The following is a 57,671-nucleotide window of genomic DNA, read 5'->3' on the forward strand; positions in this document are numbered from 1 at the left end:
TCCCGTCAGCGTGGTGGATTTGTATCGTTTGATATACGGCATCTTACCCACGAATAACCTTAATGCTGCAGAACAGGATGAGGTGCAGCTTCAGCGCTCACTCCTGAAACTGGATTGCAATGCGAACGTTACGGTATATCGCGTGGGGGGCACAGTTGATGTTGTTTTGCAGGTCAGGCAGGTGGAGACTGGATTTCATACTCTGTTGCTTCTAAGTGATGAGGGGGTTGAGCTCATTACGTTGCGACGGCCTATGAAAGAAGTCATGCAGGTTATTGCCAGTATTAAACGGAGGGTGTAAACGTAGTTCCTACGTGGATTGAATACTGCCCGCAAACATAACGTCTTCTGATAATTAAATAAAAACGGCGACCCATGGTCGCCGTTTTTATTTATGCGGTGGGGCTTATTTCACCGTGTAAATCTGGTCGAAAATACCACCGTCACTGAAGTGGGTTTTTTGCACGGTGCGCCAGTCGCCGAAGGTTTTCTCTACCGAGAGGAAGTCGACTTTAGGGAAGCGGTCGTTGTATTTGGCCAATATGGCCGGGTCACGTGGGCGCAGGTAGTTGGCGGCTGCGATTTCCTGGCCTTCCGGGGACCACAGGTATTTCAGGTATTCCTCGGCAAGGGCACGGCTGCCTTTCTTGTCGACGACTTTATCGACCACGGTCACAGGTGGCTCGGCTTCGGCTGAAACGCTTGGGTAGACCACTTCGAACTGATCCCGACCAAATTCCCGGGCGATCATTTCGGCTTCGTTTTCGAAGGTCACCAGCACATCACCAATCTGGTTGGTCATGAAGGTGGTCGTGGCACCACGGCCGCCGGTGTCGAGTACAGGCACATTGCTGAACAACTGGCCGACGAACTTTTTCGCGGCCGCTTCATCACCGCCATTCTTCAGGGTGTAACCCCACGCCGACAGGTAAGTGTAGCGACCGTTACCCGAGGTTTTCGGGTTGGGTACGATCACCTGAACGCCATCCTTGACCAGGTCTGGCCAGTCTTTCAGGGCTTTAGGGTTGCCTTTGCGCACGATGAAAACCGTGGCTGAGGTGAACGGCGCGCTGTTGTTCGGCAGGCGAGCGACCCAGTCTTTCGGCACCAGACCACCGTTGTCGGCCAGCGCGTTGATGTCGGTGGCCATGTTCATGGTGATGACGTCAGCCGGCAGGCCATCGATGACGGAGCGGGCCTGTTTGCTTGAGCCGCCGAAGGACATTTGAAGGGCGACGTTCTCATTGTGTTCGGCTTGCCAGTGCTTCTGGAACGCGCTGTTGTAGTCTTTGTAGAAGTCGCGCATCACATCATAGGAAACGTTGAGCAGGGTCGGGGCGGCTTGGGCCACGCTGCCGAAGGCCAGGCCTGCGGCCAGAAGTGAGGCGCCAAAAAATTTGTTCACTGCGCATTCCTTATTGGAGGTGTGGGTGAGGCTGCTGATGGGGCGAGTGGCTCATTGCTGGCGACTATAGCCGGGTGGCTATAGTCATTTAAATACTCAAAAGCAATTTGCTTATGCTTTGTTCTCATCTTTGGGAAACAAGGCGTTGCCACACCGCGCGCAAAACGCCGCACTGGGCTGGTGGTCGTTCTTCGCGCAGACCGGACATTTGTGTTCCAGTTGTTCGCCCCGCATGGCGTTGGCCAGTTCGGCAGTGAAGATCCCGGTGGGCACCGCGATGATGGAGTAACCGGTGATCATCACCAGCGACGACAACATTTGCCCCAGCGGTGTCTTGGGCACAATGTCGCCGAAGCCTACTGTCGTCAGCGTGACAATGGCCCAGTAGATCCCGATGGGGATACTGGTGAACCCGTTTTTCGGGCCTTCGATCACATACATCAGCGTGCCGAAAACAATGACCAGCGTAGAGACGGTGGCCAGGAAAACGATGATCTTCTGCTTGCTGCCACGCAGCGCCGCGAGCAGGTAGTTGGCCTGCTTGAGGTAATGACCGAGCTTGAGCACCCGGAAGATCCGTAACATCCGAATGATACGAATGATTAGCAGGTATTGAGCGTCGCTGTAATACAGCGAGAGCGCGCCAGGCACAATCGCCAGCAGGTCGACCAAGCCATAAAAGCTGAAGGCATAGCGCAACGGTTTGGGCGAGCAGTACAGGCGCAGACCGTATTCAATGGCGAATACCAGAGTGAAACCCCATTCGAGATACGCCAGTAGACCAGCATAGTCGCGATGAATGCTTTCGATGCTGTCGATGATCACCACGACCAGGCTGCTCAGAATGATCAGCAGCAAGGTTTTGTCGAAGCGTCGGCCCGCGACCGTATCGGTCTGGAAAATGATGATGCGCAGCTGTTCCCGCCAGCCTTTGTTGTTGTCCATGGGTTATTTCCGAATTGAGTATGCGCAGAGCCTAGGAGCTTTCCGGTCATCAGCGCAACTGATGATCGAACGCTGACTGATACAACAGGCGGGCGTTGGCTTGAACCAACCGGCAGGCGAGGATAAACGGTGCGGTCAAGGTGGGCAGGGCATGCACAAAGTATCGCCTGCGCGGTGTCGACGGCAGAGCGGGATCTCTTACAGGTTATGTATCAGCCGCAGTGTCACTTATCGAGCTCACACCCTTTGAGCACCAACCGGATGATGGTCTGCGCGGCGGCTTCGTAGTCGCTGTCGTCGAGTTTGGCTTTGCCAGTGACGGTGGAAATCTGCCAGTCGAAATCGGCGTAGGTCTGGGTCGCGGCCCAGAGGGTGAACATCAAATGGTGCGGGTCGAGCGGTGCGATCTGACCGCTGTCGATCCAGGACTGAATGCAGTCGATGTTGTGTCGGGCTTGGCTGTTGAGCTGTTCGACTTGCTCGGCAGTCAAGTGCGGTGCGCCGTGCATGATCTCGCTGGCGAACACCTTCGAGGCGAACGGCAAGTCGCGGGATATGCGGATTTTCGAGCGAATGTAGCCACTCAGCACCTCAGCCGGCACGCCGTCGCGATTGAATGGCGTCGATGCCTGGAGGATCGGCTCGATGATGCTTTCGAGCACCTCGCGGTAGAGGTTGTCCTTGGATTTGAAGTAGTAGTAGACGTTAGGTTTTGGCAGCCCGGCCTTGGCCGCGATATCGCTGGTCTTGCTGGCTGCGAAACCCTTGTCGGCGAACTCTTCACTGGCTGCGCGCAGGATCAGTTCTTTGTTACGCTCGCGAATGCTGCTCATGAACCAGAGTTTTCCTTGCCTGTGCCAGCGGTTGCGCATGGTAGCACCGGTTTTGCGGCAGGCTCAAGATTGCCCGGTGCGGGCACAGGTCGCGGCTCAAGTGCCTTGGATCAATCGATCAGTGGGTCTGCGCACCCTTGTCGATCCATGCGCCGATCAGGTCACGTTCCTGTTGGGTCATCTGGGTGATATTGCCCAGCGGCATGATCTGCGATATGACGGCCTGGGCCTGGATGCGCGGTGCCAGTTGCTGGATTTGTTGCGGGGTATCGAGCATCACGCCGGCGGGCGCCGTGCTGAACAGCGGGCTGGTCGGCTTGGCCGAATGGCACACCGCGCAGCGTTCCTGAATCACGCTGTGGACCTTGTTGAAATCGACACCGCTGGCGCGTGCTGCGGATGCCGCGTCAGTCGACATTTGCGCAGGGCCAGTGACATACGCCAGGCAGATCATGCCCAGCGCGGCAACGGGCAGGGTCCAGGCGAATGCGTGGCTGTTGTGGCGGGTATTGAAGTAGTGGCGAACCAGGACCGCCAGTACCGCGATTCCGGCCAGGATCAGCCAGTTGTATTGACTGCCGTAAGTGCTCGGGAAGTGGTTGCTGATCATGATGAACAGCACGGGCAGGGTGAAGTAGTTGTTGTGCCGGGAGCGCAGTAAACCTTTGGCGGGCAGGCTGGGATCCGGCGTGCGGCCATCAGCGATGGCGGCCACCAATGCGCGCTGGGCGGGCATGATGATGCGGAACACGTTGCCGACCATGATCGTGCCGATGATCGCACCCACATGCAGGTACGCGCCGCGACCGCTGAACACTTTACTGAAACCGAACGCGGCACCAATCAGCAGCACGAACAGGATCAGGCCGAGCAGGGCGGGGCGCTTGCCCAGTGGCGAGTCGCACAGCACGTCGTAGATGAACCAGCCAGCGATCAGCGAACCGATCCCGATGGCGATGCCTTCGACGCCCGAAAGACTGCTGCCAGGGGCAAGTAAATAAAGCGTCGGGTTGGCGTAAAACACCACGCCCATCAGCGCTACGCCGGACATCCAGGTGGAATAGGCTTCCCATTTGAACCAGTGCAGGTTATCGGGCATGGTCGGCGGAGCGAGTTTGTATTTTTCCAGGTGGTAGATGCCGCCACCATGAATGGCCCACAAATCGCCGGCCAGCCCGTCACGCGGGTTGATCCGGTTGAGGTTGTTTTCCAGCCAGACGAAATAGAACGACGCCCCGATCCAGGCCACGCCGGTAATCATATGAACCCAGCGCACGCTCAGGTTCAGCCATTCCATCAAATGTGCTTCCACAGTGTTGACCTCTTGCCTGTCACCCCTTACGGGTGTTCAGACCTTTCTTGTTGGTGGGGGTCGAGGAACAGACACTGGTCCTCATTAAAAAAATGCTCATCGCAGTTATTGCCAGTTCCACTGCGATCAACCACCAGGAAATCATCCCGCTTTTCGATCGTCAGCACCGGGTGGTGCCAAACGCCGCGATGGTAATTAATGCCCTGCCTGCCATTACTGATGAAGGCGCGGACCCACTCCGATTCAGGTACATCGCCCCGTGGCGCGACCACGATCAGAAAGGGGTTGCCGAGCAGCGGTATGAACGCCTGACTGCCCAGCGGATGCCGCTCCAGCATGCGCACGGTCATTGGCATCTGCAACGCCTCGGCGCGGAAGATGCTGATGATCGCCTTGTCATCCGGCGTGGCGGTTTCAACCTCGGCCAGACGATGGAAACGCATGGTCGAGCCATTGTTGATCATGAAGTGCGCGCTGCCATCGGTTTCAATCACATCACCGAAGGGGGCGAACGCTTCTTTGGTCAGGGGCTCGATCACTAGTGTGCGCATGCTATTTCTGTCTCTGAAAGTATTGTTGTAGGAGCGCGGGGGACGCCTAGTTCTTGCCCGCGATCGCTTCGGAGTCGTGCTCGACCATAGCAGTCGCAAAATCAGCGAGTTCGATTCTGACAGTAGAACGGTGCTCAGCATTTTTTGGACCGCTTTGCGGTCCATCGCGGGCAAGCGCGCTCCTACAGTATTACTTCGCTACTTTACCCAACACCCGCAACCGACTCACGCCCCCATCCGGGAACACATTCAGGCGGATATGGGTGATCGGGCCCAAGGCTTTTATCTGTTCGGCGAATGTATGTTCGGCGTGCATTTCCAGCTTCTGGGCTGGCAGCAGTTCGCGCCAGAACAAACTCTGGGTTTCGATCTGGCTGTCCGTCCCGCCTTTGACGAACGCGGCCTGAATCGAACACGTGTCCGGGTAGTTGCCCTTGAAGTGCAGGGTGTCGACGATGACTTTTTCAATTTCGCCGGCATGGCCCAAGGCGACGATCACCCAGTCATTGCCCGGCGTGCGTCGACGCGCGGTTTCCCAGCCGTCGCCCATGTTGATCCCGCGGCCCGGGTTCAGGATATTGCTCATGCGCCCGTAATGCTCGTCGGAGCAGGCCAGTGCGCGGCCACCATTGAGGGCGGCAGCGAGGTCGAGTTGTTCGTTGTCACTCACGGCCGACCAATCACGGAACGGAACACCGTACACCCGCAGACGTGCCACGCCGCCGTCCGGGTAGATGTTGAAGCGTAAGTGGCTGAACGCTTGATCATTGCTGATCTCGTGGAAGTGGTGGCTGTTGCCTTGCAGCTCGACGGCCGACAGCACTTCAGTCCACGGGGTGTTTTCGTCCGGTTCGCCGGTGGTCAGGAAGCACGCTTCCAGCGAGGCTGAGGGTGGAAAGTTACCGGTGAAAAATGAGGTGTCGATGTCCACGCCCTTGATCGAGCCGGGCACACCCAGGCGGATCACGGCGCTGTCATAACCTTCGAAGCGCTTGCGGCGTGACTCCCAGCCGTCCATCCACTTGCCGTTGTCATCGAACACGCCCTCTTTCCAGACGGCCGGGGTCGGCTGGAACAGGCGGTTGGCGTCCGCGAACCAGTCATCGGTGACCGAGATGATTTTGGTGCCCAGACGGGCGTCGGCCAGGTTGACGAACTTCTCGAACGGTGCGGCGTAAGCTTTCATTGTTCTTGTCTGCCTTTGGAAAAATTGGCGTGGGATAGGGCGACTATAAGTGCTGCAAACGGAACATCGCGATCTTGTTGATTTCCGCCAGCGCGCAGGCAAACTCGGTGTCCACCGGGTTATGAATGCGCGTTTCGAAAGCGGCGAGGATCTGATGCCGGTCACTGCCTTTCACCGCCATGATGAAGGGGAACGCGAACCTGGCCTTGTAGGCGCTATTCAGCTCGGTGAAGCGCTGAAACTCTTCGGCCGAGCATTGGTGGATACCGGCGCCCGCTTGCTCATGCGTGCTGGCTTCAGTCAGTTGGCCCTGCACGGCGGCTTTGCCAGCAAGGTCCGGGTGAGCGTTGACCACGGCCAGTTGCCGGGCATGATCAGCGCTCAACAGGATGTTGCTCATACGGGCATGCAAGGTCTCGATCTGGTCCAGGTCTGAGCCCTGGCCCAAGTCGTAGGCCTGCTCGGCTATCCACGGTGAATGTTCGTAGATGTCAGCGAAGGCGGCGACGAACGCTTCGCGGCTCAGAGACGATGGCGTCAGTGTCTGAAAGCGGCTCATGGCGTGTTCCCAGTATTCTGATAAGGATGTTCGGTGTACCAGTGCCGGGCGATATCGACGCGCCGGCTGAACCAGACCTGCTCGTGGCCCTTGGCGTATTCGATAAAACGCTTGAGCGCTGCCAGTCGCGCCGGGCGCCCGATCAGCCGACAGTGCAGGCCGATGGAGAGCATTTTTGGCGCCTCGGCTCCTTCGGCGTACAGCACGTCGAACGCATCCTTGAGGTACTGGAAAAACTGCTCGCCATTGTTGAAGCCCTGCGCCTGGGTGAAGCGCATGTCGTTGGTGTCCAGGGTGTACGGGATCACCAGGTGCGGCTTGCCGGCGGGGGTGTTCGGTTCCCAGTAGGGCAGGTCGTCGTCATAGGTATCGGAGTCGTAGAGAAATCCACCTTCCTCCATCACCAAACGGCGCGTATTGGGCCCGGTACGGCCGGTGTACCAGCCCAGCGGGCGTTCACCGGTAATCTCGGTGAGGATGTGAATCGCCTTGAGTATGTGTTCGCGCTCCTGGGCCTCATCCATGTACTGGTAATCGATCCAGCGATAACCGTGGCTGCAGATTTCGTGACCGGCCGCGACCATGGCGCGGATCACTTCCGGGTAACGCTGTGCGGCCATGGCCACGGCGAAGACTGTCAGCGGGATATCGAATGCTTTGAACAACTTGAGCACGCGCCACACGCCGGCACGGCTGCCGTATTCGTAGAGCGATTCCATGCTCATGTTGCGCTCGCCCTGCAGCGGTTGGGCTGACACCATTTCTGACAGGAACGATTCGGATTCTTTATCGCCGTGCAGAATATTGCGCTCGCCGCCTTCTTCGTAATTGAGCACGAAAGACAGCGCGATGCGGGCATTTCCCGGCCAGTGAGGATGGGGCGGGTTGTTGCCGTATCCGATCAGGTCCCGTGGGTAGTCAGCACTCACAGCAGTCTTCCCTATGTGCGTGTTGTCAGTGGCGGCGGTTGTCAGGGCAATCCAGGCCGGCGCCACCGCGATGGCTCGATTGTATACAACTCTTAAATCGTTTTGTAAGCCTGGTTTTTAGCGTTTTTCCATGAGCCAGTGCGTGCAAGAAACTTGCCTGAGTGATCAGTTTATATCTGCAAGAGGGCTTGATTGCGTGATTATTGGCCGAAACAGGTGTCTCCATGCACTCCTCGTCATGCCGCTCTAAAAAGCGATATTTATTGTGTACAATTTTTTTGGTAAATGTCTTAATTGCTCATCGCTGCTCTTAACCCTGGCACCACAAGGGTGCGGTCTGAGCTTCCAACTGAGCTTCCAATTGACTGCGCGAGGCGCTGACGAGCAATGGGACGATTGACGACGCATGTATTGGATGCCGCCCACGGCTGCCCGGGTAGCGCTATCAAAATCGAGCTGTACCGGGTCGAAGGTGAACGCCTGGAGCGGGTTGCCAGTGCGGTGACCAACGCCGATGGCCGCTGCGATGGGCCTTTGTTACAGGGCGATGATTACCGTTCGGGCGTCTACCAATTGCAATTCCATGCCGGTGACTACTACCGGGCACGGGGCGTGGATTTGCCTGATCAACCGTTCCTTGATGTGGTGGTTCTGCGGTTCGGGATTGATGCCGCGCAGGATCACTATCACGTGCCCCTGTTGATTTCGCCCTACAGCTACTCGACGTATCGCGGCAGTTAGTCGCTGCCGGGTAGCTCCCCTCGCTACCTCTGGCCCGCTCACGTTGCGGGCTCTTTTCCGTCTGGAAAAGAGATAACCAATATTTATGTAGTCATTGCGCTCAGACGGGCTTGGGCACACTTCCGGGTCTAATCAATTCCGGAGTGACCCATGATTTCAATGACGCAAGCCCCCGCAGACCTCCTGACACAAGATTACGAAGACATTCTGTCTGTCGATGCTTTGCTGTACCGCCGGATCGTATCGTTTGGCAGCTTGCCGCCCGCGTATTTCGTCGCCTTGTGCGAAGAGAAAGTCGCGCGGTATGACAACCGGATTCAGGCATGGATCGGGGAGGAGGGCGAGCGCGTAAAGCCCTTGGCCGAGTACCGCCGTTTTCACGCTGCCTTGCATACCGCCTCGGTGTCGATGCAAGCAATCACGAGCACCCTGAGTGCCAGTGCAGCGCAGCTTATCAATGAAAAAGAGGCCGGGTTGATCGAGCATCGCGGGCAAGCGTTGCTCAGTGAAGCGCAGCTTCAGGCCTATGAGGGCTCGATCAGCGCTGTCGATCTGACGCACATCCAGCAAGCGCTCGGCGCGCTTGACCCTCTTGCCGAATCAGTGCGGGTGACTGACCTGGGCATTGCTGTCGATGAAACGGTTCATGCCTTGAGCGGCGTTCTGATTTTTACCACGCAGCAGGCGCTCGATACGCCTGATGCCGAAGAGTCCGCACTGTTATTCATGCCGGGGAAAGGCGGTGGACTACAGAAGTTCTCATCGTTGCAGGCGCTCAAAGATGAGGTGCAGTTCACCTTGCAGTCGGGCCTGGACACGCCGTTCTGGCGGCATCTGTCTGCCCTGTCGCGAGGTGCGGCAATGGACGAGGCCAAGACCGGTTCTCTGGAATTGATCACGCGTGTCATCACTGCGCCAGCCATGACCCACAGCGTGCACGTGCAGATTGAAAGCCTTGAAGCAGCGACTCGCGCGGCCACCGATGGCCAGCGTTTTTTTGATGACGCCAGCAACGAGGAGGCCACGCTGAGTCGTTTGTATCTGGAGTTGACGGACAACCTGCAGGTCCATCGTAACGATGCGCGGGACCAGGCCATCGACCGAGTGGCCGAGCAGCAACGAACCGGTGAATTGGTCGAGCAGATGCCGCAATGGCTGCTGCACGCCCCGGTCGATATTCGCCGTGAATATGGCCAGCGGTTGAGCGCGTACCATGCAGCGGCGGCCTTGCTGGAAAGCCAGCTGGACGCAGTGTTGCCATCATTCGAGGCATTCACCCGCCAGACGCTCGCGGCTCGGATCAAGGACGATCTGGGCATCGATGTCGACGCCGATCAGGTCTTTATCGACCTGCCTGAAAGCGCGACTCGGGATTTCGATATCGATCCGCAGTACGGCGTGCTCCGCCATGGCAACAGCTGGAGTGCAAGCGCTGAGCGGGTTCGGTTCTCCGTGTCTGAGTTGGCTCGTTACAACATCGATCCCAAGGATGAAGAGCTGGCGGCGCGACTGACCTTTGCCAGGATCGATTTGCCCGCCGGTGACCTTGAAGCTGCTGTTGGCCTGACAGTCGATTACATCGCCCGAACCCTACCCCTGGTCGATATCGCTGATCGGTACCGGGCGTTGTTGGGCCGCGTGTTCCAGACGCGTCAGGAGATGTCGCAGCTGATCGCGCCCGACGTTCTGCTCAAACCCTATGAACTGGAAATTTTGCTGGAAGGTTTTGCTGCCCTGCAAAACAAACGCTTGAGCGTTCATGGTTACCGCGTGCTTGAGTGGGCTGTGCAAGCGCGTTCCAATGCGGACCTGCGCGCAACCCAACTGCAAATGAGCTGGGTTGTTCTCAATCCGGGTCATGCGGTAAGCGGTGAAACCAAAAGCGCGACGCTTTCAGGTCTCTGCGTGATCCATCACGAGACGACAGGGACCACCCTGGTGTATTTGCCTCAAGCGCCTGACGGGTTTTCGCTGATAGAGGCCGGAAGTTTAAAAGAGGCCAAGGAGCGCTTGATCAATCGGCTCATTGGTAAACCTGCCCTTATTGAATACTTGGTGTCGCGCACAGTTCAAGAGGAGCGCCAGGCGGCTGATACGCGCTATATCGAAGAAGCGTTGCTACGTAGGTTCGACGGTTTCATCACCTTCACTCCTGCCCTTTTTCTAAAAGTAGCGGCTCAGCAGGTGGATGCGCGTGCCTGGCTGATCCATGCACATATCAAGCGCGAGGCGCGTAGCAACGCCGACATCCACAGTGGACACGAGTTGCGTAAAAGCCAGGCATATATGGCGTACTTCAAGGCAATCCTGTCGTTCCTGCCGGGTTTGGGGACCCTGTTCAGCGTGCATGATGGCTGGAATGACGGCCACTCCGCAGTTGCAGCCTTCAGAGAGGGCAGAACGTTCGAGGGTGAGGTGCTGACGGCAAGCGCATCCCTGAGCGTACTGGACATCCTGCTCTCAGTGGTGCCGGGCGTCGCCACGGTTGCCGCCTTCGCCAAGGTCGCCCGCCGCGCGACAAAATTGCGCCAGGCTGCCCGGTTGACGGGCACGTTGCCCTCGGTCACGCGCAAGCGCTACGTGCTCACGTCATTCAAAGGGTATGAGGCCGACGTTTCACCGGTCGGAGCAAGCAAACAGAACGGGGTCAACGCGGGCGCGGTGTTGAAAGACGGGCAGCTCTGGATACAACGGCAAGGCAAGTTTTACAAGGTCTACAGGCGCAAAGGCGAGCAGTCACTTCGTCTGCAGAAGACGGCGGGGCAAGGGTATGAACCACCGGTGCGTCTCGACTCACAGGGGGACTGGGTTTATCACACGGATGTCGGCCTCAAGGGCGGGGTGAAATCGAGTATCGCCGAGACGCTGATTAGCGATGCCCATCCCGATGGCAGCTTTACGCGCAAGCAGGCGCGCGAGTTGCTTGATCAGTTTGCGTTTCCCGTCGATCAACAACGACGGCTTGAACTGGACGTGGCCGTACATTACCAAAGCCACAGAGCAGTTCCAGGCTGGGCAGAGGCCCATCGACGCCAACCACAAGGTCAGACGGTCGCGCCCCTGCCCATTCCCGTTGCAAACAAACGCAAGCAACCAGCCCCCTCAACCAGCGAAACCAATCGCCAGCCGCCGCAGCCGGTTCCGGGCACCAGCCGGAGCATCGCTGTGCCAGCAGACAATTGGAAAGGCTGGGGCCTGGAGCTGGACGAGCTGACTGTGCTGGAGCCCATTGGGCAACAGCCGCCGATCTTCCGGGTGACCGGTGCGCCTGAGCGCGAAGTCGTTGTCATGGGCCGCGAATGTTTCGATATCCTGCCTGCCGGTTCGACACAAAACCCGAGCATCGTATTTCTGCGCAACCCAGCAGCGGGGAGCTCCAGAGGCAGCTTCGCAGAGTTGAATGAGGCCATCAGGATCAACCCGTTCGATCAACCTGTGATGGCGTCTTTCAAGGCAGGCCAATGGACCGTTCACGGGCCTTTGTTTTCGAAAAAAATCCAGAGCCTCATTGCTGATATTCGCCCGGCATTTACCCCCATCTCCCAGCGAGTACTGGCGGAGAAGCTTTACGAGTTGGCCGACAGTGCCGGCCTGAGCATGACTGCCACCCGGTTGATAAATATGAAAGCGACGCTCAATGCCTGGAGGAAGGGGCACGCTGCGCCATTGGCAAAACTCAACGATCCGCTGGCCATGCTTGATGGGACAAGGCCTACAGGCAGCACCTATCAAAGCATGAACATCAGCTATGAAAGTTCGCTCGACACGTTTCATCGGCTGGACTTCCTGCCTGGGGATCCGTCAGACCTGGCAAAGCTTAGAGGGGGGGCGGATGCGATGAATGTCCAGGAACTGAGTCAGTTGATGACCCGCCAGTTGACGTCGAGCGGTTACGAGCTATTACCCGGCGGGGATTTGATGCACTTCACGCCCACGTTGACGTTTCAGCGGCCCGGACTGGATCAGCTGTACATGATGAGTGTGCGGCGAGTCCACAACAGTCAGGTGGCGCATGAGCTACAACCTCTACCGTTGGGATTTCCGCTGTCCAGCACGTGGCTTGATGCCTTTTTGGACCGCTATGCCGGTACGTCGGTAGCGACAAGAATCGCGGCCGCCCGGGAGCAGGGGCGTCTGATCAGGCTGGTGGGCGGGACAAACACCACCCGGGTGTCGGGTGTTAGAACACAATTGTTTGTTGTCAGGGTCGCCGATGATATTTGACGGCGGCTGATGTTCAATACGCTTTTGTGGGAACGCATTGGCCGGGTTTGCTTCGCCATAACGCGCTGAACTGTCGGTTTGTTTAACCGCCAGGTCAGCGCCTGGCAAGAAGTGAACTCGTGATTTTGTGTACAAAAAAACAAAGTAATGTTTTTAGAGTTGTACGTAATGTGTTCGATGTTGTGTGCGTAAAGCTGTCGATAAGACCGTACCTATTCACCCCCCATGCACTGTGTACAATGTGTCGGTACTTTATCTGTGACTTGCACACGAGCGCCCATGAACGAACAGTTGCAGCCCCTCAAGAAACAGCCGCGAACCGTCAAGGCCGGCCGTGTCGGCACGCAGGACGACAGGGTCTACGCGCATATTTTCGAGGCGATTCTCGAACAGCGTCTGGCCCCCGGTACGAAGCTGAGCGAGGAGGCTCTCGGGGAGATTTTCGGCGTCAGCCGCACGATCATTCGTCGTGCCTTGTCACGCCTGGCCCACGAAGGGGTTGTGTTGCTGCGGCCCAACCGTGGCGCGGTGGTTGCCAGCCCGAGCGTCGAGGAGGCGCGGCAGGTATTTTTTGCCAGACGCATGGTGGAAAAAGCGATCACTGAGTTGGCGGTCGAACACGCCACGCCTGAGCAGCTTGCCCAATTGCGGCAAATGGTCAGTGATGAGCGCGACAGTTTTTCACGTGGAGACCGGGGTGCCGGGATTCGCTTGTCGGGCGAGTTTCACCTCACGCTGGCGGTGGTTGCGCAGAACGCGCCGCTGATCAGCTTCCAGCGCAGCCTCGTTTCCCAGACATCGTTGATCATCGCTCAGTACGAAAACGGCAACCGTTCGCACTGCTCCTATGATGAACACACCCAGTTGATCGACGCCATCGAGGCGCGTAACACCGAGTTGGCCGTGAGCCTGATGATGCGTCACATGGATCACATCGACAGCAAGCTCAACCTCGACGAAGAGAGCGCCTCAGACGACCTGCACGCAGTGTTCTCGCACCTGCTGCAAAGCAAGAAAAAGCCGGGGCGCAGTCCGGCGGTTTAAGCAGCGGGACTTCAAGATCGCCGATGCACCAACTGCCCCGCCGAGTAGGTCTCCAGTACCGCGCGATCGTCCCCCAGCGTGGTCAGTACAAATAACGTCTCTTCGATATCCTTGGTCTGTTTCAGGCGGTAGGAGAGCAGCGGGGTGGCGTTGTAGTCGAGGACCAGGAAGTCAGCCTCATTGCCAGGGTGCAAGCTGCCAATCTTGTCTTCCAGGCGCAGTGCTCGCGCGCCGCCCAATGTCGCCAGGTACAGTGACTTGAACGGGCTCAGCTTCGCCCCCTGCAACTGCATCACTTTGTAGGCTTCGTTCAGCGTTTGCAGGATCGAGAAGCTGGTGCCTGCGCCGACGTCAGTGCCCAGGCCTACGTTGAGTGTGTGCTTCTCGGCCATCGGCAGATTGAACAGGCCGCTGCCCAGAAACAGGTTCGACGTCGGGCAGAACGCCACGGCCGAACCGGTCTCTGCCAACCGCTGGCATTCGTCGTCACACAGGTGCACGCCGTGGGCGAATACCGAGCGCTCGCCGAGCAGCTTGAAGTGGTCGTAAACGTCCAGATAATTGTTGCGCTCAGGGAATAGCACCTTGATCCATTCGATTTCTTTCAGGTTCTCGCTGATGTGAGTCTGCAGGTACACGTCAGGGTATTCGCTGAGCAACTGCCCGGCCAATGCCAGCTGTTTCGGGGTGCTGGTCGGCGCGAAACGTGGGGTCACCGCGTAGTGCAGGCGCCCTTTGCCATGCCAGCGCTCGATCAACGCCTTGCTGTCGACGTAGCTCGATTCGGCGGTGTCGGTCAGGTAGTCCGGCGCATTGCGATCCATCATCACCTTGCCGGCAATCATGCGCAGATTGAGCTTTTCGGCTGCTGTGAAAAACGCCTCAACCGACGCTTTGTGCACACTGCCGAACACCAGCGCGGTGGTCGTGCCGTTACGCAGTAATTCTTTAAGGAAAATGTCCGAGACTTCAGCTGCATGGGCTGGATCAGCGAACTGTTTCTCGCACGGGAAGGTGTAGGTGTTCAGCCAATCCAGCAGTTGTTCTCCATAGGAACCGACCATACCGGTTTGTGGCAAATGGATGTGCGTGTCGATGAAGCCGGGCGTGATCAGCGCGTCAGGGTATTCGGTCATCTCGACATCTGCACCGAGCTGGCCCAGCAGGTCCGCGGCATGCCCAAGGGCGATAATCTTGCCATTGTCGACTACCAGCAAACCGTCTTCGAAATACTCATAGGACGCCTCGATCACCACCTCGGCGGGGTCGGCGATGCTGTGCAGGATGGCGGCGCGGTAGGCTTTCGTGGCGGTGTGGCTACCGGTTCTTGCAGATGCAGACGTCATAGAAGTCTCATTGAGCTTGGCTGCGGCGTGAAACCGGCAACAGGTGTGCAACAGGTTCGGCATTGCTGCTGTGTTGGCCGAAGCTGGCGTTGTAGGTGGCGATCACTTCAGCGGCAATGGACACGGCGATCTCGATGGGCAATTTGCCTTTGACCTCGGCCAGGCCCATCGGGCAACGCATGCGTTGCAGCAGCGCCGCATCGAAACCGCGCTCACGCAGACGGTGCTCGAACTTGACCCGTTTGGTCTTCGAACCGATCAAGCCGAAATAAGTGAAATCATTGCGCGTGAGAATGGCAGCGGTCAGCTCCAGATCCAGCTGATGGTTGTGGGTCATGACGATGCAATAACTGCCGGCGGGTAATTGCTCGACTTCATCCACAGGCTCTTCGTTGACGATCCGTGTGACGCCCTCCGGGATCAGCGCGGGGAACTCATGCTCCCGCGAATCGATCCAGCGCACCCGACAGGGCAGGCTGGCGAGCAGCGGCACCAGCGCCCGGCCGACATGCCCGGCACCGAATACCGCAATATGCGCCTGAGGCTGGCCCATGGGCTCGAACAGCAAGACGTTCATCCCACCGCAGCACTGGCCCAGGCTGGCGCCCAGGCTGAAGCGCTCCAGGCGCGTGCCTTGAATGCCGCTGGCGAGCATCTCGCGGGCGATCTGCATCGCTTTGTATTCCAGGTGCCCGCCACCGACGGTGTCAAAGATCCGCTCGGCAGTGACGACCATCTTCGAACCGGCATTGCGCGGCGACGAGCCGCGCTCGTCGATGATGGTCACCAGCACGCAGGGTTCGCCCTGGTTTTGCAGCTCGGCGAGAGCGCTGATCCAGTTGTTCATGTGCGGTCTCCTAAGCTCTTGTAGGCGCGGGCTTGCCCGCGATCAGCCCGGGGTCGCGCTCGGTCGCCGCCGTCGCGCTATGCAACGTGCGCATTTGCTCGCACCCCCACAACACGCGTTCCGGGGTCGCGGGTGCGTCGATCTTCGGTTGATGTCGATAGTCGCCAAGGCTGGCAACGGCGTCCTTGATCGCGCACCAGGCGGCGATGCCGAGCATGAACGGCGGCTCGCCCACAGCCTTGGAATGGAACACCGTGTCTTCCGGGTTTTTGCGGTTCTCCACCAGCTTGATCCGCAGGTCCAGGGGCATGTCGGCGACCGCTGGAATTTTGTAACTGGCCGGGCCGTTGGTCATCAATTTGCCTTTGGCATTCCACACCAACTCTTCCATGGTCAGCCAGCCCATGCCCTGAATGAAGCCGCCTTCGACCTGGCCCATATCGATGGCCGGGTTCAGCGAGGCGCCCACGTCATGCAGAATATCGGTGCGCAGCATCTTGTATTCGCCGGTCAGGGTATCGATCACCACTTCAACGCAGGCCACGCCGTAAGCGAAGTAGTAGAACGGATGACCCCGCGCCTGGCTGCGGTCGTAATAGATTTTAGGTGTTTTGTAATAGCCGGTGCTCGACAGCGATACCTGGCCGATCCATGCCTGTTGCGCCAGGGATTCGAACGACAGAATCTGCTCGCCAACCCGCACGTGGCCATTGCGAAACTGCACCTGATCTTCGCTGACCTTGTACTGCCGTGCAGCGAATTCCACCAGCCGTTGTTTGAGGATTTCAGCGGCGTTCTGCGCAGCTTTGCCATTCAGGTCGGCACCGCTGGAGGCGGCTGTTGGCGAGGTGTTCGGCACTTTGTCGGTATTGGTCGCAGTGATCTGGATCCGGTCGATATCAACCTGGAACACCTCGGCCACCACCTGCGCAACCTTGATGTTCAGGCCCTGGCCCATCTCGGTGCCGCCATGGTTCAGGTGGATGCTGCCATCGGTGTAGATATGGATCAGCGCACCGGCTTGGTTGAGGAAGCTGGCGGTGAAGGAAATGCCGAATTTCACCGGGGTCAGCGCCAGACCTTTTTTCAGCACCGGGCTGTGTGCGTTGTAGGCACGAATCGATTTTCGCCGTTCTGCGTACTGGCTGCTGGCTTCCAGTTCAGCGGTCATTTCTTCGAGCATGTTGTGCTCGACCGTCTGGTAGTAATGGGTAACGTTGCGCTCGGTCTTGCCGTAGTAGTTGGCTTTGCGCACGTCCAGCGGGTCTTTGCCCAAGTGACGGGCGATGGTGTCCATCACTTCTTCGATCGCGACCATGCCTTGCGGGCCGCCGAAGCCGCGATAGGCAGTGTTCGAAGCGATATTGGTCTTGCAACGATGGCCATTGATGGTGGCATCGCCCAGGTAGTACGCGTTATCGGCATGGAACATCGCCCGGTCAACGATGGCGTTGGACAGGTCTGGCGAACAGCCGCAGTTGCCAGCCAGCTCCAGCTGAATCCCGTGCAGGCGTCCGCTGTCATCGAAGCCGACGTCGTACTCGATATAGAAGGGATGGCGCTTGCCGGTCATCAGCATGTCTTCGACCCGGGGCAGACGCATTTTGGTCGGCTGTCCGGTCAATACGGCGATCACCGCGCACAGGCACGCAGGGCTTGCCGCCTGGGTTTCCTTGCCGCCAAACCCACCGCCCATGCGGCGCATATCGACCACGATTTTGTTCATAGACACGCCGAGTACTTCCGCCACCAGCTTTTGTACTTCGGTGGGGTTCTGCGTCGAGCAATAGACAATCATGCCCCCGTCTTCGGTGGGCATCACCGACGAGACCTGGGTTTCCAGATAGAAGTGTTCCTGCCCGCCGATGTGCAAGTTGCCCTGCAGGCGATGCGGCGCACTGGCGAGAGCACCGGTCGAATCACCGCGTTGATGAGTATGGCTGTCGAAGACGAAATGTTTTTTGCGCAAGGCCTCCACCACGTCCAGAACGGGCTCGAGGTCCTCGTATTCGATGATCGCGGCCATTGCTGCTTTGCGTGCGGTTTCCATATCCCGTGCGGCAACCGCGATCACCGGTTGGCCGACAAATTCGACGATATCGATGGCCAGCAACGGATCGCCCGGCAGCAATGGACCAATGTCCTTGAGGCCCGGAATGTCCTCATGGGTGATGGCGATACGCACGCCTTCAAAGGCATAGCACGGTGATGTGTCGACGCTGATGATCCGCGCGCGTGCGCGGTCGGACAGGCGTGCATACACGTGCAATTGATTAGGGAATTCCAGGCGGTCATCGATGTACACCGCCTCGCCGGACACATGCTTGTCGGCGCTGTCGTGCTTGACGCTACGACCCACGCCTGTGGTCAGGTCCTGCTGAAACAGTGCGGCCATCTCGGCCTGGCTGTCTTCCAAGGTAGGGTCCGGGGCATGGTCAGACATAAGAGGTCACCCGCGTTTCAATGTGAGGCGTTTGCAGCTCGATGAAATATTTGCGCAGCAGGTTTTGCGCACTCAGCAGGCGGTATTCCTTGCTCGCGCGAAAGTCTGACAACGGGGTGAAATCCTCGGCCAGGGCCGCGCAGGCGCGTTCCACGGTGGCCGAGGTCCAAGGCGCACCGATCAGCGCGTGTTCACAGGCAGCGGCCCGTTTCGGGATCGCCGCCATGCCGCCGAACGCAACGCGTGCATCGACAATGACGCCATTCTCGATGTGCAGGCGGAAGGCCGCGCACACCGCAGAAATATCGTCATCCAGCCGTTTCGACACCTTATAGGCGCGGAACGCCTGTCTGGCGTTGGCCTTGGGCACGATGATTTTTTCGATGAACTCGCTTTCCTGACGTGCCGTCACCCGGTAGTCGATGAAGTAGTCTTCCAACGCGAGGGTGCGGCGGATGTCGCCTTTGCACAGGATAATCTGCGCACCGAGGGCGATCAGCAGAGGCGGGGAATCGCCGATGGGCGAGGCGTTGCCGATGTTGCCGCCCAAGGTGCCCTGATTGCGGATCTGCAAGGAGGCGAAGCGCTGAAGCAGCTCGCCGAAGTCCGGGTATTCAGCGGTCAGTGCTGCGTAGCAATCAGTCAACGAGGTGGCGGCGCCGATCTCCAGGCGGTCCTCGAAGTGCTCGATGCGTTTCATTTCGGCGATGTTGCCGACGTAGATCATCACCGGCAGCGGGCGATGGAATTGAGTGACTTCCAGTGCCAGATCGGTGCCGCCCGCCAGCAGGCGCGCTTGCGGATAGGCGTCATACAGATCCGCCAGGTCGCTGACAGTCAGCGGTATCAGGCAGCGCTTGTCGCCGCTGTTGAGTTCGCCGGTTTCTTTTGGTGCGATGGCCCGCAAACGGGCGATGGTCTCTGCCTGGCGCTGATCGAACTGGTCTGGCTCGCGTTGAGTGCAGGCTTGCTCGGCGGCGGCAAGAATCGGGCGATAACCCGTGCAGCGGCACAGATTGCCGGCCAATGCTTCGTGCGCTTGATGGGCGTTGGCTTCGTTGCTGTTCTTCTGCAGCGCGAACAGCGACATGACAAAACCGGGTGTGCAGAAACCACATTGCGAACCGTGACACTCGACCATGGCTTTTTGCACGCTGTGCAGTTGGCCTTGATGCTTGAGGTCTTCGACGCAAATCAATTGTTTGCCGTGCAGCGAGGCGACGAACGTCAGGCAGGCATTGAGGCTGCGATAACGCAGGTGCTCGGCGCCATCGTTATCGGTGCTCAATTCGCCGATCACCACGGTGCAGGCGCCACAATCGCCGCTGGCACAGCCCTCTTTAGTCCCGGGCTTACCCAGATGTTCGCGCAGATAATTGAGCACCGTCAGATTAGGGTCCAGGGCGTGCTCGGTGCGCAGCACCTGATTGAGTAAGAATTGGATCACGGAAGGCCCCCTCTGCACGTTATTTTTTTAATCGGCACATGAGCTGAATTTATCAGCTCTGACTTTTCGGTCAATAATGTTCTGACCTTTAAGTCAGGAAATATTGATTTCTCCGGTTTTGCCGATTAACGGTGTGTCCGATTGGTAACAAAATCGTCGGACAGAGCTCAAAGAATTGCTTATTTCGTGCCAGATTCAACCCCCATGGCCCTGCGCCATGGCTGCCCATTGCGATACACTGCGCGGCTTGTATGATTTAGCCGAAGTTGAAGGAAAACCATGACGTTCAAGGCGCCGGATAGCCTCGCCGAGCAAATCGCTCACCACCTCGCAGAACGGATCATTCGTGGCGAACTCAAGCCAGGTGAGCGCATTCAAGAGCAAAAAGTCACTCAAGCATTGAGTGTCAGTCGTGGTTCGGTGCGTGAAGCCTTGTTGATTCTTGAACGCCGCCACCTGATCGTGATCCTGCCGCGTCGTGGCGCCCAAGTGACCGAACTCAACGCGCACAACGTTGAAAGCCTGTGCGCGCTGATGAGCGAGCTGTACATCCTGCTTGCCAATGCCGTGGCCAATCGTTGGGAAACGCATGCTGATCTTGCGCCGTTTTTGCAGGTTCAGCAGCGCCTGACCGCCAGCTACGAGCGTCAGGACGTGAAAATGTTTGTTGAAGAGAGCTTCAACGTGATGCGCGCGGCCTATCCTTTCGCCAATAACCCATACCTGCAAGAAACCGTCGAAAACCTGCAGCCGTCCATGAGCCGTAACTATTACCTGGCGCTGGACCAACGCAAGGCGGAAATGAGCGAGTACCTGACCCTGTTCGCGCAACTGCTCGACGCGGTGGTGGCGCGCGACCAAACGCAGATTCGTAGCGTCCTGGGCAGCTATGCCGAGCGCAGTTGCAAGTTGGTACTGTCCGCCCTGGCTGCAGGCTAACCCTATGCGGCTCAAGTGCATCAGGCTGGCCGGGTTCAAATCCTTCGTGGACCCGACCACCGTCAACTTCCCGAGCAACATGGCGGCGGTGGTAGGCCCCAACGGCTGCGGAAAATCCAACATCATCGACGCCGTGCGCTGGGTGATGGGCGAAAGTTCGGCGAAGAACCTGCGCGGTGAGTCGATGACCGACGTCATCTTCAACGGCTCCACCAGCCGCAAGCCAGTCAGTCAGGCCAGCATTGAGCTGGTATTCGACAACTCCGATGGCACCCTGGTGGGCGAATACGCCAGCTACGCGGAAATCTCTATTCGTCGCAAAGTCACCCGCGACAGCCAGAACACGTACTTCCTCAACGGCACCAAATGCCGTCGTCGTGACATCACCGACATCTTCCTCGGCACAGGCTTGGGCCCGCGCAGCTATTCGATCATCGAGCAGGGGATGATCTCCAAACTGATCGAGTCCAAGCCTGAAGAGCTGCGTAACTTTATCGAAGAAGCCGCCGGCATCTCCAAGTACAAAGAGCGTCGCCGCGAGACTGAAAACCGTATCCGCCGCACCCATGAAAACCTGGCCCGCCTGACCGACCTGCGCGACGAACTGGAACGCCAGCTCGACCGTTTGCACCGGCAGGCGCAGGCGGCCGAGAAGTACCAGGAATACAAAGGCGAAGAGCGTCAACTCAAGGCACAACTGTCGGCCCTGCGCTGGCAGGCGTTGAATGAACAAGTCGGCCAGCGCGAAGCAGTGATCGGTAATCAGGAAGTCGGTTTCGAAGCGCTGGTCGCTGAGCAGCGCAATGCAGACGCCAGCATTGAGCGTCTGCGCGATGGTCATCACGACCTGTCCGAGCGCTTCAATCTGGTGCAGGGCCGCTTCTATTCCGTGGGCGGCGACATTGCCAGGGTCGAGCAAAGTATCCAGCACGGCCAGCAGCGTTTGCGCCAGTTGCAGGACGACCTGCGCGAGTCGGAACGCGCGCGACTGGAGACCGAGTCGCATCTTGGCCACGACCGCACCTTGCTGGCGACGTTAGGCGAAGAGCTGGAAATGCTCGAGCCCGAACAGGAAATCACCAGCGCAGCCGCCGAAGAGTCCGCCGCAGCATTGGAGGACTCCGAAAGCACCATGCACGGCTGGCAGGAAAAGTGGGACGCTTTCAATCTGGACTCTGCCGAACCACGGCGTCAGGCCGAAGTGCAGCAGTCGCGCATTCAGCAGCTGGAAAGCAGCATGGAGCGATTGGGCGAACGGCAACGGCGTTTGGGCGAAGAGCGACAGTTGCTCGCCGCAGACCCGGAAGACGCGGCGATTCTCGAGCTCAGCGAAGAACTCGCCACCCGCGAAATGACCCTGGAAGAGCTGCACGCCAGCGAAGAACAGTTGGTCGAGCGCCTGGAACAACTGCGTGGCGAGCTGCATCAAGCCAATCAGGCACAACAGCAAGCCCAGGGCGATCTGCAACGCCTGAATGGTCGGCTGGCCTCGCTGGAAGCCCTGCAACAAGCCGCGCTCGATCCGGGCACCGGCACTGCCGAGTGGCTGCGCGAACAACAACTGACCGAGCGTCCGCGACTGGCTGAAGGGCTGCGGGTCGAGGCGGGTTGGGAGTTGGCCGTGGAAACCGTACTCGGTGCCGACCTGCAAGCGGTATTGGTGGATGATTTCGCCGGACTGGATCTGGCCGGTTTCGAACAGGGCGACCTGCGCTTGCTCAGTCCGTCGGCCGACGTGACACGAATCCCTGGCAGTTTGCTGGACAAGGTTGAAGCGTCCGTCGATCTATCGGCGTGGCTGGGTAAGGTCAAGCCGGTCGACAGTCTTGAAGACGCTTTGGCCATGCGCAGTCAGCTCGGGGCAGGGCAGAGCCTGATCAGCCGCGACGGTTACTGGGTCGGTCGGCACTTTCTAAGGGTGCGCCGCGCCAGTGAGGCAGAAAGCGGGGTACTCGCTCGCGGTCAGGAGCTGCAACGCCTAGGGCTGGAGCGTGAGGAGCGCGAAGCCACCCTGGGCGCCCTTGAAGAGCAGCTTGTCACCCTGCGCGAGCAGCAGTTGCAGCAGGAAGACGCCCGTGAGCAACTGCGTCGACGCTTGCAGGATGAAGCGCGTCAGCAAGGCGAACTCAAGGCGCAGCTGTCTGCTGGCAAGGCCAAGGTCGAACAATTGACCTTGCGCCGCACGCGTCTGGACGAAGAACTGGGCGAACTGGGCGAGCAACGTGCCATCGAACACGAACAACTCGGCGAGTCCCGCCTGCAATTGCAGGACGCGCTGGACAGCATGGCCATCGACACCGAACAGCGTGAATTGCTCCTGGCTCAGCGTGACAGCCTGCGCGAGCGCCTCGACCGGGTGCGTCAGGAAGCCCGTCAGCATAAGGACCACGCCCATCAATTGGCGGTGCGTCTGGGCTCGCTCAAGGCGCAGCACGATTCCACCCGTCAGGCCCTTGAGCGGCTGGAGTTGCAATCCGAGCGTCTGAACGAAAAACGCGAGCAACTGAGCCTTAATCTGGAAGAGGGCGAGGCACCGCTCGAAGAACTGCGCCTAAAGCTCGAAGAGTTGCTGGAAAAACGCATGGCTGTCGACGACGAGATGCGTCTGGCAAAAATGGCGCTGGAAGACGCCGACCGCGAACTGCGCGATGCTGAAAAACGCCGTACCCAGGCCGAGCAGCAATCGCAACTGGTGCGCGGCCAGCTCGAGCAACAGCGCATGGAATGGCAGGCGCTCACGGTGCGGCGCAAAACCCTGCAGGACCAATTGCTCGAAGACGGCTACGACCTGCATGGCGTGTTGGCTACGCTGACCAGCGAGGCCAATGAAAAAGACGCGGAAGAAGAATTGGAGCGCATCGCCCAGCGCATTCAACGCCTCGGTGCGATCAATCTCGCGGCCATCGACGAATACCAGCAACAATCCGAGCGTAAACGTTATCTGGATGCGCAGAATGCCGATTTGGTCGAAGCGCTGGATACCCTGGAAAACGTCATTCGCAAGATTGATAAGGAAACGCGTAATCGTTTCAAAGAGACCTTTGATCAGATAAATAGCGGTTTACAGGCACTTTTCCCAAAAGTTTTCGGTGGGGGCAGCGCTTATTTGGAACTGACGGGCGAAGATTTACTCGATACAGGTGTGACTATCATGGCGCGGCCACCTGGCAAGAAGAACAGCACCATTCATTTGCTGTCCGGTGGTGAAAAAGCCCTGACTGCCTTGGCGCTGGTTTTTGCCATTTTCAAGTTGAACCCGGCGCCGTTTTGCATGCTCGACGAGGTTGACGCACCGCTGGATGACGCTAACGTAGGACGTTACGCCCGACTCGTGAAGGATATGTCGCAGACGGTGCAGTTTATCTACATCACCCACAACAAAATTGCCATGGAGATGGCGGACCAGTTGATGGGTGTAACCATGCACGAGCCTGGGTGCTCGCGTTTGGTTGCGGTGGACGTGGAGGAAGCGATGGCGCTGGTGGATGCCTAGCGTGCAGGCCTTGTACAGCAAGGGAAATGGCGCTTTAGTGGCCCCTTTGCTATGGGAATGCGTGGTGTTATCAAGCGTCTGAAGCCGTTTGACCACTTTTGAGCGGCCGGCCCTTTGCAACAGACGGTGTAAAGTTATCTTTGGTCGTGCTAGTTTAATCACCACTTTTTCTTTTGCGTGGGTAAAACGCCTGTCAGAACATAGAGTTGGCGCCACGTTTTAAAGGGGTTTCGGCCCTTATTTTTCAGCATTTTTATTAGAGGCACTGGATTACATGGAAATCGGTCTGCGCGAGTGGCTGATCGTCATCGGCATTATTGTCATTGCCGGTATTCTCTTTGATGGCTGGCGCCGGATGCGCGGTGGCAAGGGTAAATTGAAATTCAGGCTGGACCGAAGCTTCTCCAATCTGCCGGATGACGACGAAGCCACGTCCGCCGAGCTCTTGGGGCCGCCGCGTGTGCTGGACAACCAGAAAGAGCCGCAATTGGACGAGCACGACCTGCCGTCGGTGAACGTCACTCCGCGTGATGCCAAGCGCAAACGCAAGGACGAACCACATCAGGGCGACCTGAATCTGAATCTCGATCTGGACGGGCCAAGCCTGCACGCCGGTCGCGACGATGATTTTCCGGACGAGAACAAGCCTGGGCGACGTGCAGACGATACGACGCGCCGTGCCGAAGATCTGCCGCCCGTTGAAGAAGTGCTGGTGATCAGTGTGATCTGCCGCGACGAAAGTGGCTTCAAGGGCCCTGCGTTGCTGCAGAACATTTTGGAAAGTGGTTTGCGTTTCGGCGAGATGGATATTTTCCATCGCCACGAGAGCATGGCCGGCAACGGCGAAGTACTGTTCTCCATGGCCAACGCGGTCAAGCCAGGCGTGTTCGATCTCGACGATATCGATCACTTCAGCACCCGCGCCGTGAGCTTCTTCCTTGGCTTGCCCGGCCCGCGTCATCCGAAACAGGCTTTCGACGTCATGGTGGCCGCTGCTCGCAAACTGGCCCACGAGCTCAACGGCGAATTGAAAGATGATCAGCGCAGCGTCATGACCGCGCAGACCATCGAGCATTATCGCCAGCGCATCGCCGAATTCGAACGCCGTGCATTGACCCAGCGCCGCTAAACACGCGCCGCTTAACCTGTAGGCGCACGCTTTCCCGCGAGAAGGTCGGAACGACCTTCCTGCGGTGGCGAATCAACATTGAGCAGCTTCGGCTGCTTTTTTGCTTTTCGAGAGAACACGTATGACCGCCGTCGAAACCCGAATCCTGGAACTGCGCGCAGCACTGGAGCAGCACAACTACCGCTACCACGTCCTCGACGAGCCGAGCATCCCTGACGTCGAGTACGACCGCCTGTTCCACGAGCTCAAGGCGCTGGAAGCCGAGAACCCGCAACTGATAACACCTGATTCGCCGACTCAGCGGGTCGGTAGCGCAGCGCTGTCGGCGTTCACCCAAGTGCGTCACGAAATCCCCATGCTCAGCCTGGGTAACGCCTTCGAAGAAAACGACATGCGCGAATTCGACCGCCGTGTCACTGAAGGCCTGGACTTGCCGGTGGGCGATCTGTTCAGCGACGGCGCGAAGGTGCAATACAGTTGTGAACCGAAACTTGACGGCCTGGCGGTCAGCCTGTTGTACCAGGATGGCTCGCTTGTCCGCGGTGCTACCCGTGGCGATGGCACCACCGGCGAAGACATCAGCGTCAACGTGCGCACCGTACGCAACATCCCGCTCAAGCTTCACGGCAGCGGCTGGCCGCAAACCCTCGAGGTACGCGGCGAAGTGTTCATGTCCAAAGCAGGCTTTGAACGGCTTAACGCCAGTCAGATTGAAGTGGGTGGCAAGACCTTCGCTAACCCACGTAACGCTGCAGCGGGCAGCTTGCGTCAGCTGGACTCGAAGATCACCGCCAACCGTCCGCTGGAATTCTGCTGCTACGGCCTGGGTCAGGTGTCGGAAGAGTTCGCCGACACCCATATCGGCAACATGCAAAAGCTCAAGCAATGGGGGATGCCCGTTAGTCACGAGTTGAAACTGGCCAACGGTATTGACGAATGCCTGGATTACTACCGCGACATCGGCGAACGACGCTTGTCGTTGCCCTACGAAATCGACGGAGTGGTATTCAAGGTCAACAACCTGGCCTCTCAGCGTGAACTGGGCTTTCGCGCCCGCGAACCGCGTTGGGCCATCGCCCACAAATTCCCGGCCATGGAAGAACTCACCGAACTGCTCGACGTGGAATTCCAGGTGGGCCGCACCGGCGCTGTCACGCCAGTCGCACGCCTCAAGCCAGTCAAGGTTGCGGGCGTCACCGTCGCCAACGCCACGCTGCACAACATGGACGAAGTGGCACGTCTGGGCTTGATGATCGGCGACACGGTAATCATTCGCCGTGCCGGTGACGTCATCCCGCAAGTCGTGCAAGTCATCCTCGACCGTCGCCCGGACAATGCACGTCCGGTGCATATTCCGCAAAACTGCCCGGTCTGTGGTTCCCGCGTCGAACGTACGCAACTGGTCAAACGCAGCAAAGGCAAGGAAACCATCAGCGAGGGCGCCGTTTACCGTTGCGTCGGTCGACTGGCCTGCGGCGCGCAACTCAAGCAAGCGATCATCCACTTCGTGTCCCGTCGGGCGATGGACATCGACGGGCTGGGCGACAAGAGCGTCGAGCAGTTGGTGGATGAAGGGCTGGTCGCATCCCCGGCGGACCTCTATACCTTGAAGTTCGAACAGATCGTCGACCTCGAAGGGTTTGCCGAGGTCTCCAGCAACAAGCTGCTCAAGGCCATTCGCGACAGCAAAAAGCCAACCCTGGCGCGTTTCATCTACGCCTTGGGCATTCCCGACGTTGGCGAAGAGACCGCCAAGGTGCTGGCGCGTTCGTTGGCCTCGCTGGAGCGCATTAAACAGGCGCTGCCGGAAGTGTTGACGTATTTGCCGGATGTCGGGCTGGAAGTCGCCTATGAGATCCACAGCTTCTTCAGGGATGACCACAACATCAAGGTCATCGAGCAATTGCTTGAGCGCGGCCTGGAATTGCAGGATCAGGGCGAGCTGGGCGCTGAATTCGCCGCCAGTACGACCTTGGCTGGCATGATCGACAAGCTGCACATCCCTGCGATCGGACCGGGCGCGGCGCAAAAACTGGCGGACAAATTCGGTTCGCTGCAAGGCATCATCGACGCTGACTGGCTGGACATGCGCCAAGCTTTGGCCGAGAAACAAGCGAAAGCCGTGCGTGATTTCTTTGACATCAAAGAGCACGTCCAGCGTGCACTGGAGATCGAGGCGCAACTCAACGACTTCGGTATGCACTGGCAGAGCGAGAAAAAAGTCGTGGAAGGCCTGCCGCTGGCTGGGCAAACCTGGGTCCTGACTGGGTCCCTGGAACTGATGAGCCGCGACATCGCCAAGGAAAAACTCGAAAGCCTCGGCGCCAAAGTCTCAGGCTCAGTCTCAGCAAAAACCCACACCATCGTCGCCGGGCCTGGCGCGGGCTCGAAATTGACCAAGGCGAATGAGCTGGGGTTAAAAGTGCTGGATGAAGAGGCGTTTGTGGTGTTTTTGAAGAAGCACGGTATTGCTGTGGAGTAATGGTGTTCGATCTAACGTCATCGCGGGCAAGCCCGCTCCTGCACCGAATACCTGTAGGAGCGGGCTTGCCCGCGATCCAGGCGACGCGGTCTGCCTGACACATCGCTAGTACGCCAAAAGGAGATCGTCATGTACCGCTTCTTCGAACAACTCAGCTCCCGCATTGCCGCGCCGTTCGTGGGCGAGACCAAACGTAATAGCAAGGTCTGGCAGTGCCACTGTGGACAGTCGATCTTCTTCCCTAATAGCCGGTGCCTGGCCTGTTCGGCAGCGCTGGGCTATTTGCCGGAGCAGGGCAGGTTGGTCACGCTCGAGCCGGGGCCTGATCAAAACACTTGGTGCTTGAGCGACGAACCCGGCCCGGAGTTTTATCGACGCTGCGCCAACCTGAACACGCCCGCTGCCTGCAACTGGCTGTTTTCGGCGCACGATCAGGGTGAATTCTGTATCGCGTGCAGCCTCAATCGAACCATTCCCGACCTGTCTATTCCGGAAAACGCGGAGCGCTGGTGCAAAGTCGAAACCGCCAAGCGCCGCCTTGTCGCGCAATTGATCGCGCTGGGTTTGCAGGTGATTCCGAAAGCCCAGGACGAAGATACCGGTCTGGCATTTGATTTCGTTGGCGTCGACCTGGAAGGCAAGTGCCCCTCCACCGGTCACGCCAACGGCTTGATCACCCTCAACATCGAAGAGGCCGACGACGCTCTTCGCGAAGCCATGCGCGTGCAGATGCACGAACCGTATCGGACCTTGCTCGGGCATTTTCGCCACGAAGTGGGTCACTACTATTGGGATCGTCTGATCCCCGACAGTCCCTGGGAAAGCGCTTATCGCACCCTGTTCGGCGACGAGCGCGCCAGCTATGCCGATGCCCTTGAACACCACTACCAGAACGGCGCGCCGGCTGACTGGCAACAGGGCTTCGTCAGCGCCTACGCCACCATGCACCCGTGGGAAGACTGGGCTGAAACCTGGGCCCACTACCTGCACATGATGGACGCCGTTGACACCGCCCTGGGTTTTGGCATGAGCGCCCGGGACATGGACTTCGACTACCCGCCATTTACGCTGGAAACCCTCTACGACCCCCAGCACCCCGGCGGTCCTGCGTTCCTTTCATTCGTCAACGCCTGGATCGAACTGGCCGGGATGCTCAACGAACTGTCCCGGAGCATGGGCCAACCCGACTTCTACCCGTTCGTCCTGTCGCCAGCAGTCATCGCCAAGCTGCACTTCATTCACTTGGTTATTCAGCAATCCGGGGGCAGGGCGGACGAGGTGCTGCAGGCGCAGTAAGGGCATATGCACGACCCTTACCGAAGGTCGGTAGCGTCATCCTGCAATGCCAATGACAGCCGCCGCTCATAACCAATCCGTCCCCGATACGCTTCCCCCGTATCGACCCAGCCTTGACCAAGATACAGGCCAAGCGCCGCCTGATTGTCCGCATCCACTGACAGCATCAACTGCGCCACATCAGGCCACACCGAGCGTGCCATGTCCGGGACGGCCTGCAAACAGACCTTCCCCAGACCATGGCCCTGCATCCTGCGGTCGATCTGCAAGGCATGCAGGGTGGCGGCATCCTGATCGGCCCAGTGCGGTAAAAACGGCCCGCGCTTGAGCATAAAAAAGCCGATGGGATAGTCGTCGGCAATCAGTACAAAACCCTTGATATCGTCATTCGGTTTACCCTGCAGGGCATTCAGTGCGCTGTAGATGTCCCCGGAAAAGGCCTTCTGCTCCGACAACACTTCAAGGTGTTGCAATTGCTGGCGTTGAACATCCGACAGGTCTTCATAACAGACCAATTTAGTTTGCATCGATCGAATCCTGCGAGGACGCATCGCGTCACGGCCGAACAGGGTAACGCAAAAGTCCCAACGCCGGGCCCACCGTACACAGCCGCCAGCCCCTGCCACACAAGTGCTTGAGCTCCCTCAGATTTTTAATCCAAAACCAACGGTTGTAACTTCTCGCCAGACCGGTACAATGGCGCCGTTCGCCGTCAGGTGAGCGTCGTTATGGTGACCCCATCGGTCCCCCCGCAACGATTACCCGTGAACCTGGTCAGATCCGGAAGGAAGCAGCCACAGCGGGAACATTGTGTGCCGGGGTGTGGCTGGTGGGGTTGCCTCCATAACGCAGAATTCCTCGATTAAAACAGCTAATCACTCTTTCGCTATAAGGCGATTCAAAGGGTGTTTTTTCACGTCCGGAATTCCTTCCTCGAATCGCACTCGCTGCGCAGGTCAGCGTATTGATCCGGGTGGTGTCGCCGGGACTGTGCGCCAAGGTTCAGGGCACTGGCGTACGTAGGGGTAGTAGCCTTTGGCCGAGTCGCAGTAGTACCAATTAGGCGCGGGCGGAGAGCTTGATGGCGCTACCGTCGGCATCGGCGGTGTCGGCTCAATCACCACCGTGGAGGGCCTGTAAGGGTAGTAATAAGCAGGGGCGGGGTAGTAATAGACCGGGTAAGCGGGGTAGTAATAGGGGCTGGCAATGTGCGCGGCTTCCCAGCCCAGGCCCAAACCAATTCCTATGCCCCACCATGCGGGGCCACCGCTGTGCCAGCCGCCATGACCGCCGCCATGCGAATCGGCGGTGGCCGCTAATGAAAGACTCGTACCGATCAGAACCGCGCCAATAAGCGCGCAACGTTTTATCGAGTCGATGTTCATGATGTCTACCTGATAGACGGTGTAATACCGCTTATTCTTTGCGTGTTCGGCTTTGGTTTTCTTCCATCATGGGGCTCGACATGGGCATGTGCGTGCCCCAGCCGCCGTACCCGTGCATTTTGTGGTGCATCCCGTTCCAGAACAGGTCGAATATGGTTTTTTGATCAGTGCTCAATGTGTCATAAAATGTTTTGGTGCGAACCTGAGCCGCTTCCAGACGAGCTACATGCGCCTGCATCCAGGTGATTTGTGCGTGTAAACGCTCGATTCCGTGTGCCATTCTTTCCGGCGTTGTTTCGTCAACCATCGGTTTCGCCGCGCTCCCTTTTCCCTCATGCCCGGGGTTGTCTTTTCCCAGTTGCTGTTGGGCATCTGTTATCAAGCCAGCGGACCATGTCTCCCACGCGGGCATTTGCGCTGGCGTTAGATTCAGCTTGCCCTTGAGGTCGTCCAGAGTCTGTTGTGTGTGCTTGACCCAGTCGAAATCCTGACGGTATTCGGCCGTGCCCCCTGATGGTGGCGTTTCCGGGTTAGCAAAGACGTTGGCCGATGGCAGCAGTAAAGCACTTGCTGCAATCAGTATGTATTGGCCGATCAGGCCTGCTTTTTTCATCTTCAGCTCCTGACAACGTGAGTGCTGTCTCAAGAATAGGAGTTGGTGTAAAGGGGGATTTGATCTACATCAGAAAGTAAGCACATAGAAGGGGGAGGTAGGCGGGTTCTGATCTTAGTTCGTTCTCGACTAGCGACGGTGCCGCATAGTCTTAACTGTTACTGCCTTCCAATCGCCGTCACGCCGTGTGCTGCCTAAACTTGATGTTAAAGATATCTGCTCTGCCGTTCCGTGCAGGGCGTGGAGGTGCATCATGCGTATGGCAAAAACAGTACAACGTAGCCTGGAACAGGCGCGCTGTGATTATGACATCGTGGCCCACCCGCACTCGGCGACAAGCCTGGAGTCCGCGCGGGTGGCCAGCGTTCCGGCAGAGCGCTTGGCTAAATCGGTGATTCTCGATGATCAGCACGGGCATTACATGATGGCGGTGTTGCCCGCTGATCGGCATTTGGATTTGAGCAAAATACAAACCAGTGGGGATTGGCAGCTCACTCGCGAAAGTGGTTTGCCGCACCTGTTCGGTGACTGTGAGCGTGGCGCGATCCCGGCACTGGGCGAGGCCTATGGAATCAAGATGCTGCTCGATCCGATGTTGACCCGCCAGGAGGACATCTACCTGGAAGCCGGTAACCACCACTATCTGGTCCACATGCGCATGGACCAATACCTGAAACTGGTGCCGCATGCCGAGGTGCGTGAGGTCTGCCAGTAATGAACGTCAATGACCGCGCCAGGTTGTGCCGCTTGCGCTCAACCTGGCCCAAGGAGTGACTCATGGAATTACCTGTGCATAGTCTGCCGGCTCTTTTTCACCAGCTGGGGCTTGCGGCCGACCCGGTCAGCATTGACGCCTTCCTTGCCACACATTCCCCTCTCAAGGCAGACCTTGCGTTAGAGGACGCTTTTTTCTGGAGCCCCGCACAGGCCTCTTTTCTGCGCGAGGAGATCCTTGAAGACGCCGACTGGGCCGAGGTGGTCGATCAACTTAACCTCATGCTGCGAAAGAGGGGCTGACGGCCGCCGATCATTCGGCGCAGGCGTTGCTATGCCTCGAAAAACTGCAACGCTTTGGTCAAATCCCCCATCGGCTCCTGGCCTCGGGTCAGCATTTCTTCATCCCGCTCTTTCAGCCCGTCCAGCTTCTCCAGCCCGTGCACCCGAGTGATCAAGCGCAGGATTGAGGCGGTGTCATAGACGGTGTGGTCAACAACCCCTTTGCGGGCAAAGGGCGAGACAACCAGCGCCGGAATACGTGTGCCAGGGCCCCAGCGGTCGCCTTTTGGCGGCGCGACGTGGTCCCACCAGCCGCCGTTTTCGTCGACCGCGATGACGATGACCATGTTTTTCCATTGCGGGCTGTTGCGCAGGACTTTGATGGCGCGAGTGATGTGGCGGTCTCCTGAGGCGACGTCGGCATAACCGGCGTGCATGTTGAGGTTGCCTTGGGGTTTGTAGAAAGTGACAGCGGGCAGCTTGCCCGCTTCGGCGTCGGCAAAGAATTTGTTGGTTCTGGACTCTTCACCTAAACCGCCGTCGCGCAGGCGTTTGCTGCGTTCGACGGGGTTATCGGGGCCTAGTTTTTTGAAGTAGTTGAGTGGTTGGTGGTGATACTGGAAATTCGGAATTTTCGGGATGCCGGGAGAGTCCTTGAACTGGTCGATGGTGGCCTGCCATCCGCCGGCGTACCACGCCCAGTCGATGTTCTTTTTCGACAGTTTGTCGCCGATGTGGTCATGGGTCTGCGGCACCAATACGTTGGCCAGACCCGGTTTTGAGTAGTCCGGGCGCTCGGGGTCACGCAGCCAGGTCGGCCAGTACGGCGGGGCCAGGGTGTTGACCGCATAGCCGTCGGGCGTCAATGCGCTTGGACCGAATTGCGGTGGGCCGGTCATGGCGCTGGCGGGAGATTTCTCCAGAGGCTTGAGCCGCGTATCGTGCGGATTATCACTCTGCAGTGTGGCGATTTGCTGTTTGGCCGGTGAGTTCGCAGCGTCAGGGTAAAACGGCACGGTGGCGGACACCAGGTACTGGTGATTGAGAAACGAGCCGCCGAAAGCGCCCTGAAAGAAGTTGTCACACAGCACGAATTCCGTCGCCACGTCCCACAGGCGCAGGGAGTATTGGGTTTGCGCGTAATGGCCCATGGTCAGGCCACCCGAGTCTGCCCAGGCAACGAAGCTATCGTTCTTGCCGCCATTGATTTGCATCTGGTTCTGATAAAACACATGCCACAGGTCGCGGGTGACCAGGCCCAACGGCAGGTCTTCGCCATTGGGGCCCTCAAGGGCGAAAGGCGCGTTGATCAGGTGCTCTTGAAACTGGGTTTCGGCGGGGTAGGTCACGCCGTCTACGGTTTGCGGGCCTATCTGCAATATACCGCCCCATACCGGGGGCAGGGTTTCCAGAATGCTGCCGTCGCGGTCGCGTTGTTGATAGTCGTTTGTGGTGAGCGCCGCCAGCGGTTTTTCGACACCCGGGAAGTCACCGAACAAATTGTTGAAACTCCGGTTTTCGGCGTAGATGACGACCACCGTTTTCACGTTATCGCGCAGTGCCTGATCCAGCGCGGCGCCGGTTAAAGGCTTGTCGTCGGGCTTGGGTGGCGGTTCGTTGCCGGACACGTAAGCGCTGAGGGTCGCGCCGACGCCAAGCGCCGCGACGCCGCCAAGGAAGCGCCGTCTGCCGGCATCGGGTGGGTTATCGCCAGCAGGCGGCTGTAACGCGTCGTCGTCTTTGTCTTTCATGGCGATTACCTGCTTGCTTGGCTGAGTTCGTAACAAATGATTTCGGAGGAGGGTAGTCAGGCAGTGTGACGCTGATGCTACAAAGCAGGTGTGAGGGCTTTAGCGATGAACGCCGCGGTGGTCTGGGTCAGCACTTGCGTGTACTAGCGGCCCGCTGACGAATTCTGTTCGGGCTGGAGTGGTGCCTGAGTGCCATAGCGTCCAATGATCTGATCAATCTCTCCCGACATCTTCATGCGCAATAACGCACGCAGAATGGTCTGTACCGGCAGGTTCGGGTCGTTACGCACGATGCAGCCTACCGCTTGTTCTTCGACGATGGAAACACTGCGCAATTGTTTGTCCGGTGGTAGTTGACGGTTGTACCAGTTCAGCGCCCATTCATTGGCCACGGCATAGTGATAACGGCCCGCTGCCAGTTTTTGCAGGACTTGTTCCTGGCTGCGAGCGTCTTCACGCTGCAATTGGTGGTTGTCGAACAGGTGTTGCAGGCGCGGATAGGTATAGCCCAAGACGGTGCCAATCATCTGTTCACTGAGCTGGTCGGTGCGGATCGGGGCTGCGTTGTCAGCGGTACTGACCAATAGATCGCGTTGGGTCATCAGCGGCAGGCTCCAGGTGTAGTCGCCGGAGAAGTTGGGTACCCAGGATTGCGCGGCGTAACAGCGAACATCGACCTCGCCGCGATCCAGCGCGCTTTGCACGCGCAGGCGGGCCAGCACATGGTATTCAGCGGGGCGGCCGACCTGTCGGGCCAGGCTCTGCATGATGTCGAACAGGAAACCTGCAGTTGGCTGAGCACCGTCGATCTGCACCAGTGGCATCGACCAGCTGTCGGCAATCGAAAAGCGCAAAGGTGCCTCAGCGGCGTAGCTGAAGCACGCGCATAAGCCGGTGAGTGACAACAAAGCGCTCAATAACAGCCGCATTCGGTTCCTTTGCGTGAGCAATACGATGCGATTCAGGATGAATCCGATGCCGAAGTTTCCTCCATTTCAGCAGCGTAGTCATATTAGAGAATGACACCGGATGCAATTTTGCCCTTGCTCCGCTAGCATTGGCGGTCTTCCGCTTCCCAGTTGCGACGGTTTTCGATGAGTTATCAGGTTCTTGCACGTAAATGGCGTCCGCGCTCGTTCCGCGAAATGGTCGGCCAGACCCATGTGCTCAAGGCCCTGATCAACGCGCTGGACAGCCAACGGCTGCACCATGCTTATTTGTTTACCGGCACCCGTGGCGTGGGCAAAACCACGATTGCGCGGATTATCGCCAAATGCCTGAATTGTGAGACGGGTATCACGTCGACGCCTTGCGGGACCTGTTCGGTCTGCAGGGAGATCGATGAGGGGCGTTTCGTCGACCTGATAGAGATCGACGCCGCGAGCCGGACCAAGGTCGAAGACACCCGCGAGCTGCTTGATAACGTGCAGTACGCACCGAGCCGCGGGCGCTTCAAGGTCTACCTGATCGACGAAGTGCACATGCTGTCCACTCACTCGTTCAACGCCCTGTTGAAGACCCTGGAAGAGCCGCCGCCCTACGTCAAGTTCATTCTGGCAACCACTGATCCGCAGAAGTTGCCGGCGACCATCTTGTCGCGTTGCCTGCAGTTCTCCCTGAAGAACATGACGCCGGAGCGTGTGGTCGAGCATTTGACCAACGTGCTCACGGTCGAAAATGTGCCGTTCGAAGACGACGCGCTGTGGCTCTTGGGCCGCGCTGCCGATGGGTCTATGCGCGATGCCATGAGCCTGACCGATCAGGCGATTGCGTTCGGCGAAGGCAAGGTCATGGCGGCGGATGTTCGCGCCATGCTGGGCACGCTGGATCATGGTCAGGTGTACGACGTACTGCATGCGCTGCTGGATGGCGATGCGCGCGGGGTGCTTGAAGCCGTGCGTCATCTGGCCGAGCAAGGGCCGGACTGGAATGGCGTGCTCTCGGAAATTCTCAACGTGTTGCACCGCGTGGCCATTGCCCAGGCGTTGCCCGAAGGTGTCGATAACGGTCATGGCGACCGGGATCGGGTGCTGGCACTGGCTCAGGCGTTACCCGCCGAAGACGTACAGTTCTACTACCAGATGGGCCTGATCGGCCGCCGTGATTTACCGCTGGCGCCAGACCCTCGGGGTGGCTTCGAGATGGTTCTGCTACGGATGCTGGCCTTCCGCCCCGCTGACAGCAGCTATGCACCGAGGCAGCCGCTAAAGCCAGTGGGGATCAACCAGGCCACAGTTGATTCCAGGCAACCAGTGGCCGGCGCGACTACCGTTGCGCCGGTAGTTGCAGTCGCCCCGGTAGCTGCCGTTCTCGCTCCTGCCGAGCCTGTTGCAGCGCCGATCGTGCCTGAACCTGCTCCGGCAGAAGAAGTCGATTTGCCCTGGAATGAGCCCAGGGCCGTGCAGCCGGTAATTGAACCTGAGCCAGAGCCACAGGCCGACGTCGAGTCGATATCTGAGCCGGAGTCCGATTCCGAGCCGGTCGTCGAAACCGTTCCCGAGCCGATGCTCGACACCGTCGCCGAGCAGCCGGACCTGACGCCCATGCCGATACCGGCACCCGCAAGCCCGGTTCCCGACGCGCCTGACGTAGTCGAGCCTGAGGACGTGCAGGCCGCTGCCGAGGTGGCGACGCCGGCCATGCTTGAGCCGATTCCGGAGTCAGTGGCATTCGTTCCTGCGCCCATGGAGCGTGATGACGAGCCGCCGGACGACGATGACTTCTTCGATGTGGAGGTGGACATTGATCCGGCGTCTTACAGCTACCTGGACGAACTGGCCCACGACAGTGTGACCGAGGTCGTTGAGCCCGAGCCGTTACCGGCTTTGATGCCTGCAACAGGGCTGGCGCTGGACTGGCTGAACCTGTTTCCGAAGCTGCCGGTGTCGGGCATGACGGGCAGTATCGCTGCCAACTGCACCTTGATGGCCGTGGAGGGCGATAACTGGCTGCTGCACCTGGACCCGGCCCACAGCGCGCTGTTCAATACAACGCAACTACGCCGACTCAACGATGCCCTGAATCAATACCACGGGCGGACCTTGAACCTGAGCATCGAGCTGATCAAGCCCGAGCAGGAAACCCCGGCTCAGGCGGGTTCGCGCCGCCGTGCCGAGCGCCAGAGCGAAGCAGAAGCATCGATCCACGCTGATCCGTTCATCCAACAAATGCTGCAACAGTTTGGCGCGGTGATTCGAGAGGATACGATTGAACCTGTTGATGCTCCGGCGGCTCAGACTCTTTAACTGACGTGCGTGGCGCCTGTGTGGCGCTACGCAAAAATGACCCATCAATACTTGAGGTGAATTCCCATGATGAAAGGTGGCATGGCCGGCCTGATGAAGCAGGCACAGCAGATGCAAGAGAAAATGGCCAAGGCGCAGGAAGAACTGGCCAATGCCGAAGTCACCGGGCAGTCGGGCGCAGGCCTGGTCAGTGTCGTGATGACCGGTCGTCATGACGTCAAGCGCATCAGCCTGGATGACAGCCTGATGCAGGAAGACAAGGAAATCCTTGAAGACCTGATCGCTGCCGCGGTGAACGACGCTGTGCGCAAGATCGAGCAGAACAGCCAGGAAAAGATGTCTGGCATGACGGCGGGCATGCAATTGCCACCGGGCATGAAACTGCCGTTCTAAACCGTTTCAGCGTGACCCGAAGCCAGGCCCCGTGCCTGGCTTTTTTGTGGCTGCGAGGAAGGTCAGGCATGCAGAGCGCGTCCTCGGCTAATCGTGGGCAATCCCGCGCCTGCACAGGTTGCTTTATTGGACATCGACCGAACGCCTGCCGAGCAAAACGGTCTGCTCTGTATTAGCCTGAATTTATCGATTAAGGAACTGCTCTGATGGCGCAAGAATTGATCCTCAACCAACGCATCGTTCTGGCCTCTCGTCCCAAAGGCGCACCCACGCCAGAGAATTTTCGTCTGGAGCGTGAGGCGCTGCCTGATCTGGAGGAAGGTCAGGTGTTGCTGCGTACGCTCTATCTGTCCCTAGACCCCTATATGCGTGGGCGCATGAGCGACGCGCCGTCCTATGCCGAACCGGTGCAGGTCAATGACGTCATGACGGGCGGGGCGGTGAGCCGTGTCGAGCAGTCACGCAATGCCCATTTCAAGCCGGGCGATCTGGTCGTAGGCATGACCGGTTGGCAAACCCACAGCATCTGCGATGGTACGCAAGTGGTGTCGGTACCCAAGGATCTGCCGAGCCCTTCGATGGCCGTCGGCGTGCTGGGTATGCCTGGGATGACCGCGTACATGGGCCTGATGGACATCGGCAAGCCCAAAGCCGGGGAGACCCTGGTGGTGGCTGCGGCGTCCGGTGCGGTCGGGTCGGTGGTAGGGCAGGTGGCCAAACTCAAGGGCTTGCGTGTGGTGGGCATCGCCGGCGGTGCCAAAAAATGCCGGTACGTGGTCGATGAGTTGGGGTTTGACGCGTGCATCAATCACAAAAGTGAGCATTTCGCTGATGAGCTGGCGAAGGCCTGCGGCAATGGCATCGACATCTACTTTGAATTGGTCGGCGGTAAGGTGTTCGACGCAGTGCTGCCACTGCTCAATACCCGTGCACGGATCCCTTTATGCGGTTTGATCGCCCAATACAACGCGCAGTCGCTGCCGGAAGGGACTGATCATTTGCCGCTGCTGATGCGCACGTTGTTGACCAAGCGCGCACGGATTCAGGGTTTTATCGTGTTCGAGGAGTATGGCGATCGCCACGCAGAGTTTCTCGCCGCCATGGTCCCGTTGGTTAAAGAGGGCAAGATCAAGTTTCGTGAGGATATAGTCGAAGGGCTCGAACAGGCGCCCGAGGCCTTTATCGGTCTGCTGGAAGGACGCAACTTTGGCAAGCTGGTCGTCCGGGTCGCTGACGCTTGAATTGACGCTAACCGGAGGCGCGGGTATAAACCGCGTCTCGTTGTTTTGTCGGACCTTTCTCATGAGCTTCAGCCCCCTGATTCGCCAATTGATCGATGCCTTGCGTACATTGCCCGGCGTCGGGCAAAAAACTGCCCAGCGCATGGCCCTGCAATTGCTTGAGCGTGATCGCAGCGGCGGTTCGCGACTCGCGCTGGCATTGAGTCAGGCCATGGAGGGCGTCGGCCATTGCCGGCTTTGCCGCACCCTTACCGAAGACGATCTTTGCCCGCAATGTTCGGATGTTCGTCGTGACGACACGCTGCTGTGCGTGGTCGAAGGGCCGATGGATGTCTATGCAGTGGAGCAGACGGGCTACCGTGGTCGCTACTTTGTACTCAAGGGGCACTTGTCGCCGCTGGACGGTCTCGGGCCGGAAGCCATTGGCATTCCGCAATTGGTGACGCGCATCGAGCAGCAGGGCACCTTCATCGAAATTATTCTCGCCACCAACCCGACGGTCGAAGGCGAAGCCACCGCGCATTACATCGCCCAGTTGCTCAGCAACAAAGGCCTGATCACCTCCCGCATCGCCCACGGCGTACCCTTGGGTGGCGAGCTGGAGCTGGTGGACGGCGGTACATTGGCGCATTCGTTTGCAGGACGTAAGCCAATAGCGTTGTGACAGGTCGTTCCTCGGCGCCGGTTCGAGGCTTCGGCGCGAGGAACGATTAGCGCTTGTAAACCAAGCAAGCGCTCGGTAAGTTCGCTGAACCTCTCAGTGGAGCGCGCCGATGTCCGACTTTCAGGAATACTTCGACCCCAACCACCAACTGATCCGCGACGCCGTGCGGCGTTTTGTCGAGCGAGAGATACTGCCTTTCGTCGATGAGTGGGAGGAGGCCGAAGGCTTTCCGCGTGAGCTCTACCTGAAGGCGGGCGCTGCCGGGATTTTGGGCATGGGTTATCCCGAAGCGCTGGGCGGCAATCATGAGGGTGATGTATTTGCCAAGGTCGCGGCCAGCGAAGAGCTGATGCGTTGCGGGTCTTCCGGGCTGGTTGCGGGTTTGGGTTCGCTGGATATTGGTTTGCCGCCGGTGGTCAAGTGGGGGCAACCGGCGCTACGCGAACGTGTTGCCCCGCAGGTGCTGAGCGGGGAAAAGATCATGGCGCTGGCGATCACTGAGCCAGGGGGTGGCTCTGATGTGGCGAACCTGCAAACCCGTGCGGTGCGAGACGGTGACTGCTATCGGGTCAGCGGCAGCAAAACATTTATCACCAGCGGCATACGCGCCGACTTTTATACCGTCGCAGTGCGCACCGGTGAGCCTGGGTTTGCGGGCATCAGTCTGTTGCTGATAGAGAAGGGGACGCCAGGTTTTAGCGTCGGTAGGCAGTTGAAGAAGATGGGCTGGTGGGCGTCGGACACGGCTGAGCTGTTTTTCGAGGACTGTCGGGTGCCGATGGCCAATTTGATTGGCGCGGAGAACATGGGGTTTGCCTGCATCATGGGCAACTTTCAGAATGAGCGCCTGGCACTGGCGCTGATGGCGAACATGACCTCACAACTGGCGCTTGAGCAGAGCCTGAGCTGGGCCAGGCAGCGTGAGGCATTTGGCAAACCGATCGGCAAGTTCCAGGTGCTCAAGCATCGGCTGGCAGAAATGGCCACGCAGTTGGAAGTGTCCCGCGAATTCACCTACCGCCAGGCGGCAAAAATGGCGGCGGGGCAGAGCGTGATCAAAGAAATCTCCATGGCGAAGAACTTCGCCACCGACACCGCCGACCGCATCACTTACGACGCGGTGCAGATCCTCGGCGGTTCGGGTTATATGCGCGATAGCCTGGTAGAACGCCTGTACCGCGATAACCGCATCCTTTCAATCGGAGGCGGTACGCGTGAGGTCATGAACGAGATCATCGCCAAGCAGATGGGGCTTTGATTGTGAAATTTCGAAAATCTGCAGGTGCTTGATGCACCCCTGTCGCTATCTATCGCTCAACGCAAAGTTGGTCAGACAGAAGGTCGGGATGGACATGTCTTCCAGGCGCTGAGAGCCGCCGAGTTCCGGGAGGTCGATGATCGCTGCGGCTTCGTAGACATGGGCGCCCATGCGGCGTACCAGATTGGCGGCCGCGACCAGCGTGCCACCGGTGGCAATCAGATCATCGAACATCACAATGGCGTCGCCTTCACACAGGCTGTCGGCATGCACTTCCAGCCAGGCTTCGCCGTACTCGGTCTGGTAGGCCTCGGACAACACGTCTGCGGGCAGTTTGCCTTGCTTGCGGAACAGGATCAGTGGCTTGTTCAGCTCATAAGCGACGATTGAACCGATCAAAAAGCCGCGAGCATCCATGGCGCCAATGTGGCTGAATTCGGCATCGATGTAGCGCTGCACGAAGCTGTCGATCACCAGGCGCAGGGCCTTCGGCGATTGAAACAGTGGGGTAATATCGCGAAAAACAACGCCGGGCTTAGGAAAGTCCATGACCGGGCGAATAAGGGATTTGAAACTGAATTCGTCGTAAATCATCAAGAGGATCCTGAGGCATATTGGCTGACGCTAGTCTACAGCGCAGCCGCCATGGATAGCATGCCTCAGCCTTCGATTGAGCCGCCCGCCAAGGCGCAGAGCTGGATCGGATCGAGGATCTGGATTTCCTTGCCTTCGGCTGCGATCAGTTCGCTCGACTGAAAACGGGTGAACACCCGCGATACTGTCTCCACGGCCAAACCCAGGAAGTTGCCGATTTCATTGCGCGACATGCTCAAGCGAAACTGATTGGCCGAGAAGCCGCGAGCGCGGAAACGGGCTGACAGGTTGACCAGGAAAGTGGCGATACGTTCGTCGGCGGTCTTTTTCGAGAGCAGCAGCATCATCTGCTGATCATCACGAATTTCCCGGCTCATGATTCGCATCAGTTGCCGACGCAATTGTGGGAGTTGAACCGACAGGTCATCGAGGCGCTCAAACGGGATTTCACACACGGAGGTGGTTTCCAGTGCCTGAGCCGATACCGGGTAGGCTTCGCTGTCCATGCCGGACAGACCCACCAACTCGCTCGGCAGATGGAAGCCAGTGAGCTGTTCTTCGCCGCCATCGCTGAGGTTGAAGGTTTTCAGCGCGCCGGAACGCACCGCATACACCGAACCAAATGCATCGCCCTGTCGAAACAGAAACTCGCCTTTTTTCAGCGGACGACCACGCTTGACGATGTCATCGAGTGCATCCATGTCTTCCAGATTCAAAGAAAGCGGTAGGCACAACGGGGCCAGACTGCAATCCTTGCAATGGGCCTGGTTAGGTGCGCGCAGTTTGACTGGCTCAGACATGACTTCAATCCTTGTGGGAAAACACACAGAAGTCATAAGGGTAACCCAGCGCAAGCCGTTCCGGCCAGTGCCAGCAGATTTAACGCGAGACGATAAAGCTCTCGGTACTATTGCCGATAACAAGTGATGGCCTAACTGAATCAGGAGCGCCGTTCATGTTGTCCGTCAATCTCAGTGCTTCCAGCGGCATTGGCTTTCAAGCCACCACCCCGCAAACCAGAGCCGCTACTGCAGCCGCCTCGCCTGACGAAGAGGGCACAGGCAAAGTGCCTGTGAGCGTGAAGGTCAATCTGTCCACTGCAGCGGTAGAAAAGGCCAAGGCCGCCGCTAGCGACAGCACTGACAGCACTGATCCCATCAAAATGCTGCAAAAGCGGATCAAAGAACTGCAAAAGCAAATCGCCGAGGCGCAGGCGCGATTGCAGGCGGTGATGTCGAACAAAAGCCTGAGCCCGGAGCAGAAGCAGACACAGGTGAGCAGTATTCAGTCGGAGTTGGCGCAATTGACGGCGGCACTGTTTACGGTCTCCGCCAGCTTGATCAAGCTTATCGATAAAAACGCCACAGCCGCTGCAAAGTAACCGATGTGTAATGCGCCCCGTCAATCGACAGGGGGCGGCTGTATCGGGTTAGATCACCCGTGAAAAGCGTTGGCGATTTTGGTGGTTCAGGTAGGCATCAAAGACCATGCACACTGAGCGCACCAACAGACGGCCCGCTGGCAGCACGGTTATCCCCGTCTCATCGATTTCGATCAGGCCGTCGCTGACCATTGTCAGGAGTTGCGGCCATTCCTCTTTGAAATAGCCCCTGAAATCAATATTGAATGCGTATTCGATACCGGCGAAGTTCACGCTGAAATGACAGATCAGTTGCTGGATCACTGCTCGGCGCACGCGGTCGTCGGCATTGCACAGCAGGCCGCGCTTGGTGGCGAGTTGGTCGCCGGCCAGTAAGGTTTGGTAGTCATTCAGGTCGCTGCTGTTCTGGCTGTACAGGTCGCCAATCTGGCTGATTGCCGAGACGCCGAGGCCGATCAGATCGCAATGCCCATGGGTGGTATAGCCCTGGAAATTGCGTTGTAACGTTGATTCTTCCTGAGCGATGGCCAACTCGTCATCGGGCAGGGCAAAGTGGTCCATGCCGATGTAGCGGTAACCGGCATCCGTCAATTGTTCGATGGTGCGTTCGAGCATTTCAAGCTTTTGCTCCGGCGCAGGCAGCTCATCCGCATTGATCCGCCGCTGGGGCATGAAGCGCTCCGGCAGGTGGGCGTAGTTGAACACGGACAGGCGATCCGGTTGCAACGTGATGATTTCATCGACGGTGCGGGCGAAGGACTCGGGCGTTTGCTTGGGCAGACCGTAGATCAGGTCGATATTCACCGAGCGAAACTGCAGGGTATGTGCCGCTTCGATGATGGCGCGGGTTTCTTCAAGGCTTTGCAGGCGATTGACGGCGCGCTGTACCTGCGGGTCGAGATCCTGAACACCGATGCTGATCCGATTGAAGCCCAGCTCGCGAAGCAGGCCCATGGTCGACCAGTCAGCTTCGCGGGGATCGATCTCGATGCCATAGTCACCGGAGTCGTCGTCAAGCAAATTGAAATGCTTGCGCAGATGCGCCATCAGCTGGCGCAATTCGTCATGACTGAGGAACGTCGGGGTGCCGCCGCCCAGGTGCAGCTGTTCGACCTGTTGCTTAGGGTCGAGGTGGCAGGCAATCATCTGGATTTCCTGCTCCAGACGCTGCAGGTAGGGCAGGGCCCGCCCTCGATCCTTGGTGATGACCTTGTTGCAGGCGCAGTAGTAGCAAATGTTCGCGCAGAACGGTATATGCACATACAGCGACAGAGGCCGTAGAGCCTTGCGGCTGTCGCGCAGAGCATGCAGCAGGTCAAACGCCCCTGTCTTGGTCTGGAATTGCACCGCAGTGGGGTATGAGGTGTAGCGCGGTCCCGCCAGGTCATAGCGGCGGATGAGATCGGAATCCCAACGAATGGCGTCGAGCATGCGGGTATTTCCCGAATAGGCTGGCAATGACGTCGAGTCTAGGGAGGTGTGCTCAGGGCAGTGTTGATTTGCATCAACGGCCTGCGTTCTGGCGGCAAATCGTTGACGGAGGGTCAGTTTTTTCCTGGCAGGAAGGGGGCTTAATGCCCCATCAACCAATGCTGGTGAGGTCCGGGCATCGTCCAGATTCCGAACAGGATAACCAGCAGGCCGCCGGCCATGCGCACACCGCGTTTGCGCAGCAGGGCGGTGGTGCGTTCGGCGGCAAGCCCGGTGGCGAGTAGCACAGGCCAGGTGCCCAAGCCAAAGGCGAGCATCAGCAGCGCGCTGTCGAGGGCGTTGCCCTGGCTGGCCGACCACAGCAGGGTGCTGTAGACCAGACCACACGGCAGCCAGCCCCAGAGCGCGCCGAGCAGCAATGCGCGAGGCATGCTCGACACCGGGAGCAAGCGGCTGGCGAACGGCTGTATATGCCGCCACAGGCCGCGCCCCAGGCTTTCGATGCGGGTCAGGCCGCTCCACCATCCGGCGAGATACAGGCCCATCGCGATTAATAGCAGCGATGCGATCACGCGCATGATCATCGCGCCCGGACTGTTGGCCACCGCCCAGCCCGCGAGGCCGATCAGCAAGCCAGCGGTGGCGTAGCTGAGAATTCGCCCGAGGTTGTACGCCAGCAGCAGGCGAAATCGCCGGCTACGTTGTTCTTTGGGGATCGCCAGGGTCAGCGCGCCCATCAAGCCGCCGCACATGCCCAGGCAATGCCCGCCGCCAAGCAGGCCGAGGATAATCGCCGACACCAGCAGAGGGGCCAGTTCAAGCATGGGGCGGGGCCTGGTCTTTGTTTTCGCCCTGAGGTACCGGCTTATGGCCGGTCGCTTCTTCCATGGCGGCCAGGTGTTGAGGGTCCTGATCGTCGAACAGGACGCTGTGTGCCGGACCATCGAGGTCATCGTACTGGCCGCTGTCCACCGCCCAGAAGAAGATGTAGATGGCGATTGCGACGATCAACAGCGCCGCTGGAATCATTATGTATAGAGCCGGCATGGAGCCTCCGAAGCCGGCCGCCGACTCATGTTGGCAGCGGGCGGGTGTTGAGAAGGGTGGCGTCTTGCAGGCCTTTCATGCGGGTCAGACGCAAGGCGTTCAGTACCACAGTCAACGAACTGATGGACATGCCGATCGCTGCCCAGATGGGGGTGATCCAGCCGAGCGCCGCGAAGGGCAACATAAGGCCATTGTACAGGCCTGCCCACAGCAGGTTCTCAATGATTACCCGACGGGTGCGCCGCGCCAGGCTGAACGCGTGCACCAGCGCTTGCAGGCGATTGGACAGCAGTACTGCGTCGGCGGTGGTCTTGGCCAGGTCGGTGGCTGAGCCCATGGCGACACTGATGTCTGCTGCGGCCAGCACCGGTACGTCGTTGACCCCGTCACCGAGCATCAACACTTTGCGACCTTGCTGGTGCAGCGCTTGCAGCACCTGAAGTTTATCGTCCGGGCGCAGACCGCCATGGGCTTCGTCGATCCCCAACTCGGCCGCTACGCTGGCGACCATCGGCGAGGTATCGCCGGAGAGCAGCAGGGTCTTCCAGCCGCGCGCCTTGCACGCTTGCAGCAGCGCGGGGGCATCGGCGCGCAGGCGATCATCGAGGACGAACCATGCAAGGGCACCCTGGGCGTCGCCAAGCAGCAGCCACTGGCCCGCTTCGTCGGGCGTCGGTGGCAGCGCGCAGGCGCTGAGCTCGCAGACAAATCCCGGCTGGCCGATGCGCAAGCGCTGTTCGCCGACCAGACCTTCCAGGCCAAGGCCCGGCGTACTGTGGACGTCTTCTGCGGCCACCGGCGCGCGCCCGAATGCGCGGGCAATGGGGTGCTCGGAGCGATTTTCCAGGGCTGCGGCCAGGCTCAGGCAACGATCGGCATCCAGTTCCCCCAGGGGGCGGATGGTGCGCAGTGCCAATCGACCCTCGGTGAGCGTACCGGTCTTGTCGAAAATCACGGTGTCGATCTGGTTCAGGCCTTCCAGTACATGACCGCGGGTCAATAACAGGCCAAGTTTGTGCAAGGTGCCGGTGGCGGCGGTCAGCGCTGTGGGCGTTGCCAGCGACAGTGCACACGGACAGGTAGCGACCAACATGGCCAGCACGATCCAGAAGGCCCGCGATGAGTCGAGTTCCCACCAGATCAGACCGATAACGGCGGCAGCAATCAGCGACAGCAGCAGAAACCATTGCGCGGCGCGGTCGGCAATTTCCGCTAAACGGGGTTTTTCAGCTTGGGCGCGTTCCAGCAGGCGGACAATAGCTGACAGGCGTGTGTCATGGCCCAAGGCCAGAACTTGCACGGTCAGCGCGCCTTCGACATTGAGTGTGCCTGCGGTGACAGCGTCGCCTACGGTTCGCGGCTGCGGCAGGTACTCGCCGGTCAGCAGTGACTCATCGATGCTGGACTGGCCCTCGAGAATCTTGCCATCAGCCGGCAATATGGCGCCGGGGTGCACCAGCACCCGGTCGGTCAGGCGCAGTTCGCTGAGCAGGATTCGTTCGCTTTGACCGTCGGCGCTGAGCCTCAGGCAGGAAGCGGGCAGTAAATTGACCAACTGTGCCGTGGCCGCCGCCGTGCGTTCGCGCGCGCGGCGTTCCAGGTAGCGGCCGGCCAGGAGGAAGAGGGCGAACATGCCGACCGCATCGAAGTACAGTTCGCCAACGCCCGTGATCGACGTCCAGATACCGGCGACATAGGCGCTGCCGATAGCGAGGGACACCGAAACATCCATGGTCAAGTGGCGTGTACGTAGATCGCGCACGGCGCCTTTAAAGAATGGTGTGCAGCTGTAAAACACAATGGGTGTGGTGAGAAACATCGCGACCCAGCGCAGGATGGTGTGCATCTGCGGGCTGAGATCGATATTGAATTCCGGCCAGGTGGCCATGGTTGCCATCATCGCCTGGAACCACAGCAACCCGGCAACGCCGAGTTGGCGCAAGGCCAGACGGTTTTCGCTGGCCAATTGCTCGGCGGCGCGGTCGGACTGATAAGGGTGTGCGGCATAGCCGATGCTGCGTAATTCGCTGAGCACCTGGCTCAGTGCCAACTGGCTGTCTGCCCATCGCACGTGCAAGCGATGGTTGGACAGGTTCAGTCGGGCTTCGGCCACGGCGGGTAAGCTGCGCAGGTGACGCTCGATCAGCCAGCCACAGGCGGCACAGCTGATGCCTTCCATGAGCAAGGTCGCTTCGGCCTGTTCGCCTTCATGGCGCACAAAGGGCGCCTGTATGTCGGGGCGATCGTACAGGGCCAGCTCGTCGACCAGTTGCACGGGCAACGTTTCCGGGTTGGCCGACGCTTCACTGCGATGGCTGTAATAGCTTTCCAGGCCGCCGGCGACGATAGCTTCCGCCACTGCCTGGCAACCCGGGCAGCACAGCTCGCGGGTTTCCCCGAGCACGACAGCAGTGAAACGGCTGCCGGCAGGAACCGGCAGCGCGCAGTGGTAGCAGGGGGTTGGCGTGGTCATTGCGTCAGATCAGTTTTTCAGGTCTTCCGCGCCCTGGAGGGGCTCGTCGCCCAGTTGCAGCTCTTTGCCGTTGAGGACTTGCTCTTCTTCGAACAGGCGCCAGGTTTGGCCGTTCTGCTCGCCGAGGAGTTCGACAAAGCGCCGACCTTCGACCTTGTCACTCAACTGGCCGATGTAGCGGCCCGGCTCGGACGCGCTGCGGGCCAGGGTGATCTTGCGATCCTTTTCCGGTTGCGTCGGCGAGATCAGGTTGAGCTCCACGGTTTCCGGCTGGCTGTTACCCGTCAAGCGCACGTCGGTTTCGCCGGTCAGCTCATCCAGATGCACCGAGGCGCGCAGGTTGAGGCTCTTGGCTAACAGTTCACGGTCCAGCGAGCGGTTGATGCCTTTGCCTGCCTCGTAATAATTGTCGTTGACCAGGTTGTCCGGGTTCTTGATGGCGATCGTCACCATCGACAAGGTCAGCGTCACCGAGCAGGCGAGGATGCCGATGATGATCCATGGCCAAAGGTGCTTGTACCAAGGGCTAGAGGCGTTTGCTGCGGACATGACTAACTTCTCTTAGCGAATTTGTGGGCCGATGAAACGGCTCTTGGCTTGAACGTGGGTGCCACTGTTATCGGCATCCTTGAGGGTGAAAGTCACCTCGTTGGTACTCGACGGCAGTTGCTCTGGTGCGCTCGACAATTCGACCGGCACGCTGATGATCTCACCCGCCTGCACCTTGAACTCGCGACGACCTTGCAGTTTCAGGTCAGGCAAGCCAGAGGCATCGAGAATGTAGGTGTGATCGACCTGATCCTTGTTCATGACCTTGAGGCTATAAACGTTTTCGATCCGGCCTTCGGCGTTCTCGCGATACAACACGCGGTCCTTGCTGACGTCGAAACCAACCAGCGGACGCATGAAAAAGGCGGTCGCCAGCAAACTCATCATTACCAGCAGCACCAAGGCATAACCAATCAGGCGCGGGCGCAGTTTGTGCGTCGTCTGCCCGGACAGGTTGTGTTCAGTGGTGTAGCTGATCAACCCGCGTGGGTAGTTCATCTTGTCCATGATGGTGTCGCAGGCATCGATACAGGCTGCACAGCCAATGCATTCGATTTGCAGGCCGTCGCGGATGTCGATACCGGTCGGGCAGACTTGTACGCACATCGTACAGTCGATGCAATCCCCCAGACCCTGCGCTTTGTAATCGATGTCCTTTTTCCGGGTGCCGCGTTTTTCGCCGCGACGTGGGTCGTAGGACACGATCAGGGTATCTTTGTCGAACATCACGCTTTGGAAACGCGCATACGGGCACATGTAAATGCACACTTGTTCGCGCAGCCAGCCTGCGTTGCCATACGTGGCGAGGGTGAAGAAGCCGACCCAGAAATAGGCCCAGCCATCAGCCTGTCCAGTGAAAAAATCAATGGTCAGGTCACGGATCGGGGCGAAGTAGCCGACGAAGGTCAGGCCCGTGACGAAGCCAATGATCAGCCACAAGCTGTGCTTGCTTAACTTGCGCAGGAACTTGTTGCCGGACATCGGCGCTTTGTCGAGCTTGATGCGCTGGTTGCGATCACCTTCGGTGACTTTCTCGCACCACATGAAAATCCAGGTCCAGACACTTTGCGGGCAGGTATACCCACACCACACGCGCCCGGCGAATACGGTAATGAAGAACAGGCCAAAGGCGCTGACGATCAAAATGCCGGAGAGCAGGATGAAATCCTGCGGCCAGAAGGTGGCGCCGAAAATGTAGAACTTACGCTCTGGCAGGTTCCACCAGACAGCCTGATGCCCAGCCCAGTTCAGCCAGACCGTACCGAAGTACAACAGGAACAGCCCGGCACCGCCCATCATCCGCAAATTGCGAAACAGACCGGTGAAGGCTCGGGTATAGATTTTTTCACGGGAAGCGTAGAGATCGACACCACCGCTGTCTTTTTTAGGCGGCGGAGTGACATTGTGTACCGGAATCTGGTTGCTCATTAGTGCGTCCCACGGCAGTGGAAAAAGCCTCAGCCAGTGCGTGCCGACTGCGGTCAAAAGAGTGTTGCCAAGGCGCCAATGATACGCCTCTCGCTCTGGCCTAGGGGTGCGACCTTTGGTCGCGTTGGGTGAAAGCGAATGTTGGTGTAGTGACTTGAATCAATTGACTTATGAATTATGGTCGATTTTTGACGGGTAGAGCGTAATGGGGGTGGCAAAAATACTGCGCTTTCGCCAATGAGTTCGCGAAGAGGCCCGTATGGATAAATCATCATTCAGCAGAAACCAAAACGGCCCCGCCAGTTTTCACTGGCGGGGCCGTTTTGTGTTGCGGTCACGCGTTCGCTTTACTCAGCGGCGGCAGCCTTGTCTCCATGGGAGAGGCTGTAGACGTAAGCAGCCAGCAGGTGAACCTTGTCATTGCCTTGCAGCAACGCCTGAGCAGGCATCTGGCCCTGACGGCCGTAACGGATGGTCTGCTGCAGTTGCGCGAAGCTCGAACCGTAGATGAACGCGCCTGGGTGAGTCAGGTTAGGTGCGCCCATTGCTGCGGTGCCTTTACCTTCTGCACCGTGGCAGGCCACGCAGTTGGTAGCGAAGAGCTTCTGACCGGCAACCGGGTCGGCATTAGCGTCTTCAGGCAGCTTGCGGCCATCCAGTTGAGTGGTTACGAATGCCGCGACGTCACGTACGCCTTGGTCGCCAATCACAGTACCCCATGCTGGCATGACCGCATGACGGCCTCCCATGATGGTGGTCTTGATGGTTTCCGGCTCGCCGCCCCAACGCCAGTCGGCGTCGGTCAGGTTAGGGAAGCCATAAGCGCCCTTGGCGTCGGAACCGTGGCAAACCGAGCAGTTGGAGGCGAACAGACGGCCACCCATCTTCAGGGCTTGCGGGTCTTTGGCGACGTCTTCAATCGGCATGGACGCGAATTTGGCGAAGATCGGACCGAATCGAGCATCCGATTTAGCCATTTCCTTTTCCCATTCGTGAACGCCAGTCCAACCGGATTGGCCATTGGCGAATTCGGTTTTCTTGTCGTTGTCCAGGTAGGAATAGCCTGGCAGCAGGCCTTTCCAGTTACCCAGACCCGGGTACAGCACCAGATAGCCCAGCGCGAAGATGATGGTGCCCACGAACAGCATGAACCACCATTTTGGCAGTGGGTTGTCGTATTCCTCGATACCGTCGAAGGAATGGCCCACTGTCTCTTCCGTTGCTTCGCTGCGCTGGCCCTTGCGGGTGGACAGCAGCAGCCAGGTCAGGGCGAAGATGGTACCCAAACTGAGGACTGTGACGTACAGACTCCAGAAAGTAGTCATTCTTTGTTACTCCTAGAAGCTTGCTCTTGCTCAACGTGTTTGATGGCTTCGGGGTCATCCGCGAAGGGCAGCAAAGTTGCTTCGTCGAACTCTGCCTTGCGTCGTCCGCTGAATACCCACAATGCCAGGCCGATAAAAGCCACCATCACTACGACGGTGCCCAGGCCGCGAATCATCCCCATATCCATCAATATCACCGTTTGCTTTTGATGATGGTGCCCAGACCTTGCAGGTAGGCGACCAACGCATCCATTTCAGTTTTGCCTTTCACAGCAGCACTTGCACCGGCGATGTCTTCGTCGGTGTAAGGGACGCCGAGCGTACGCAAGACTTCCATTTTTTTCGGGGTGTCCTTGCCGTCGAGCTTGTTTTCTACCAGGAACGGGTAGGCAGGCATTTTCGACTCGGGCACTACGTTGCGCGGGTTGTACAAATGCGCGCGCTGCCAGTCATCGGAGTAACGACCGCCGACGCGGGCCAAGTCCGGACCGGTACGCTTGGAACCCCACAGGAACGGGTGGTCCCAGACGCTTTCACCAGCGACCGAGTAGTGGCCGTAGCGTTCGGTTTCAGCACGGAACGGACGAATCATCTGCGAGTGGCAGCCGACACAACCGTTGGCGATGAAAATATCGCGGCCTTCGAGTTCCAGTGCCGGGCGAGGCTTCATGCCTTCGACCGGTTTGTTGGTCACGTCCTGAAAAAACAGGGGGACGATCTGGGTCAGGCCGCCGATGCTAACGGCGATAACCATGAAGAAGGCCAGCAGGCCGATATTCTTCTCGACTACTTCGTGTCTCATCAGTGAGCTCCAACTACAGCGATCTGAGCGGCGGCTTCAGCTTCAGCCGGGTTCGAGGCGCGTACGGTGCGGAACACGTTGTAAGCCATGAACAGCATGCCGCTGGCGAAGAATGCACCACCAATTGCGCGGACGATGAAGCCCGGATGGCTGGCTTGCAGTGCTTCGACGAAGGAGTAAGTGAGGGTGCCGTCGTCGTTGATCGCACGCCACATCAAACCCTGGGTGATGCCGTTGACCCACATCGAAGCGATGTAAAGAACGGTACCGATGGTAGCCAGCCAGAAGTGGGTGTTGATCAGGCCAACACTGTGCATCTGAGGACGACCGAAGATTTTCGGGATCATGTGGTACAGCGAACCGATCGAGATCATCGCTACCCAGCCGAGAGCGCCGGCGTGTACGTGGCCGATGGTCCAGTCAGTGTAGTGAGACAGCGAGTTGACGGTCTTGATGGCCATCATCGGGCCTTCAAAGGTCGACATGCCGTAGAACGCCAGCGATACGACCAGGAACCGCAGAATCGGGTCGGTACGCAGTTTGTGCCATGCACCTGACAGCGTCATCATGCCGTTGATCATGCCGCCCCAGCTTGGCGCCAACAGAATCATCGACATCGCCATGCCCAGCGACTGAGCCCAGTCTGGCAGAGCGGTGTAGTGCAAGTGGTGCGGGCCTGCCCAGATGTACAGGGTGATCAGTGCCCAGAAGTGCACGATCGACAGGCGATAGGAGTAGATCGGACGCTCGGCCTGCTTCGGAACGAAGTAGTACATCATCCCCAGGAAGCCGGTGGTCAGGAAGAAACCTACCGCGTTGTGGCCGTACCACCACTGGATCATCGCATCAGTCGCACCGGAGTAGGCCGAGTAGGACTTGAAGAGGGTCACGGGCAGCGAGGCGTGGTTGACAATATGCAGCATCGCCGTCACGACGATGAAGGCGCCATAGAACCAGAGGCCCACATAAATGTGCTTGGTTTTGCGCTTCATGATGGTGCCAAAGAACACCGCAGCGTAGGTTATCCAGACGATGGCCAGCAAAATGGCGAGAGGCCATTCCAGTTCGGCGTATTCCTTAGTAGTGGTGTAGCCCAGCGGCAACGTGACGCCTGCGCCGACGATCACTGCTTGCCATCCCCAGAAGTGGAAGGCGGCCATGCTGTCGGAGATCAGTCGCGTTTGGCAGGTTCGCTGCACGACATAGTAAGAGGTGGCAAACAGCGCACAACCGCCGAAGGCGAAAATCACCAGGTTTGTGTGCAATGGGCGTAAGCGTCCAAAAGTCGTCCACGGAAGGCCGAGGTTTAACTCGGGCCAAACAAGCTGTGAGGCGATAAAGACACCAAGCCCCATGCCAAGGATCCCCCAGACCACCGTCATGATGGCGAACTGGCGGACTACCTTATAGTTATAAGCAGTCGGACTGATTGCTGTGCTCATTCTAAGGTTCCACGGTTTGGGTGTTTTTTAGGGATAAAAAAGCGGCCGCAGTATGGAGAAAGCGAGTTGCCATTGCAATGCGATCAACGCCTTGCAACTGCTTCCTGAAGCTGACTCTGCGGTCATTTCAGCATGGTCAGGGAGCCGTTAGGCGCAGTGACGAAATGCCGCAGTGGACGAAAAAAAGTGAGGGTTCCAGGCTGGCGGAATGCTGAGGGTAAAGGACGAAACAAAACGCAAAACCAACAGCTAACGGACCATAGCCGCTGTAGATGAGCCTTTTTGCGCAAGTTATCGAGCACCATCGCCGAAAACATTCGTATCACTTGACCTGTGGCCCACTGTTGGCAGTCCACTATGCGGGCAAGCTTAGTCCTGAATGTCGGGAGTGGGAAGGTGTACTAACGACGGGTGCGACACTTGGTCGCGGAAGGAAAGGGGGTTGCCGCTCCTGTAACAGGAGCGGCATTCACGCACAGCCCAGAGATTGTCCGGGTTGCTGAATCGTTATTGTGCCTTGGCTACGGGCGCCTCTTGCTGAGCATTACCTTGAGACAGGCTATACACATAGGCGGCTAACAACTGCACCTTGTCGTTGCCCAGCTGCTCGTTCTGCGCAGGCATCTGACCTTGACGACCATAACGGATAGTCTGCTGCAACTGGGTCAGACTGCTGCCGTAGATGAAGCCGGCCGGTTGCGTCAGGTTCGGCGCCCCCATTGCTTGCGTGCCTTGACCTGTTGCGCCGTGGCAGGCTACGCAATTGGTGTTGAACACTTGCTGTCCGGCTTCGACATTGGCGGTTTCATCGGCTGGCAATGGCAGTCCTGCGAGGGAGTGGCGTACATACGCTGCGACGTTTTTCACCCCTTCCTCACCGAGAATCGGACCCCAGGCTGGCATGCCGGCTATACGGCCACCCATGATGGTGGTCTTGATAGTGTCGGCGCTACCGCCCCATCGCCAAATGGTATCTGTCAGGTTGGGAAAGCCATAGGCACCCCGGGCATCCGAACCGTGGCAGACGGCGCAGTTGGAGGCGAACAGGCGTCCGCCCATCTTCAGCGCTTGTGGATCTTTGGCGACTGCTTCCACGGGCATGGCAGCAAATTTGGCGAAGATCGGCCCAAACTTGGTGTCAGCCTTGTCCATTTCCTTTTGCCATTCATTGACACTGGTCCAGCCATTCGCATAGCCGGGCAGCACGCCTTTCCAGTTGCCCAGGCCCGGGTAGAGGATCAGGTAGCCGACCGCAAACACCAGGGTTGCGGCAAACAACATGAACCACCATTGGGGCAGTGGGTTGTCGTACTCCTCAATGCCGTCGAAGCTGTGACCCATGGTCTGATCGGTACTGCCTTTGGTTTCGCCCTTACGGGTGCCGATCAGCAGCCACGTAAGGCCGATCAGGCTGCCGATGGTCAGTACACAGATGTAGGTACTCCAAAATGTGGTCATCGCTGGGTACTCCGCTCAACAGGGTGCTCTACAACAGATTGTTCTTCAGCGTGAGATGGCAGCGGTTCGTCCGCGAAAGGCGCCATGCGCGCTTCAGCGAACCCCGGATTGCGTTTACTGTTGAAGACCCAAAAGGCCAACCCGATAAATGCGATTGCCACCACCAACGTGCCAAGACCGCGTAAGTCTCCGATATCCATGGCTTACCTCTTGCTCTTGATCGAGGTGCCGAGTACCTGCAAGTAGGCAATCAGTGCATCCATCTGGGTTTTGCCCTTGAGCGTTGCAACGGCTCCGGCAATGTCGTCGTCGGTGTAAGGCACGCCGAGGCTACGCATGGTTTTGAGCTTGGCTTCGGTATGGCTGCTGTCGACAGGTTCGTTCACCATCCATGGATAGCCAGGCATCTTCGACTCAGGCACTACGTTGCGCGGGTTGTACAAATGCGCGCGCTGCCAGTCATCGGAGTAACGACCGCCGACACGGGCCAGATCAGGCCCGGTACGCTTGGAACCCCACAGGAACGGGTGGTCCCAGACGCTTTCACCGGCGACCGAGTAGTGCCCGTAGCGTTCTGTTTCAGCACGGAACGGACGGATCATCTGCGAGTGACAACCCACGCAGCCGTTGGCGATGTAGACATCGCGACCTTCCAGTTGCAGCGCGGTGTAGGGCTTCATGCCTTCAACCGGCTTGTTGGTCACGTCCTGAAAGAACAGCGGCACGATTTGTGTCAGGCCACCGATGCTCACAGCCAAGACCATCAACAGCATCAGCAGGCCGACGTTTTTCTCGATTGTTTCGTGTTTCATGGCGAACTCCTCAGGCCATCTGCGCTGCGGCGGCAGCTTCGGCAGGCACGGAGGCCCGTACGGTGCGCCAGGTGTTGTAGGCCATCAGCAACATGCCGCTGAAGAAGATCGCGCCGCCCACCAGCCGCACGATAAAGCCGGGATGGCTGGCCACCAGGGTTTCGACGAACGAATAAGTCAGCGTGCCGTCTTCGTTGACTGCGCGCCACATAAGGCCCTGAGCGATACCGTTGACCCACATCGAGGCGATGTACAGCACGGTGCCGATAGTTGCCAGCCAGAAGTGGGCGTTGATCAAGCCGACGCTGTGCATCTTTGGCCGGCCGAAAATTTTCGGAACCATGTGGTATAGCGCACCGATGGAAATCATCGCTACCCAACCCAAGGCGCCCGCGTGGACGTGACCGATGGTCCAGTCGGTGTAGTGGGAGAGGGCGTTGACGGTCTTGATCGCCATCATCGGGCCTTCAAAGGTCGACATGCCGTAGAACGCCAGTGACACGACCAGGAACCGCAGGATCGGGTCGTCGCGCAATTTATGCCAGGCGCCCGAGAGCGTCATCATGCCGTTGATCATGCCGCCCCAGCTTGGCGCCAGCAGAATCAGTGACATAACCATACCCAGTGACTGAGCCCAGTCCGGCAGCGCGGTGTAGTGCAGGTGGTGCGGGCCAGCCCAGATGTACAGGGTGATCAGCGCCCAAAAGTGCACGATCGACAGGCGATAGGAATACACCGGCCGTTCAGCTTGCTTAGGAACGAAGTAGTACATCATCCCCAAAAAGCCTGCGGTCAGGAAAAAGCCTACGGCGTTGTGTCCGTACCACCACTGCACCATCGCATCAGTCGCCCCGCCATACACGGAGTAGGACTTGGTCAGGCTGATGGGGATCTCCATGTTGTTGACGAGATGCAGAATCGCCACAGTGATGATAAAGGCCCCAAAAAACCAGTTACCGACATAGATGTGCTTGGTGGTGCGCTTCTTCAACGTGCCGAAGAAGACGATGGCGTAGCTGACCCAGACGATGGTGATCAGGATATCGATCGGCCATTCCAGTTCGGCGTATTCCTTGGAGCTGGTATAACCCAGCGGCAAGGTAATGGCGGCCAACAGAATCACCAGCTGCCAACCCCAGAACGTAAACGCCGCCAGTCGGGGCGCGAACAGTTGGGTCTGGCAGGTGCGTTGCACCGAGTAGTAAGAGCTGGCAAACAGCGCACAGCCGCCGAACGCGAAAATCACCGCATTGGTGTGCAGTGGACGCAAACGACCGAACGTAGTCCAGGGTAAGTTGAAGTTGAGTTCAGGCCAAACCAATTGCGCGGCGATAAAAACGCCGAGCCCCATTCCGACGATGCCCCACACCACCGTCATAATGGCAAATTGGCGGACCACCTTATAGTTGTAGGCGGTACTGTTAGTTGTGTTCATTTAGGTGTGTTCCCATCTTCTTTGGTCCGGATCAGAGGTCCGAGTCATAGCACCGAGTTATAGGCAGACTAATCAAAAGCGAGGTAAGCATGAGAGAAGGACTAAGTGCCGGTATTGACGGGGATCAATGCGAACTACTGGCGCGAACTAATGGCTGGTTATGGAGTCCCGCTCCTCAGAGGGTTTTTGACACGTCGCCGACCCTGATCCTGGCCCATGGCGCAGGTGCCCCCATGGACAGCGAATTCATGACCGACATGGCCGCACGCCTTGCCATGCGGGGCGTCAACGTCATGCGCTTCGAGTTTCCCTACATGGCCCAACGACGTCTCGACGGCCGCAAACGCCCGCCCAATCCGCAGGCGCAGCTACTCGACTGTTGGCGCCAGGTCTATGCCCAAGTGCGACCTCACGTCGCGGGTCGCCTGGCTATCGGGGGTAAGTCCATGGGCGGGCGGATGGCCAGTCTGGTGGCTGACGAGCTGGGCGCAGATGCGTTGGTGTGTCTGGGTTACCCGTTCTATGCCGTGGGCAAACCGGAAAAACCTCGGGTGGCGCATTTGGCGACGATAAAAACGCTGACGTTGATCGTGCAAGGAGAAAGGGATGCGCTGGGGAATCGGGAGGCGGTAGAGGGGTATGACGTGTCCAACGCTATCGAGATTTATTGGGTGCCGACAGGCAATCACGACCTGAAACCGTTGAAGTCGTTGGGTGCGAGTGGCGATGCGGTGTTGAGTCAAGCGACCGATAAGGTAGTAGATTTTTTAATGAAGCCATCCGTTTAAAGTACTAAG

At 58.6% G+C, this 57,671-nt stretch carries 51 protein-coding genes and 1 other RNA gene (1 of these 52 only partly in view); 19 read left to right on the forward strand and 33 right to left on the reverse strand.

Going from position 1 to position 57,671, the window contains the following annotated elements:
* On the forward strand, positions 1-301 hold the 3' portion of the coding sequence (locus tag K0F75_RS03615) for a hypothetical protein (RefSeq protein WP_219060480.1). Its footprint begins 281 nt before the window's first position; the window shows 301 of its 582 coding nt (coding positions 282-582); its start codon lies beyond the left edge, outside the window; the stop codon is at positions 299-301.
* A gap of 105 nt (positions 302-406) precedes the next feature.
* On the opposite strand, the gene K0F75_RS03620 is transcribed toward K0F75_RS03615, so the two are convergent.
* From K0F75_RS03620 to puuE, 8 genes are all read right to left on the reverse strand, one after another.
* Positions 407-1,405, reverse strand: coding sequence for a sulfate ABC transporter substrate-binding protein (locus tag K0F75_RS03620; RefSeq protein ID WP_219060481.1), 999 nt, complete (start codon positions 1,403-1,405; stop codon positions 407-409).
* Between the two features lie 111 nt (positions 1,406-1,516).
* Positions 1,517-2,350 carry an ion transporter gene (locus K0F75_RS03625; RefSeq protein WP_219060482.1) on the reverse strand — a complete coding sequence of 278 codons (834 nt, stop codon included), beginning with the start codon at positions 2,348-2,350 and terminating at the stop codon, positions 1,517-1,519.
* Between the two features lie 224 nt (positions 2,351-2,574).
* Positions 2,575-3,183 carry a TetR/AcrR family transcriptional regulator gene (locus tag K0F75_RS03630; protein WP_219060483.1) on the reverse strand — a complete coding sequence of 203 codons (609 nt, stop codon included), beginning with the start codon at positions 3,181-3,183 and terminating at the stop codon, positions 2,575-2,577.
* Between the two features lie 118 nt (positions 3,184-3,301).
* Positions 3,302-4,495: a urate hydroxylase PuuD gene (locus K0F75_RS03635; protein ID WP_219060484.1), complete on the reverse strand. Its 1,194-nt coding sequence runs from the start codon at positions 4,493-4,495 to the stop codon at positions 3,302-3,304.
* A 26-nt stretch (positions 4,496-4,521) separates the two neighbouring features.
* Complete coding sequence (locus K0F75_RS03640; RefSeq protein WP_219060485.1) at positions 4,522-5,046, reverse strand: ureidoglycolate lyase; 525 nt, start codon at positions 5,044-5,046, stop codon at positions 4,522-4,524.
* 190 nt (positions 5,047-5,236) lie between these two features.
* On the reverse strand, positions 5,237-6,232 hold the full coding sequence (alc, locus tag K0F75_RS03645) for an allantoicase (protein WP_219060486.1): 996 nt from the start codon (positions 6,230-6,232) through the stop codon (positions 5,237-5,239).
* A gap of 43 nt (positions 6,233-6,275) precedes the next feature.
* Entirely contained in the window at positions 6,276-6,791 is a 516-nt protein-coding gene (gene uraD / locus K0F75_RS03650) for a 2-oxo-4-hydroxy-4-carboxy-5-ureidoimidazoline decarboxylase (protein WP_219060487.1), read from the reverse strand.
* Positions 6,788-7,720 (reverse strand): allantoinase PuuE, encoded by a 933-nt coding sequence (puuE, locus tag K0F75_RS03655; protein ID WP_219060488.1) that lies wholly within the window; start codon positions 7,718-7,720, stop codon positions 6,788-6,790. Before puuE ends, uraD begins: the two co-directional genes overlap by 4 nt.
* 387 nt (positions 7,721-8,107) lie before the next feature.
* Here puuE and uraH point away from each other — a divergent pair, with 387 nt between their 5' ends.
* The 3 genes from uraH to K0F75_RS03670 all read left to right on the forward strand — a co-directional run bounded on the left by uraH (position 8,108) and on the right by K0F75_RS03670 (position 13,729).
* Positions 8,108-8,461 (forward strand): hydroxyisourate hydrolase, encoded by a 354-nt coding sequence (gene uraH, locus K0F75_RS03660; protein WP_219060489.1) that lies wholly within the window; start codon positions 8,108-8,110, stop codon positions 8,459-8,461.
* A gap of 150 nt (positions 8,462-8,611) precedes the next feature.
* Positions 8,612-12,685 (forward strand): dermonecrotic toxin domain-containing protein, encoded by a 4,074-nt coding sequence (locus K0F75_RS03665; protein WP_219060490.1) that lies wholly within the window; start codon positions 8,612-8,614, stop codon positions 12,683-12,685.
* A gap of 279 nt (positions 12,686-12,964) precedes the next feature.
* Positions 12,965-13,729: a GntR family transcriptional regulator gene (locus tag K0F75_RS03670; protein WP_219060491.1), complete on the forward strand. Its 765-nt coding sequence runs from the start codon at positions 12,965-12,967 to the stop codon at positions 13,727-13,729.
* An 11-nt stretch (positions 13,730-13,740) separates the two neighbouring features.
* Here K0F75_RS03670 and guaD read toward each other — a convergent pair whose 3' ends face one another.
* The 4 genes from guaD to xdhA are packed head-to-tail and all read right to left on the reverse strand — an operon-like array spanning position 13,741 to position 19,812.
* A complete protein-coding gene (guaD, locus tag K0F75_RS03675) occupies positions 13,741-15,075 on the reverse strand; it encodes a guanine deaminase (protein ID WP_219060492.1) in 1,335 nt (444 codons plus the stop codon).
* Between the two features lie 7 nt (positions 15,076-15,082).
* Positions 15,083-15,922: a xanthine dehydrogenase accessory protein XdhC gene (gene xdhC / locus K0F75_RS03680; RefSeq protein ID WP_219060493.1), complete on the reverse strand. Its 840-nt coding sequence runs from the start codon at positions 15,920-15,922 to the stop codon at positions 15,083-15,085.
* Positions 15,923-15,932: 10 nt separating this feature from the next.
* Positions 15,933-18,365 (reverse strand): xanthine dehydrogenase molybdopterin binding subunit, encoded by a 2,433-nt coding sequence (gene xdhB, locus K0F75_RS03685; protein ID WP_219060494.1) that lies wholly within the window; start codon positions 18,363-18,365, stop codon positions 15,933-15,935.
* Complete coding sequence (xdhA, locus tag K0F75_RS03690; protein WP_219060495.1) at positions 18,358-19,812, reverse strand: xanthine dehydrogenase small subunit; 1,455 nt, start codon at positions 19,810-19,812, stop codon at positions 18,358-18,360. The genes xdhB and xdhA overlap by 8 nt, the downstream gene beginning before the upstream one ends.
* 279 nt (positions 19,813-20,091) lie before the next feature.
* On the opposite strand from xdhA, the gene K0F75_RS03695 reads away from it, so the two are divergent.
* The 5 genes from K0F75_RS03695 to K0F75_RS03715 all read left to right on the forward strand — a co-directional run bounded on the left by K0F75_RS03695 (position 20,092) and on the right by K0F75_RS03715 (position 29,151).
* Positions 20,092-20,751, forward strand: coding sequence for a GntR family transcriptional regulator (locus K0F75_RS03695; protein WP_219060496.1), 660 nt, complete (start codon positions 20,092-20,094; stop codon positions 20,749-20,751).
* Between the two features lie 4 nt (positions 20,752-20,755).
* Positions 20,756-24,244, forward strand: a complete 3,489-nt coding sequence (smc, locus tag K0F75_RS03700; protein ID WP_219060497.1) for a chromosome segregation protein SMC — start codon at positions 20,756-20,758, stop codon at positions 24,242-24,244.
* A gap of 274 nt (positions 24,245-24,518) precedes the next feature.
* The gene (gene zipA / locus K0F75_RS03705) at positions 24,519-25,373 is read left to right on the forward strand and encodes a cell division protein ZipA (RefSeq protein WP_219060498.1); all 855 of its coding nucleotides are present in this window, start codon (positions 24,519-24,521) and stop codon (positions 25,371-25,373) included.
* Positions 25,374-25,494: 121 nt separating this feature from the next.
* Positions 25,495-27,855: an NAD-dependent DNA ligase LigA gene (ligA, locus tag K0F75_RS03710; protein WP_219060499.1), complete on the forward strand. Its 2,361-nt coding sequence runs from the start codon at positions 25,495-25,497 to the stop codon at positions 27,853-27,855.
* A 129-nt stretch (positions 27,856-27,984) separates the two neighbouring features.
* Positions 27,985-29,151 carry a putative zinc-binding metallopeptidase gene (locus K0F75_RS03715; protein WP_219060500.1) on the forward strand — a complete coding sequence of 389 codons (1,167 nt, stop codon included), beginning with the start codon at positions 27,985-27,987 and terminating at the stop codon, positions 29,149-29,151.
* Positions 29,152-29,168: 17 nt separating this feature from the next.
* On the opposite strand, the gene K0F75_RS03720 is transcribed toward K0F75_RS03715, so the two are convergent.
* Positions 29,169-29,678 (reverse strand): N-acetyltransferase, encoded by a 510-nt coding sequence (locus K0F75_RS03720; protein WP_219060501.1) that lies wholly within the window; start codon positions 29,676-29,678, stop codon positions 29,169-29,171.
* Between the two features lie 211 nt (positions 29,679-29,889).
* Here K0F75_RS03720 and ffs point away from each other — a divergent pair.
* Positions 29,890-29,986: signal recognition particle sRNA small type (gene ffs / locus K0F75_RS03725), an RNA gene on the forward strand.
* A gap of 121 nt (positions 29,987-30,107) precedes the next feature.
* Here the strand turns inward: ffs and K0F75_RS03730 are convergent.
* Together K0F75_RS03730 and K0F75_RS03735 are read right to left on the reverse strand one after the other, a co-directional pair.
* Entirely contained in the window at positions 30,108-30,536 is a 429-nt protein-coding gene (locus K0F75_RS03730) for a hypothetical protein (RefSeq protein ID WP_219060502.1), read from the reverse strand.
* Positions 30,537-30,567: 31 nt separating this feature from the next.
* Entirely contained in the window at positions 30,568-31,149 is a 582-nt protein-coding gene (locus K0F75_RS03735) for a Spy/CpxP family protein refolding chaperone (protein ID WP_219060503.1), read from the reverse strand.
* Positions 31,150-31,402: 253 nt separating this feature from the next.
* On the opposite strand from K0F75_RS03735, the gene K0F75_RS03740 reads away from it, so the two are divergent.
* Positions 31,403-31,864 (forward strand): aminoacyl-tRNA deacylase, encoded by a 462-nt coding sequence (locus K0F75_RS03740; protein WP_219060504.1) that lies wholly within the window; start codon positions 31,403-31,405, stop codon positions 31,862-31,864.
* Between the two features lie 62 nt (positions 31,865-31,926).
* Positions 31,927-32,166, forward strand: coding sequence for a DUF2789 domain-containing protein (locus K0F75_RS03745; protein WP_219060505.1), 240 nt, complete (start codon positions 31,927-31,929; stop codon positions 32,164-32,166).
* A 29-nt stretch (positions 32,167-32,195) separates the two neighbouring features.
* Here K0F75_RS03745 and K0F75_RS03750 read toward each other — a convergent pair whose 3' ends face one another.
* Entirely contained in the window at positions 32,196-33,896 is a 1,701-nt protein-coding gene (locus K0F75_RS03750; RefSeq protein ID WP_219060506.1) for an acid phosphatase, read from the reverse strand.
* A 143-nt stretch (positions 33,897-34,039) separates the two neighbouring features.
* Positions 34,040-34,825: an ABC transporter substrate-binding protein gene (locus tag K0F75_RS03755; protein WP_219060507.1), complete on the reverse strand. Its 786-nt coding sequence runs from the start codon at positions 34,823-34,825 to the stop codon at positions 34,040-34,042.
* Between the two features lie 165 nt (positions 34,826-34,990).
* Between K0F75_RS03755 and dnaX the strand changes: the two genes are divergently transcribed.
* The 5 genes from dnaX (at position 34,991) to K0F75_RS03780 (ending at position 40,697) form a co-directional block, all read left to right on the forward strand.
* Positions 34,991-37,141, forward strand: a complete 2,151-nt coding sequence (gene dnaX, locus K0F75_RS03760; RefSeq protein WP_219060508.1) for a DNA polymerase III subunit gamma/tau — start codon at positions 34,991-34,993, stop codon at positions 37,139-37,141.
* Positions 37,142-37,207: 66 nt separating this feature from the next.
* On the forward strand, positions 37,208-37,534 hold the full coding sequence (locus K0F75_RS03765) for a YbaB/EbfC family nucleoid-associated protein (RefSeq protein WP_219060509.1): 327 nt from the start codon (positions 37,208-37,210) through the stop codon (positions 37,532-37,534).
* A gap of 206 nt (positions 37,535-37,740) precedes the next feature.
* On the forward strand, positions 37,741-38,775 hold the full coding sequence (locus K0F75_RS03770; protein ID WP_219060510.1) for an NADP-dependent oxidoreductase: 1,035 nt from the start codon (positions 37,741-37,743) through the stop codon (positions 38,773-38,775).
* Between the two features lie 61 nt (positions 38,776-38,836).
* Positions 38,837-39,439, forward strand: a complete 603-nt coding sequence (recR, locus tag K0F75_RS03775) for a recombination mediator RecR (RefSeq protein ID WP_219060511.1) — start codon at positions 38,837-38,839, stop codon at positions 39,437-39,439.
* A 109-nt stretch (positions 39,440-39,548) separates the two neighbouring features.
* Positions 39,549-40,697 (forward strand): acyl-CoA dehydrogenase family protein, encoded by a 1,149-nt coding sequence (locus K0F75_RS03780; RefSeq protein ID WP_219060512.1) that lies wholly within the window; start codon positions 39,549-39,551, stop codon positions 40,695-40,697.
* 45 nt (positions 40,698-40,742) lie between these two features.
* On the opposite strand, the gene K0F75_RS03785 is transcribed toward K0F75_RS03780, so the two are convergent.
* Together K0F75_RS03785 and fnr are read right to left on the reverse strand one after the other, a co-directional pair.
* Positions 40,743-41,291 (reverse strand): adenine phosphoribosyltransferase, encoded by a 549-nt coding sequence (locus tag K0F75_RS03785; protein WP_219060513.1) that lies wholly within the window; start codon positions 41,289-41,291, stop codon positions 40,743-40,745.
* Positions 41,292-41,356: 65 nt separating this feature from the next.
* Positions 41,357-42,091, reverse strand: coding sequence for a fumarate/nitrate reduction transcriptional regulator Fnr (gene fnr / locus K0F75_RS03790; protein ID WP_219060514.1), 735 nt, complete (start codon positions 42,089-42,091; stop codon positions 41,357-41,359).
* 155 nt (positions 42,092-42,246) lie between these two features.
* Between fnr and K0F75_RS03795 the strand changes: the two genes are divergently transcribed.
* Positions 42,247-42,672, forward strand: a complete 426-nt coding sequence (locus tag K0F75_RS03795; RefSeq protein ID WP_219060515.1) for a hypothetical protein — start codon at positions 42,247-42,249, stop codon at positions 42,670-42,672.
* A gap of 48 nt (positions 42,673-42,720) precedes the next feature.
* On the opposite strand, the gene hemN is transcribed toward K0F75_RS03795, so the two are convergent.
* The 14 genes from hemN to ccoN (K0F75_RS03865) all read right to left on the reverse strand — a co-directional run bounded on the left by hemN (position 42,721) and on the right by ccoN (K0F75_RS03865) (position 56,874).
* Positions 42,721-44,103 (reverse strand): oxygen-independent coproporphyrinogen III oxidase, encoded by a 1,383-nt coding sequence (gene hemN / locus K0F75_RS03800; protein ID WP_219060516.1) that lies wholly within the window; start codon positions 44,101-44,103, stop codon positions 42,721-42,723.
* Positions 44,104-44,243: 140 nt separating this feature from the next.
* Positions 44,244-44,927 (reverse strand): sulfite exporter TauE/SafE family protein, encoded by a 684-nt coding sequence (locus K0F75_RS03805; protein WP_219060517.1) that lies wholly within the window; start codon positions 44,925-44,927, stop codon positions 44,244-44,246.
* Positions 44,920-45,150, reverse strand: a complete 231-nt coding sequence (ccoS, locus tag K0F75_RS03810) for a cbb3-type cytochrome oxidase assembly protein CcoS (RefSeq protein ID WP_219060518.1) — start codon at positions 45,148-45,150, stop codon at positions 44,920-44,922. The genes K0F75_RS03805 and ccoS overlap by 8 nt, the downstream gene beginning before the upstream one ends.
* 25 nt (positions 45,151-45,175) lie before the next feature.
* A complete protein-coding gene (locus K0F75_RS03815) occupies positions 45,176-47,623 on the reverse strand; it encodes a heavy metal translocating P-type ATPase (RefSeq protein WP_219060519.1) in 2,448 nt (815 codons plus the stop codon).
* Between the two features lie 9 nt (positions 47,624-47,632).
* Positions 47,633-48,172, reverse strand: coding sequence for a FixH family protein (locus K0F75_RS03820; RefSeq protein ID WP_219060520.1), 540 nt, complete (start codon positions 48,170-48,172; stop codon positions 47,633-47,635).
* A gap of 12 nt (positions 48,173-48,184) precedes the next feature.
* A complete protein-coding gene (gene ccoG, locus K0F75_RS03825; RefSeq protein WP_219060521.1) occupies positions 48,185-49,600 on the reverse strand; it encodes a cytochrome c oxidase accessory protein CcoG in 1,416 nt (471 codons plus the stop codon).
* Positions 49,601-49,947: 347 nt separating this feature from the next.
* Positions 49,948-50,925, reverse strand: coding sequence for a cytochrome-c oxidase, cbb3-type subunit III (gene ccoP / locus K0F75_RS03830; protein WP_219060522.1), 978 nt, complete (start codon positions 50,923-50,925; stop codon positions 49,948-49,950).
* A complete protein-coding gene (locus K0F75_RS03835) occupies positions 50,922-51,113 on the reverse strand; it encodes a cbb3-type cytochrome c oxidase subunit 3 (protein WP_219060523.1) in 192 nt (63 codons plus the stop codon). The genes ccoP (K0F75_RS03830) and K0F75_RS03835 overlap by 4 nt, the downstream gene beginning before the upstream one ends.
* Before the next feature lie 5 nt (positions 51,114-51,118).
* Complete coding sequence (gene ccoO, locus K0F75_RS03840; protein ID WP_219060524.1) at positions 51,119-51,727, reverse strand: cytochrome-c oxidase, cbb3-type subunit II; 609 nt, start codon at positions 51,725-51,727, stop codon at positions 51,119-51,121.
* A complete protein-coding gene (gene ccoN, locus K0F75_RS03845) occupies positions 51,727-53,169 on the reverse strand; it encodes a cytochrome-c oxidase, cbb3-type subunit I (RefSeq protein ID WP_219060525.1) in 1,443 nt (480 codons plus the stop codon). The genes ccoO (K0F75_RS03840) and ccoN (K0F75_RS03845) overlap by 1 nt, the downstream gene beginning before the upstream one ends.
* Positions 53,170-53,676: 507 nt before the next feature.
* Positions 53,677-54,627: a cytochrome-c oxidase, cbb3-type subunit III gene (gene ccoP / locus K0F75_RS03850; protein ID WP_219060526.1), complete on the reverse strand. Its 951-nt coding sequence runs from the start codon at positions 54,625-54,627 to the stop codon at positions 53,677-53,679.
* Complete coding sequence (locus K0F75_RS03855) at positions 54,624-54,827, reverse strand: cbb3-type cytochrome c oxidase subunit 3 (protein ID WP_219060527.1); 204 nt, start codon at positions 54,825-54,827, stop codon at positions 54,624-54,626. The genes ccoP (K0F75_RS03850) and K0F75_RS03855 overlap by 4 nt, the downstream gene beginning before the upstream one ends.
* A 3-nt stretch (positions 54,828-54,830) precedes the next feature.
* Positions 54,831-55,439 carry a cytochrome-c oxidase, cbb3-type subunit II gene (gene ccoO / locus K0F75_RS03860; protein WP_219060528.1) on the reverse strand — a complete coding sequence of 203 codons (609 nt, stop codon included), beginning with the start codon at positions 55,437-55,439 and terminating at the stop codon, positions 54,831-54,833.
* A gap of 10 nt (positions 55,440-55,449) precedes the next feature.
* Positions 55,450-56,874, reverse strand: coding sequence for a cytochrome-c oxidase, cbb3-type subunit I (gene ccoN / locus K0F75_RS03865; RefSeq protein ID WP_219060529.1), 1,425 nt, complete (start codon positions 56,872-56,874; stop codon positions 55,450-55,452).
* Between the two features lie 89 nt (positions 56,875-56,963).
* Between ccoN (K0F75_RS03865) and K0F75_RS03870 the strand changes: the two genes are divergently transcribed.
* Complete coding sequence (locus K0F75_RS03870; protein WP_219060530.1) at positions 56,964-57,662, forward strand: alpha/beta family hydrolase; 699 nt, start codon at positions 56,964-56,966, stop codon at positions 57,660-57,662.
* Positions 57,663-57,671: the final 9 nt, after the last annotated feature.

This window comes from Pseudomonas sp. UMAB-08 (assembly GCF_900095225.1).
GTDB lineage: Bacteria > Pseudomonadota > Gammaproteobacteria > Pseudomonadales > Pseudomonadaceae > Aquipseudomonas.

Coding starts and splice junctions, on each gene's coding strand:
- K0F75_RS03795 (WP_219060515.1), top strand. CDS start 42,247: ATGTTGTCCGTCAATCTCAGTGCTTCCAGCGGCATTGGCTTTCAAGCC.
- recR (WP_219060511.1), top strand. CDS start 38,837: ATGAGCTTCAGCCCCCTGATTCGCCAATTGATCGATGCCTTGCGTACA.
- K0F75_RS03765 (WP_219060509.1), top strand. CDS start 37,208: ATGATGAAAGGTGGCATGGCCGGCCTGATGAAGCAGGCACAGCAGATG.
- K0F75_RS03820 (WP_219060520.1), bottom strand. CDS start 48,172: ATGTCCGCAGCAAACGCCTCTAGCCCTTGGTACAAGCACCTTTGGCCA.
- ccoN (WP_219060525.1), bottom strand. CDS start 53,169: ATGAGCACAGCAATCAGTCCGACTGCTTATAACTATAAGGTAGTCCGC.
- K0F75_RS03695 (WP_219060496.1), top strand. CDS start 20,092: ATGACGTTCAAGGCGCCGGATAGCCTCGCCGAGCAAATCGCTCACCAC.
- ligA (WP_219060499.1), top strand. CDS start 25,495: ATGACCGCCGTCGAAACCCGAATCCTGGAACTGCGCGCAGCACTGGAG.
- K0F75_RS03855 (WP_219060527.1), bottom strand. CDS start 54,827: ATGGATATCGGAGACTTACGCGGTCTTGGCACGTTGGTGGTGGCAATC.
- K0F75_RS03780 (WP_219060512.1), top strand. CDS start 39,549: ATGTCCGACTTTCAGGAATACTTCGACCCCAACCACCAACTGATCCGC.
- alc (WP_219060486.1), bottom strand. CDS start 6,232: ATGAAAGCTTACGCCGCACCGTTCGAGAAGTTCGTCAACCTGGCCGAC.
- K0F75_RS03745 (WP_219060505.1), top strand. CDS start 31,927: ATGGAATTACCTGTGCATAGTCTGCCGGCTCTTTTTCACCAGCTGGGG.
- K0F75_RS03805 (WP_219060517.1), bottom strand. CDS start 44,927: ATGCTTGAACTGGCCCCTCTGCTGGTGTCGGCGATTATCCTCGGCCTG.
- K0F75_RS03770 (WP_219060510.1), top strand. CDS start 37,741: ATGGCGCAAGAATTGATCCTCAACCAACGCATCGTTCTGGCCTCTCGT.
- smc (WP_219060497.1), top strand. CDS start 20,756: ATGCGGCTCAAGTGCATCAGGCTGGCCGGGTTCAAATCCTTCGTGGAC.
- K0F75_RS03720 (WP_219060501.1), bottom strand. CDS start 29,678: ATGCAAACTAAATTGGTCTGTTATGAAGACCTGTCGGATGTTCAACGC.
- K0F75_RS03665 (WP_219060490.1), top strand. CDS start 8,612: ATGATTTCAATGACGCAAGCCCCCGCAGACCTCCTGACACAAGATTAC.
- dnaX (WP_219060508.1), top strand. CDS start 34,991: ATGAGTTATCAGGTTCTTGCACGTAAATGGCGTCCGCGCTCGTTCCGC.
- K0F75_RS03670 (WP_219060491.1), top strand. CDS start 12,965: ATGAACGAACAGTTGCAGCCCCTCAAGAAACAGCCGCGAACCGTCAAG.
- ccoP (WP_219060526.1), bottom strand. CDS start 54,627: ATGACCACATTTTGGAGTACCTACATCTGTGTACTGACCATCGGCAGC.
- ccoG (WP_219060521.1), bottom strand. CDS start 49,600: ATGAGCAACCAGATTCCGGTACACAATGTCACTCCGCCGCCTAAAAAA.
- K0F75_RS03870 (WP_219060530.1), top strand. CDS start 56,964: ATGAGAGAAGGACTAAGTGCCGGTATTGACGGGGATCAATGCGAACTA.
- fnr (WP_219060514.1), bottom strand. CDS start 42,091: ATGTCTGAGCCAGTCAAACTGCGCGCACCTAACCAGGCCCATTGCAAG.
- K0F75_RS03740 (WP_219060504.1), top strand. CDS start 31,403: ATGCGTATGGCAAAAACAGTACAACGTAGCCTGGAACAGGCGCGCTGT.
- K0F75_RS03625 (WP_219060482.1), bottom strand. CDS start 2,350: ATGGACAACAACAAAGGCTGGCGGGAACAGCTGCGCATCATCATTTTC.
- K0F75_RS03730 (WP_219060502.1), bottom strand. CDS start 30,536: ATGAACATCGACTCGATAAAACGTTGCGCGCTTATTGGCGCGGTTCTG.
- K0F75_RS03630 (WP_219060483.1), bottom strand. CDS start 3,183: ATGAGCAGCATTCGCGAGCGTAACAAAGAACTGATCCTGCGCGCAGCC.
- zipA (WP_219060498.1), top strand. CDS start 24,519: ATGGAAATCGGTCTGCGCGAGTGGCTGATCGTCATCGGCATTATTGTC.
- ccoP (WP_219060522.1), bottom strand. CDS start 50,925: ATGACTACTTTCTGGAGTCTGTACGTCACAGTCCTCAGTTTGGGTACC.
- uraH (WP_219060489.1), top strand. CDS start 8,108: ATGGGACGATTGACGACGCATGTATTGGATGCCGCCCACGGCTGCCCG.
- K0F75_RS03755 (WP_219060507.1), bottom strand. CDS start 34,825: ATGCGGCTGTTATTGAGCGCTTTGTTGTCACTCACCGGCTTATGCGCG.
- ccoO (WP_219060528.1), bottom strand. CDS start 55,439: ATGAAACACGAAACAATCGAGAAAAACGTCGGCCTGCTGATGCTGTTG.
- K0F75_RS03815 (WP_219060519.1), bottom strand. CDS start 47,623: ATGACCACGCCAACCCCCTGCTACCACTGCGCGCTGCCGGTTCCTGCC.
- ccoN (WP_219060529.1), bottom strand. CDS start 56,874: ATGAACACAACTAACAGTACCGCCTACAACTATAAGGTGGTCCGCCAA.
- K0F75_RS03835 (WP_219060523.1), bottom strand. CDS start 51,113: ATGGATATGGGGATGATTCGCGGCCTGGGCACCGTCGTAGTGATGGTG.
- guaD (WP_219060492.1), bottom strand. CDS start 15,075: ATGACGTCTGCATCTGCAAGAACCGGTAGCCACACCGCCACGAAAGCC.
- K0F75_RS03715 (WP_219060500.1), top strand. CDS start 27,985: ATGTACCGCTTCTTCGAACAACTCAGCTCCCGCATTGCCGCGCCGTTC.
- K0F75_RS03785 (WP_219060513.1), bottom strand. CDS start 41,291: ATGATTTACGACGAATTCAGTTTCAAATCCCTTATTCGCCCGGTCATG.
- ccoS (WP_219060518.1), bottom strand. CDS start 45,150: ATGCCGGCTCTATACATAATGATTCCAGCGGCGCTGTTGATCGTCGCA.
- hemN (WP_219060516.1), bottom strand. CDS start 44,103: ATGCTCGACGCCATTCGTTGGGATTCCGATCTCATCCGCCGCTATGAC.
- K0F75_RS03640 (WP_219060485.1), bottom strand. CDS start 5,046: ATGCGCACACTAGTGATCGAGCCCCTGACCAAAGAAGCGTTCGCCCCC.
- ccoO (WP_219060524.1), bottom strand. CDS start 51,727: ATGAGACACGAAGTAGTCGAGAAGAATATCGGCCTGCTGGCCTTCTTC.
- uraD (WP_219060487.1), bottom strand. CDS start 6,791: ATGAGCCGCTTTCAGACACTGACGCCATCGTCTCTGAGCCGCGAAGCG.
- K0F75_RS03750 (WP_219060506.1), bottom strand. CDS start 33,896: ATGAAAGACAAAGACGACGACGCGTTACAGCCGCCTGCTGGCGATAAC.
- xdhC (WP_219060493.1), bottom strand. CDS start 15,922: ATGAACAACTGGATCAGCGCTCTCGCCGAGCTGCAAAACCAGGGCGAA.
- K0F75_RS03735 (WP_219060503.1), bottom strand. CDS start 31,149: ATGAAAAAAGCAGGCCTGATCGGCCAATACATACTGATTGCAGCAAGT.
- xdhB (WP_219060494.1), bottom strand. CDS start 18,365: ATGTCTGACCATGCCCCGGACCCTACCTTGGAAGACAGCCAGGCCGAG.